The 55,914-nt window shown below is 67.9% G+C and carries 55 protein-coding genes (2 of these 55 only partly in view); 24 read left to right on the top strand and 31 right to left on the bottom strand.

All coding sequences use genetic code 11. The features are described from left to right. A protein-coding gene (locus C5B85_RS08095) for a CoA-acylating methylmalonate-semialdehyde dehydrogenase (protein ID WP_104285490.1) crosses the window boundary here: on the top strand, nucleotides 1-867 show its 3' portion. It extends 654 nt beyond the left edge of the window; only the last 867 of its 1,521 coding nucleotides appear in the window; its start codon lies beyond the left edge, outside the window; the stop codon is at nucleotides 865-867. A 130-nt stretch (nucleotides 868-997) separates the two neighbouring features. After that, the gene (locus tag C5B85_RS08090; RefSeq protein WP_104285489.1) at nucleotides 998-1,477 is read left to right on the top strand and encodes a hypothetical protein; all 480 of its coding nucleotides are present in this window, start codon (nucleotides 998-1,000) and stop codon (nucleotides 1,475-1,477) included. A gap of 29 nt (nucleotides 1,478-1,506) precedes the next feature. Here C5B85_RS08090 and C5B85_RS08085 read toward each other — a convergent pair whose 3' ends face one another. Next, nucleotides 1,507-3,117 carry a PucR family transcriptional regulator ligand-binding domain-containing protein gene (locus C5B85_RS08085; RefSeq protein WP_181064335.1) on the bottom strand — a complete coding sequence of 537 codons (1,611 nt, stop codon included), beginning with the start codon at nucleotides 3,115-3,117 and terminating at the stop codon, nucleotides 1,507-1,509. A gap of 108 nt (nucleotides 3,118-3,225) precedes the next feature. Here C5B85_RS08085 and C5B85_RS08080 point away from each other — a divergent pair, with 108 nt between their 5' ends. Further along, entirely contained in the window at nucleotides 3,226-4,545 is a 1,320-nt protein-coding gene (locus C5B85_RS08080) for an aspartate aminotransferase family protein (RefSeq protein ID WP_104285487.1), read from the top strand. A 183-nt stretch (nucleotides 4,546-4,728) separates the two neighbouring features. On the opposite strand, the gene C5B85_RS08075 is transcribed toward C5B85_RS08080, so the two are convergent. From C5B85_RS08075 to C5B85_RS08060, 4 genes are all read right to left on the bottom strand, one after another. Beyond that, complete coding sequence (locus C5B85_RS08075) at nucleotides 4,729-5,295, bottom strand: hypothetical protein (protein WP_104285486.1); 567 nt, start codon at nucleotides 5,293-5,295, stop codon at nucleotides 4,729-4,731. 178 nt (nucleotides 5,296-5,473) lie between these two features. Then, entirely contained in the window at nucleotides 5,474-6,148 is a 675-nt protein-coding gene (locus tag C5B85_RS08070; protein WP_104285485.1) for a CE1759 family FMN reductase, read from the bottom strand. Nucleotides 6,149-6,268: 120 nt separating this feature from the next. Then, a complete protein-coding gene (locus tag C5B85_RS08065; protein ID WP_104285484.1) occupies nucleotides 6,269-7,435 on the bottom strand; it encodes an LLM class flavin-dependent oxidoreductase in 1,167 nt (388 codons plus the stop codon). 82 nt (nucleotides 7,436-7,517) lie between these two features. Continuing rightward, nucleotides 7,518-8,498 (bottom strand): DMT family transporter, encoded by a 981-nt coding sequence (locus C5B85_RS08060; protein WP_104285483.1) that lies wholly within the window; start codon nucleotides 8,496-8,498, stop codon nucleotides 7,518-7,520. 70 nt (nucleotides 8,499-8,568) lie between these two features. On the opposite strand from C5B85_RS08060, the gene C5B85_RS08055 reads away from it, so the two are divergent. Beyond that, entirely contained in the window at nucleotides 8,569-9,456 is an 888-nt protein-coding gene (locus C5B85_RS08055; RefSeq protein ID WP_104285482.1) for a LysR family transcriptional regulator, read from the top strand. Nucleotides 9,457-9,467: 11 nt separating this feature from the next. Here C5B85_RS08055 and C5B85_RS08050 read toward each other — a convergent pair whose 3' ends face one another. From C5B85_RS08050 to C5B85_RS08020, 7 genes are all read right to left on the bottom strand, one after another. After that, nucleotides 9,468-10,046 carry a gluconokinase gene (locus tag C5B85_RS08050; protein WP_308471330.1) on the bottom strand — a complete coding sequence of 193 codons (579 nt, stop codon included), beginning with the start codon at nucleotides 10,044-10,046 and terminating at the stop codon, nucleotides 9,468-9,470. Continuing rightward, a complete protein-coding gene (locus C5B85_RS08045; RefSeq protein ID WP_104285481.1) occupies nucleotides 10,043-11,119 on the bottom strand; it encodes an L-idonate 5-dehydrogenase in 1,077 nt (358 codons plus the stop codon). Before C5B85_RS08045 ends, C5B85_RS08050 begins: the two co-directional genes overlap by 4 nt. A 64-nt stretch (nucleotides 11,120-11,183) precedes the next feature. Beyond that, nucleotides 11,184-11,921, bottom strand: a complete 738-nt coding sequence (locus C5B85_RS08040) for a fumarylacetoacetate hydrolase family protein (RefSeq protein WP_104285480.1) — start codon at nucleotides 11,919-11,921, stop codon at nucleotides 11,184-11,186. After that, nucleotides 11,921-12,718 (bottom strand): SDR family oxidoreductase, encoded by a 798-nt coding sequence (locus tag C5B85_RS08035; RefSeq protein WP_258070657.1) that lies wholly within the window; start codon nucleotides 12,716-12,718, stop codon nucleotides 11,921-11,923. Before C5B85_RS08035 ends, C5B85_RS08040 begins: the two co-directional genes overlap by 1 nt. After that, on the bottom strand, nucleotides 12,715-14,166 hold the full coding sequence (locus C5B85_RS08030) for an MFS transporter (RefSeq protein WP_104285479.1): 1,452 nt from the start codon (nucleotides 14,164-14,166) through the stop codon (nucleotides 12,715-12,717). The genes C5B85_RS08035 and C5B85_RS08030 overlap by 4 nt, the downstream gene beginning before the upstream one ends. Nucleotides 14,167-14,308: 142 nt before the next feature. Then, nucleotides 14,309-15,121: an IclR family transcriptional regulator gene (locus C5B85_RS08025; protein WP_258070655.1), complete on the bottom strand. Its 813-nt coding sequence runs from the start codon at nucleotides 15,119-15,121 to the stop codon at nucleotides 14,309-14,311. Between the two features lie 67 nt (nucleotides 15,122-15,188). Continuing rightward, complete coding sequence (locus C5B85_RS08020; protein WP_104285477.1) at nucleotides 15,189-16,247, bottom strand: D-2-hydroxyacid dehydrogenase; 1,059 nt, start codon at nucleotides 16,245-16,247, stop codon at nucleotides 15,189-15,191. Nucleotides 16,248-16,358: 111 nt separating this feature from the next. Between C5B85_RS08020 and C5B85_RS08015 the strand changes: the two genes are divergently transcribed. Then, a complete protein-coding gene (locus tag C5B85_RS08015) occupies nucleotides 16,359-17,246 on the top strand; it encodes an NAD(P)-dependent oxidoreductase (RefSeq protein WP_104285564.1) in 888 nt (295 codons plus the stop codon). 25 nt (nucleotides 17,247-17,271) lie between these two features. Here C5B85_RS08015 and C5B85_RS08010 read toward each other — a convergent pair whose 3' ends face one another. Further along, a complete protein-coding gene (locus tag C5B85_RS08010) occupies nucleotides 17,272-17,697 on the bottom strand; it encodes a GreA/GreB family elongation factor (RefSeq protein WP_219819370.1) in 426 nt (141 codons plus the stop codon). Nucleotides 17,698-18,026: 329 nt separating this feature from the next. Between C5B85_RS08010 and C5B85_RS18925 the strand changes: the two genes are divergently transcribed. Beyond that, a complete protein-coding gene (locus C5B85_RS18925; RefSeq protein ID WP_146077883.1) occupies nucleotides 18,027-18,617 on the top strand; it encodes a hypothetical protein in 591 nt (196 codons plus the stop codon). A 12-nt stretch (nucleotides 18,618-18,629) separates the two neighbouring features. On the opposite strand, the gene C5B85_RS08000 is transcribed toward C5B85_RS18925, so the two are convergent. Beyond that, entirely contained in the window at nucleotides 18,630-19,604 is a 975-nt protein-coding gene (locus C5B85_RS08000; RefSeq protein ID WP_146077882.1) for a YafY family protein, read from the bottom strand. Between the two features lie 142 nt (nucleotides 19,605-19,746). Here C5B85_RS08000 and C5B85_RS07995 point away from each other — a divergent pair, with 142 nt between their 5' ends. The 3 genes from C5B85_RS07995 to C5B85_RS07985 all read left to right on the top strand — a co-directional run bounded on the left by C5B85_RS07995 (nucleotide 19,747) and on the right by C5B85_RS07985 (nucleotide 22,770). Further along, entirely contained in the window at nucleotides 19,747-21,237 is a 1,491-nt protein-coding gene (locus C5B85_RS07995; protein WP_104285473.1) for an MFS transporter, read from the top strand. Then, on the top strand, nucleotides 21,234-21,899 hold the full coding sequence (locus C5B85_RS07990) for a VOC family protein (protein ID WP_104285472.1): 666 nt from the start codon (nucleotides 21,234-21,236) through the stop codon (nucleotides 21,897-21,899). Before C5B85_RS07995 ends, C5B85_RS07990 begins: the two co-directional genes overlap by 4 nt. A 226-nt stretch (nucleotides 21,900-22,125) precedes the next feature. After that, a complete protein-coding gene (locus tag C5B85_RS07985; RefSeq protein WP_146077881.1) occupies nucleotides 22,126-22,770 on the top strand; it encodes a hypothetical protein in 645 nt (214 codons plus the stop codon). 17 nt (nucleotides 22,771-22,787) lie between these two features. On the opposite strand, the gene C5B85_RS07980 is transcribed toward C5B85_RS07985, so the two are convergent. After that, on the bottom strand, nucleotides 22,788-23,261 hold the full coding sequence (locus C5B85_RS07980; protein ID WP_104285470.1) for a VOC family protein: 474 nt from the start codon (nucleotides 23,259-23,261) through the stop codon (nucleotides 22,788-22,790). A gap of 107 nt (nucleotides 23,262-23,368) precedes the next feature. Between C5B85_RS07980 and C5B85_RS07975 the strand changes: the two genes are divergently transcribed. From C5B85_RS07975 to C5B85_RS07965, 3 genes are read left to right on the top strand one after another with little or no spacing between them, the layout of a single operon-like run. Beyond that, nucleotides 23,369-24,364: a YafY family protein gene (locus tag C5B85_RS07975; protein WP_104285469.1), complete on the top strand. Its 996-nt coding sequence runs from the start codon at nucleotides 23,369-23,371 to the stop codon at nucleotides 24,362-24,364. Between the two features lie 35 nt (nucleotides 24,365-24,399). Further along, complete coding sequence (locus C5B85_RS07970; RefSeq protein ID WP_104285468.1) at nucleotides 24,400-24,999, top strand: NAD(P)H-dependent oxidoreductase; 600 nt, start codon at nucleotides 24,400-24,402, stop codon at nucleotides 24,997-24,999. Between the two features lie 23 nt (nucleotides 25,000-25,022). After that, entirely contained in the window at nucleotides 25,023-25,295 is a 273-nt protein-coding gene (locus C5B85_RS07965) for a DUF1905 domain-containing protein (RefSeq protein WP_104285467.1), read from the top strand. Between the two features lie 26 nt (nucleotides 25,296-25,321). On the opposite strand, the gene C5B85_RS07960 is transcribed toward C5B85_RS07965, so the two are convergent. Together C5B85_RS07960 and C5B85_RS07955 are read right to left on the bottom strand one after the other, a co-directional pair. Continuing rightward, a complete protein-coding gene (locus C5B85_RS07960; protein ID WP_104285466.1) occupies nucleotides 25,322-25,606 on the bottom strand; it encodes a hypothetical protein in 285 nt (94 codons plus the stop codon). A gap of 55 nt (nucleotides 25,607-25,661) precedes the next feature. Next, nucleotides 25,662-25,946 carry a hypothetical protein gene (locus C5B85_RS07955; protein ID WP_104285465.1) on the bottom strand — a complete coding sequence of 95 codons (285 nt, stop codon included), beginning with the start codon at nucleotides 25,944-25,946 and terminating at the stop codon, nucleotides 25,662-25,664. 147 nt (nucleotides 25,947-26,093) lie between these two features. Between C5B85_RS07955 and C5B85_RS07950 the strand changes: the two genes are divergently transcribed. The 4 genes from C5B85_RS07950 to C5B85_RS07935 all read left to right on the top strand — a co-directional run bounded on the left by C5B85_RS07950 (nucleotide 26,094) and on the right by C5B85_RS07935 (nucleotide 29,471). Then, on the top strand, nucleotides 26,094-27,281 hold the full coding sequence (locus C5B85_RS07950) for an ATP/GTP-binding protein (protein ID WP_104285464.1): 1,188 nt from the start codon (nucleotides 26,094-26,096) through the stop codon (nucleotides 27,279-27,281). After that, nucleotides 27,278-27,625: a hypothetical protein gene (locus C5B85_RS07945; protein ID WP_104285463.1), complete on the top strand. Its 348-nt coding sequence runs from the start codon at nucleotides 27,278-27,280 to the stop codon at nucleotides 27,623-27,625. Before C5B85_RS07950 ends, C5B85_RS07945 begins: the two co-directional genes overlap by 4 nt. A 34-nt stretch (nucleotides 27,626-27,659) precedes the next feature. Continuing rightward, the gene (locus tag C5B85_RS07940) at nucleotides 27,660-28,742 is read left to right on the top strand and encodes a hypothetical protein (protein WP_104285462.1); all 1,083 of its coding nucleotides are present in this window, start codon (nucleotides 27,660-27,662) and stop codon (nucleotides 28,740-28,742) included. A 345-nt stretch (nucleotides 28,743-29,087) separates the two neighbouring features. Further along, on the top strand, nucleotides 29,088-29,471 hold the full coding sequence (locus C5B85_RS07935) for a hypothetical protein (RefSeq protein WP_104285461.1): 384 nt from the start codon (nucleotides 29,088-29,090) through the stop codon (nucleotides 29,469-29,471). Nucleotides 29,472-29,613: 142 nt separating this feature from the next. On the opposite strand, the gene C5B85_RS07930 is transcribed toward C5B85_RS07935, so the two are convergent. The 3 genes from C5B85_RS07930 to C5B85_RS07920 all read right to left on the bottom strand — a co-directional run bounded on the left by C5B85_RS07930 (nucleotide 29,614) and on the right by C5B85_RS07920 (nucleotide 32,748). Further along, nucleotides 29,614-30,579 carry a hypothetical protein gene (locus tag C5B85_RS07930; protein ID WP_104285460.1) on the bottom strand — a complete coding sequence of 322 codons (966 nt, stop codon included), beginning with the start codon at nucleotides 30,577-30,579 and terminating at the stop codon, nucleotides 29,614-29,616. A gap of 316 nt (nucleotides 30,580-30,895) precedes the next feature. Then, on the bottom strand, nucleotides 30,896-31,303 hold the full coding sequence (locus tag C5B85_RS07925; protein ID WP_258070651.1) for a cupin domain-containing protein: 408 nt from the start codon (nucleotides 31,301-31,303) through the stop codon (nucleotides 30,896-30,898). 11 nt (nucleotides 31,304-31,314) lie between these two features. Continuing rightward, entirely contained in the window at nucleotides 31,315-32,748 is a 1,434-nt protein-coding gene (locus tag C5B85_RS07920) for an FAD-binding oxidoreductase (protein WP_104285459.1), read from the bottom strand. Nucleotides 32,749-32,974: 226 nt separating this feature from the next. Here C5B85_RS07920 and C5B85_RS19705 point away from each other — a divergent pair, with 226 nt between their 5' ends. Together C5B85_RS19705 and C5B85_RS07910 are read left to right on the top strand one after the other, a co-directional pair. After that, the gene (locus C5B85_RS19705) at nucleotides 32,975-33,622 is read left to right on the top strand and encodes a DUF937 domain-containing protein (protein WP_104285458.1); all 648 of its coding nucleotides are present in this window, start codon (nucleotides 32,975-32,977) and stop codon (nucleotides 33,620-33,622) included. A 198-nt stretch (nucleotides 33,623-33,820) separates the two neighbouring features. Continuing rightward, nucleotides 33,821-34,792 (top strand): hypothetical protein, encoded by a 972-nt coding sequence (locus C5B85_RS07910; RefSeq protein WP_104285457.1) that lies wholly within the window; start codon nucleotides 33,821-33,823, stop codon nucleotides 34,790-34,792. 17 nt (nucleotides 34,793-34,809) lie between these two features. On the opposite strand, the gene C5B85_RS07905 is transcribed toward C5B85_RS07910, so the two are convergent. Beyond that, nucleotides 34,810-35,142, bottom strand: coding sequence for a nuclear transport factor 2 family protein (locus C5B85_RS07905; RefSeq protein WP_104285456.1), 333 nt, complete (start codon nucleotides 35,140-35,142; stop codon nucleotides 34,810-34,812). Nucleotides 35,143-35,344: 202 nt separating this feature from the next. Between C5B85_RS07905 and ectB the strand changes: the two genes are divergently transcribed. Next, nucleotides 35,345-36,670, top strand: coding sequence for a diaminobutyrate--2-oxoglutarate transaminase (ectB, locus tag C5B85_RS07900; RefSeq protein WP_104285455.1), 1,326 nt, complete (start codon nucleotides 35,345-35,347; stop codon nucleotides 36,668-36,670). Between the two features lie 618 nt (nucleotides 36,671-37,288). Here the strand turns inward: ectB and C5B85_RS19160 are convergent. The 3 genes from C5B85_RS19160 to C5B85_RS07875 form a co-directional block, all read right to left on the bottom strand. Next, nucleotides 37,289-38,008: a hypothetical protein gene (locus C5B85_RS19160; protein ID WP_181064334.1), complete on the bottom strand. Its 720-nt coding sequence runs from the start codon at nucleotides 38,006-38,008 to the stop codon at nucleotides 37,289-37,291. Between the two features lie 13 nt (nucleotides 38,009-38,021). Then, complete coding sequence (locus tag C5B85_RS07880; protein WP_104285451.1) at nucleotides 38,022-38,756, bottom strand: SDR family oxidoreductase; 735 nt, start codon at nucleotides 38,754-38,756, stop codon at nucleotides 38,022-38,024. Nucleotides 38,757-38,849: 93 nt separating this feature from the next. Further along, the gene (locus tag C5B85_RS07875; RefSeq protein ID WP_104285450.1) at nucleotides 38,850-39,494 is read right to left on the bottom strand and encodes a hypothetical protein; all 645 of its coding nucleotides are present in this window, start codon (nucleotides 39,492-39,494) and stop codon (nucleotides 38,850-38,852) included. A 180-nt stretch (nucleotides 39,495-39,674) separates the two neighbouring features. Here C5B85_RS07875 and C5B85_RS07870 point away from each other — a divergent pair, with 180 nt between their 5' ends. After that, nucleotides 39,675-40,460: an HNH endonuclease family protein gene (locus C5B85_RS07870; RefSeq protein WP_181064333.1), complete on the top strand. Its 786-nt coding sequence runs from the start codon at nucleotides 39,675-39,677 to the stop codon at nucleotides 40,458-40,460. A 79-nt stretch (nucleotides 40,461-40,539) separates the two neighbouring features. On the opposite strand, the gene C5B85_RS07865 is transcribed toward C5B85_RS07870, so the two are convergent. Then, complete coding sequence (locus tag C5B85_RS07865; RefSeq protein WP_104285448.1) at nucleotides 40,540-42,072, bottom strand: serine hydrolase; 1,533 nt, start codon at nucleotides 42,070-42,072, stop codon at nucleotides 40,540-40,542. Between the two features lie 187 nt (nucleotides 42,073-42,259). Here C5B85_RS07865 and pdxY point away from each other — a divergent pair, with 187 nt between their 5' ends. Continuing rightward, complete coding sequence (gene pdxY, locus C5B85_RS07860) at nucleotides 42,260-43,111, top strand: pyridoxal kinase PdxY (RefSeq protein WP_104285447.1); 852 nt, start codon at nucleotides 42,260-42,262, stop codon at nucleotides 43,109-43,111. 261 nt (nucleotides 43,112-43,372) lie between these two features. Here the strand turns inward: pdxY and C5B85_RS07855 are convergent, their stop codons facing one another. Beyond that, a complete protein-coding gene (locus C5B85_RS07855; protein WP_181064332.1) occupies nucleotides 43,373-43,744 on the bottom strand; it encodes a nuclear transport factor 2 family protein in 372 nt (123 codons plus the stop codon). 262 nt (nucleotides 43,745-44,006) lie between these two features. Between C5B85_RS07855 and C5B85_RS07850 the strand changes: the two genes are divergently transcribed. Together C5B85_RS07850 and C5B85_RS07845 are read left to right on the top strand one after the other, a co-directional pair. Then, entirely contained in the window at nucleotides 44,007-45,548 is a 1,542-nt protein-coding gene (locus C5B85_RS07850; protein WP_146077880.1) for a sensor histidine kinase, read from the top strand. 62 nt (nucleotides 45,549-45,610) lie between these two features. Continuing rightward, the gene (locus C5B85_RS07845; RefSeq protein WP_258070668.1) at nucleotides 45,611-46,282 is read left to right on the top strand and encodes a response regulator transcription factor; all 672 of its coding nucleotides are present in this window, start codon (nucleotides 45,611-45,613) and stop codon (nucleotides 46,280-46,282) included. A 190-nt stretch (nucleotides 46,283-46,472) separates the two neighbouring features. On the opposite strand, the gene C5B85_RS07840 is transcribed toward C5B85_RS07845, so the two are convergent. The 3 genes from C5B85_RS07840 to C5B85_RS07830 form a co-directional block, all read right to left on the bottom strand. Beyond that, nucleotides 46,473-48,752, bottom strand: coding sequence for a S8 family serine peptidase (locus C5B85_RS07840; protein ID WP_181064331.1), 2,280 nt, complete (start codon nucleotides 48,750-48,752; stop codon nucleotides 46,473-46,475). A 38-nt stretch (nucleotides 48,753-48,790) separates the two neighbouring features. Continuing rightward, nucleotides 48,791-51,079: a S8 family serine peptidase gene (locus C5B85_RS07835; protein ID WP_146077879.1), complete on the bottom strand. Its 2,289-nt coding sequence runs from the start codon at nucleotides 51,077-51,079 to the stop codon at nucleotides 48,791-48,793. A gap of 190 nt (nucleotides 51,080-51,269) precedes the next feature. Continuing rightward, complete coding sequence (locus C5B85_RS07830; protein WP_104285442.1) at nucleotides 51,270-51,899, bottom strand: TetR/AcrR family transcriptional regulator; 630 nt, start codon at nucleotides 51,897-51,899, stop codon at nucleotides 51,270-51,272. A 255-nt stretch (nucleotides 51,900-52,154) separates the two neighbouring features. Here C5B85_RS07830 and nagA point away from each other — a divergent pair, with 255 nt between their 5' ends. Beyond that, nucleotides 52,155-53,282, top strand: a complete 1,128-nt coding sequence (gene nagA, locus C5B85_RS07825; RefSeq protein ID WP_104285441.1) for an N-acetylglucosamine-6-phosphate deacetylase — start codon at nucleotides 52,155-52,157, stop codon at nucleotides 53,280-53,282. Between the two features lie 453 nt (nucleotides 53,283-53,735). Here nagA and nagB read toward each other — a convergent pair whose 3' ends face one another. Then, on the bottom strand, nucleotides 53,736-54,518 hold the full coding sequence (nagB, locus tag C5B85_RS07820; protein ID WP_104285440.1) for a glucosamine-6-phosphate deaminase: 783 nt from the start codon (nucleotides 54,516-54,518) through the stop codon (nucleotides 53,736-53,738). Nucleotides 54,519-54,708: 190 nt separating this feature from the next. Continuing rightward, on the bottom strand, nucleotides 54,709-55,914 hold the 3' portion of the coding sequence (nagE, locus tag C5B85_RS07815; RefSeq protein ID WP_104285439.1) for an N-acetylglucosamine-specific PTS transporter subunit IIBC. Its footprint extends 720 nt past the window's final position; 1,206 of the gene's 1,926 nt are visible here — the last part of the coding sequence; its start codon lies beyond the right edge, outside the window; the stop codon is at nucleotides 54,709-54,711.

The following is a 55,914-nucleotide window of genomic DNA, read 5'->3' as shown; positions in this document are numbered from 1 at the left end:
CACAACGACGTCGCCGCGATCTCGTTCGTCGGCTCCACCCCCATCGCGCAATACATCTACGAGACCGCATCCAAGAACGGCAAACGAGTCCAGGCGCTCGGCGGCGCGAAGAACCACATGCTGGTCCTCCCCGACGCGGACCTCGACCTCGTCGCCGACCAGGCCATCAACGCCGGCTACGGATCCGCGGGCGAGCGGTGCATGGCCATCAGCGTTGTCCTCGCGATCGAGCCCGTCGCCGACCAGCTCATCGAGAAGGTCACCGAGCGCATCGCGAAGCTCCGCATCGGCGACGGCACCCCCACCGACACCCACAAGGAACCCGACATGGGCCCCATCGTGTCGGAAATGCACCGCGACAAGATCGCCTCCTACATCCAGATCGCGAAAGACGACGGCGCCGACGTGCTCGTCGACGGCCGCGACATCAGCGCGGAAGGCGCCGACGGCGGGTTCTGGCTCGGACCCACCCTCATCGACAACCTCCCCACCACGAGCCGCGCCTACACCGAAGAGATCTTCGGCCCCGTCCTCGGCATCGTCCGCGTCAAGAGCTTCGAGGAAGGTGTCGAGCTCATCAACACCGGCCAGTTCGGCAACGGCACCGCGATCTTCACCAACGACGGCGGCGCTGCCCGCCGCTTCCAGAACGAGATCCAGGTCGGCATGATCGGCATCAACGTGCCCATCCCCGTCCCCGTCGCCTACTACTCCTTCGGCGGCTGGAAAGACTCCGCCTTCGGCGACTCCAAGGCCTACGGCCTGCAGGGCTTCCACTTCTACACCCGCGAGAAAGCCGTCACCAGCCGCTGGCTCGACCCCGCCAAGCACGGCGGCATCAACCTCGGCTTCCCCGAAAACGACTAGCCAGCTAGGAGCATTTCGCCCCAGGGTTGTGGCGTTGTGCGGTTGGCGCGCGAACCAACCGCACAACGCCACAACTGTGTCCGGCTGCTCGCGCAGGTGACTTCCGAGGCGAGCAGGCGAGGATGTGCCCGTGCGCATCCTCCTGAAGCTCGAGCTCGACTGCCCCACCGAACTGCTCGCCGACGCATTGCAGCGCCCCGACGCGTTCCGCGCCGTGGCCGCTCCCCTCGCGGAGGTGCGCTCGCTCGAGCCGGGCGGCTTCCCCGAGCGCTGGTCGCCCGAGCGCCCTCACCGAGTCGAGATCAGCCTGCTCGGGAAGGTGCCGCTGGGCACGCAGGTCATCGACGGTCAGTACCGCGACCTGGGCAACGGGATGCACGAGCTCCGCGACCGCGGGTACCCCGAATCTGGCCTACTCGCCGTCATGACCACGTTCGAGCACCGGATGGTGGTGTCGCCCCTGCCAGGCGCGCGGACCCTCTACCGGGACCAGCTGAAGGTGGGCGCCGGCATTCTGACCCCGTTCGTGTGGTTCGGGATGTGGGCCTTCTGGCAAAAGCGCGCCCTCAGCATGCGGCGGCTCGCGGCGAGGCTCCGCGACGAGCGGTAGCCGCTGGCTCGCTGGCACCACGAAGCGCCTCACGCCTCGTCGAGGAGCCGCATCGCGGACCACACCTCGGCGCGGCCGGCGAAGGTCTGCAGGTCGATGCCCAAGAGCTGCTCCGCAGTCGTGACGCGGCTGCGCAGCGTGTGCCGGTGGATGCCGAGCGACTTCGCGACCGGGTCCCACGCGCAGTTCCCCTCCGTCCAGGCGGCGAGCGTCTCCAGCAAGAGCCGACCCTGTTCACCGTGCTCGAGCAGCGGCTGCAGGACCCGGCGGGCCGTGACCCGACCATCCGCAGCCTCGAGCGCACCGAGCATCCCGGTCGTGGCGAGCTCCTCGAAACGCACCGACGGCCGATTTGGCGTGCTGCGCTCCGCCGCCTTGCGCGCCTCCGAGAGGAGGCGGGCAAGCTCAGGCCAGTCGCCTGGCGCGGAGGCCCCCGCCGAGAACCCGGCTTCGGTCAGCGCCTCGAGCAGCGTCGCACCGCCTGCCGCGGGGACGATCGCGATGAGTTCCTGCTCGCGCGCCGCGAAGAACAGGGGCTCGCTGCCCGCACCTGCCAGCCGTTCGAGCCGGTCGAGGAGCGCCTGCCCCGGCTCCCCGCCTCGCGCCTGCATGACCCTGATCGGGGTGACCGGAAGCTTGCCCCACACCGTCTCCGCGGTGCGCGTCGCCACGTCCATCTCACCAGCGAGCAACAGTTCGAGCAGGCCAACCCGCAGGTGCCCGCGCGCCGCATCCAATTCCCGATTCTGCTCAAGCGCAATCGACGCGTGGCCGATGGCGCTCGCAACGAGGTCGTTGCCCGCGAGGTCGAGAGGCGCTCGGCCCCCGACCGCGAGCACCCCGCGCAGCTGACCGTGTTGGCCCACCGTCTGCAGGGTCACGTCGCCACCGTCGCCGTGCAGGCGGGCCCCAGAGCGTCCGCCGCGCGCGAGCAGGCTCTGCACCATTCGTTCGACCTCGGGAGCTTCGGTTTCCGGCACCTGGATGCGCGTCTGCGCCTCCACACGAAGCCCGGTCGAGTCGTACAGCGCAACCCAGCTCTCCAGCTGCCGCTCGAGCTCGACGAGGATCGCACCAAGCCCTCCCGGCCTGAGCGCCGCCCTGGCGAGCTTGCGCTGCGCCTGCAGCGACCATTCGAGCCGCGCCCGCTGCTCGAGGGCGCGCTGGTCGGCGAGGTAGCGGATGATGCCGATGAACGGGGTGCGCTCGGCGACCTCGACGAGCGTCAGGCCGTGGCGCTGACAGGCGGTGACGAGGTCGGCGGGCACCTCCGCGTGGATGACCTCGGTCGCGAAGCCGAGCACCGCGACGTCAGCCGCACGCAGGCGTGCCACGTAGGCGTCGAAGACTCCCTCGCTGGCGAGCGCCTGGAAGCGAACCGTCGCGGTCGCGGAGACTGGAGAGCGAGACTCCGCCTCCACGAGGCCCGCCGCGCCTCCCCTCGACGGAGCCTCTGGCACCGCGAACTGCATGCCGTCGGTCAGCAGCAACTGGCCGGCCTCCAGCCACGGGGTCGGGTCGACCAGGTCCGAGCTGTGCGCCCAAACGAGCGTGCGGTCCAGCGCATCCCCGTCGGCGGCGTGCAGTACCCGCAACTTGAACTCGGTCTCCTCCACGAGCTCGCGCAGCGTGACGCTCATGACAGCCCCCCGTCCGCGAGACAGCAGTGGCGCTTTTGTCGAGTCATGGCACCCATTCTCACCGATTTGCCCAGCAACTCGGTACATCTGTGGCTTCAAAGTGGATGCATGACCGCTCCAGCCCTCAGCACCTCCCTCAGCAACGCCGACGTCCGCGAGCGAGACCTCGCCTCGGTGTTCCACTCCTGGTCAGCCCAGGGGAAGATCTCGCCGCTGCCCATCGCGCGCGGCGAAGGCGCCAAGCTGTGGGACTTCGATGGCAACGAGTACCTTGATTTCTCAAGCCAGCTCGTGAACGTCACCATCGGCTACCAGCACCCGAAGGTCATCGCGGCCATCCAGGAGCAGGCGGCGCAGCTCGTGACGATCGCCCCGGCCCACGCCAACGAGACGAGGGCCAGGGCCGCCGAGCTCATCCTGTCGCACGCCCCGGAAGGCTTCTCGAAGGTGTTCTTCACGAACGGCGGCGCGGATGCGATCGAGAACGCGATCCGCCTGGCCCGGCTTACGACGGGGCGCGACAAGGTCGTCTCCCTCTACCGCAGCTACCACGGCAACACGGGCTCCGCGATCGTCGCGACCGGCGACTGGCGCCGCATCCCCAACGAATTCGCCCGCGGCCACGTGCACGCCTTCGGGCCGTACCTGTACCGCTCGGAGTTCTGGGCTGGGACGCCCGAGCAGGAGAGCGAACGCGCGCTGCACCACCTCGAGCGCGTCATCCAGGCGGAAGGCCCGGCCTCGGTCGCCGCGATCCTGATCGAGAGCATCCCGGGCACCGCCGGCGTCCTCCTGCCGCCACCCGGGTACCTCGCGGGCGTGCGCGAGATCTGCGATCGCTATGGGGTGCGGCTGATCCTCGACGAGGTCATGGCCGGCTTCGGTCGAACGGGCGAGTGGTTCGCGTTCGACGCCTACGACGTGCGCCCAGACCTCATCACTTTTGCGAAGGGCGTCAACTCCGGGTACGTGCCCGTCGGCGGGGTTGTCATCTCCGAGGAGATCGCCGCGCACTTCGATGACGAGGTTTTCCCCGGCGGCCTCACGTACTCGGGGCACCCACTTGCCGCAGCCTCCATCGTCGCGACGCTCGAGACCATGGAAGAGGAAGGCATCGTCGAGAACGCGGCCCGCCTCGGGCGTGAGGTCATCGGGCCCGCGCTGCACAAGCTCGCGTCCCGCCACGAGGTTGTCGGAGAGGTTCGAGGCAAGGGCGTCTTCTGGGCGGTCGAGCTCGTGAGCGATCCCACGACGCGCGCGCCGCTCGCCGCCGCCGACATGGCGACCATCAAATCGCAGCTCATCGCCCGCGGGCTCCTGCCCTTCATCGCCGACAACCGCATCCACGTCGTCCCGCCGGCCGTGATTACCGACGCGGACGCGCGCCGCGGCATCGCGATCATCGACGAGGTGCTCGCCGGCTTCTAGATCTTTAGCCCGGCGGACGGGCAGCCGGTTCGTCGCCTCGGGCCGGACACGACGCGCTGACCACGCCGCTCGACGCGGATTCGGGATGACTTTCGCGCACGCGGATGGGTTGCAAACCATCTGCGTGCGTGGAAGCCGTCCGGAAACGCGCGACGGCCGCGCTCCTCGACCGCGGGACCCGTGTTACTTGTTCTTGGGCGGCGGGACGAGCGCGAGCAGCGTCGTGAGGCCTCCGATGGCAAGCCCCGTCTTCGTGTGCGCAGCAACGACGCCACGTTCAGCGCGACGCTCGCCGAACCGATAGATCCCTCGCTCGGCGGCCGCGATTCCGGCCGCCGTCGCGATCGCACCCGCGATGCCGAGACCGCTCAAGCCCGCACGCCGTGCAGGTGTGAGCGAGAGCCAGAAGTCAGAGAAGCCCTTTTCCTTCGAGGCAGCGCCGCCTTCGTCACGCAGCCCCTCGGCCGGGTGCGGCTCGTCGTTCCGATCGCTCGGCCCGCCGATGAGCTCACCGGGAGCCTGCGCCGCTGGCTGCACGAGGAGATCCGAGTCCTCGAGCGCGCCCTGCTTCTCGTCGCGGTACTCCAGGACTGCCAGCCCCGTAATGCCCAGCGTGATCGCCGTCTTCACGACACCGCGAGCCACCTTCGAAGGAATGAAGTCGGGGGTCGAGTAGTAGACGGCAGTCAGCACCCCTTGGCTGGTCGAGAGGATCGCGCGCTTGCTGAAGGCCTTGCTCTGAGAAGTCATGACGAGCAGTCTCGCGAGCGCACCTGACCAGACCCTCCGCGCCGGCCCGTCGGCGCTACATCCGCCGCGCCTCCAACATCCCTCCGCCGTGCTTCCACCGACTCGGGATGGCAAAGTTTCCTCGTGGGGGTAACTTCCCCCAACGAAGTGACTCCGCCATCCCGAGAGCCGGGTGAGGCTAGCTCGCGCCGCCGGCCGCCATGCGCATGAGGTCGGAGTTGAGCTCGATGCCGAGCTCGGTCCCGCCCGCGCTGCCGAGCTCGTGCCGATAGCCGCCCCAGTTGTCGCCGCGGATCGTCTGTTCGACGCCAGCTTCCATGAGTGCAAGCAGTTCGACGGATGCGCGTTCGATGCGGGAGCCGAGGCCCGTGTCCTGCCAGTCTTCGGTCGACGCGAACAGCGAAGTGGGCACGGTCATGCTGCGCAGGTACGCGAACATAGACCGCATCTGCTCGTCGACGACCAGCGCGTGGCGCGCGGTGCCTGCGGTTGCGGCGAGCACAACGGGCTTCGCGATGAGGAGGTCGTTGTCGAGGGTCTGGAAGAACGACGTGAAGAGACCGCTCGGCCCGGCCTTGTAGACGGGGGCGGCCGCGATGATGCCGTCTGCGTCGCGGAGCGCGGCAATCGCGCGCTCGAAGTGCGGTCCGAAGCTCTGCGAGCCGAGGGCGGCGGGCAATTCCGGGAGGAGCATCCGCAGATCGATGTGCGTCGATACAACATCGCGGCCGCGCGTCGACGCGAGCTTCACGACGCCGCGTTCGATGCGGTCGGCGAGGAGCTTCGTCGACGACGGATCGCTGATACCCGCGTTGATGACAACAACTCGGTAGGCGCCTTGTGCGTTGGTCATGAGAGTCCTTCTGAACGAGTTCGAGCCGTGAGGCAGAGGAAAGAAAAGGAGCGGGCGGATGCGCGGGGCCGGCGGACGGAGCCGACCCCGCGCATCCGTTTCGGGAGCGAGCTTCGGGAGCTACGCGACGAGCTCGGTGTCCTGGTAAGGCGAGGAGCCGGTGACGTTGTCGCCGCGGTTCTCGTTGGGGCGCGGTTGACGCGGGGCGGCGTCGCCGTACTTCGCGCGGACCAGGGACTCGTGCGTGGGGGCGTCCGGCACCTCGGTGGGGCGCAGCGCCTCGAGCTCACGACGCAGCACGGGGACGACCTCGGAGCCAAGCAGCTCGAGCTGGTCGAGCACCATGCCGAGCGGCAGACCGGCGTGGTCCATGAGGAACAGCTGGCGCTGGTAGTCGCCGAAGTGCTCGCGGAAGGTGAGCGTCTTGTCGATGACTTCCTGCGGGCTGCCGACCGACAGCGGAGTCTGCTGCATGAAGTCCTCCATGCGCGGGCCGTGGCCATAGACGGGCGCTTCGTTGAAGTAGGGCCGGAACTGGTCCTTCGCGTCCTGCGAGTTCTTCGCGATGAACGCCTGCCCCCCGAGTCCGACGATCGCCTGCGACGCCTTGCCGTGGCCGTAGTGCTCGTAGCGCTGGCGGTAGAAGTCGATGAGGCGCATGTAGTGCTCCTTCGGCCAGAAGATGTTGTTCGCAAAGAAGCCGTCGCCATAGAAGGCGGCCTGCTCGGCGATCTCCGGGGTGCGAATGGAGCCGTGCCACACGAACGGCGCCACGTCGTCGAGGGGTCGCGGCGTCGACGTGAATCCCTGCAGCGGCGTGCGGAACTTACCTTCCCAGTCGACGACGTCTTCGCGCCAGAGGCGGTGCAGCAGGTTGTAGTTCTCGAGGGCGAGCGGCAGCCCGGAGCGGATGTCCTTGCCGAACCACGGGTAGACGGGGGCGGTGTTGCCGCGGCCGAGCATGAGGTCCATGCGGCCCTTGGAGAGGTGCTGGAGCATCGCGTACTCCTCGGCGATGCGCACGGGGTCGTTGGTCGTGATGAGGGTCGTCGACGTGGAGACGCGCAGCGTCTTCGTGAGTGCCGCGATATGAGAAAGGAGCACGGCGGGTGACGAGGAGAAGAACGGCGGGTTGTGGTGCTCGCCGATCGCGAAGACGTCGAGGCCAACTTCCTCGGTCTTCTGGGCGATCTTGACGATCGCGTCGATGCGCTCGGCCTCGCTGGGCGTCTCGCCGGTGACCGGGTTGCGTGTGATGTCGCTGACGGAGAAGATTCCGAACTGCATGATCAGCCCTTTCGTTGTCGATGCACGGGACCGGTGGGTCCGAGAACTCCATGCATATGCATACAACGTAGCGCGTGCCGATCTATTCCCGCGTCTTCGGAGCCGCCGGAACAGCGGCCCCTGGCACCTCGATATCAACTCGATTCCGCCGACTCAGCGCGCGCATCCCTGGCATCCGCCCCTGACTTGCGAGCACGCCGAGGACAACGATGAGGCCGCCGAGTGGCTGGTTCCAGTGCACCGTCTCGCCGAGCACCACAACACCCAGGATCACCCCGACCACGGGCGAAAGGTAGGTCACGGTCGACGCACGCGCCGGCCCCCAGTCGCGGATGATGCGGTTGTACCAGATGTACGCGAACCCAGTGCCGAGCACCCCGAGCCCCGCGACGGCGAGGAACACCGGGGGGTCGACGGCAAGACCACCCCGGGCCGTGAACGGAGCGAGAAGCCAAACGATTATCGCGGCGAGGCCGATCTGGATCGCCGACAGCGTAATGGTGTCGTAGCCGGAGTTCGAGAGGAACCGGCGCATGTACAGTCCCGCGAACCCGTACGAGGCCGTGGCCCCGAGGCAGGCGAGCTGCGCCGGGAGCAGTTGGGGCGACTGGCCGACACCGGCGAGCTGCCACGGCGCCGCCAGCACAATGACCCCGCTCAGCCCCACCACGAGCCCGACGACTTGCGTGCGCGTGAGCCGCTCGCCGACCAGTATGAGCGGCATGAGCAGCAGCGTCATGATGGGCGTCGTCGCGTTGTAGATGCTCGACAGACTGCTCGGCATGTACTGCCCCGCCCAGGCGAACAGAGAGAACGGCAGCGCCGCGAGGGTGATCGCGACGACCAGCATGTGCATCCAGACCCGGCCTCGGGGCCACCGACGCCGAGTGACGAGCATGATCGAGATGAGTGCGAGCGCCCCGAGCGTGAGGCGTCCGAGCACCAGCTGCGCGGGACTCAGACCTTCGAGCCCGACCTTGATGAAGAGGAAACTCGAACCCCAGACGAGCGCGAGGGCGACGAAGGCGGCGACGGTGCCGCGGCTGTTGCCGGAAGGACTCATGGGACTTATTGTTGGCCCCACCCCCGCATGAGGCAAATGCATTCGGCTCATTCCCACATGAGGAGAACTCATGAGTGTCACCATCGCCCAGCTCCGCGCCCTTGTCACGGTCATCGACCGCGCATCCTTCACCGACGCAGCCAACGAGCTCGGCGTCGGCCAGTCTGCGATCTCGCATGCGGTGACCGGGCTCGAGAAGGCCGTCGGCGGGCGGGTGCTCCGCCGCGACGGCGGGATCGCCCTCACGGCGCTCGGCCAGGGCGTCATCGAGCACGCGCGGGCGGCCCTCGCGTCGGTCTCGGCCCTCGAAAGCGCAGTGCGCCGCGACGAGACTCTGACGGGCACCGTTCGTCTGGGCGCCGTGGCGACGGTCTGCCAGGGGCTCGTCCCTGACCTGCTGGCCCTGTGGTCTGCACGGCTGCCGGGCATCAGCGTGTCCATCTACGAGGGCGATGACGAGGAGATGCCCGAGTGGCTGGAAGCGGGACTGGTCGACGCGGCGGTCCTCGTCGAGCCTTCCCCGGCGCCACGAGGAGGGCTGCTGGTCGCGACGGATGAGTTTGCCGCGCTGGTGCCCGCCGACCACCCGCTCGCGCGGCAGGATTCCATTCCGCTCGACGAACTCGACGACGACGGCCTCATCGTTTCGACGGGCGGATGCGAGACGCACGTCAAGACGATGCACGACGAGCTCGGGCTGCCCTACGTCTTCTCGCACCGCGTGCGTGAGATGAGCACGATGTTCCGCATGGTGCAGCAGGGCATGGGTGTCGCCGTCATTCCCTCGCTCGGCCGGGGGATGCTCCCGGACGACCTCGTGCTGCGCCCACTTGCCGTCAGGAGACCGCGGCAGCTTGTGCTGGCCGGGCCGAGCACTCGGCCGTGGCATCCACTTGTCGCTGCGCTCGTTGACGCCACGGGCGCCGACTTTGCGAGCACCGTGAAGATCGAGCTCTGACGAGACACCCCTCAGGCTTCGTCGGGTTCGGCACCGTCCAGGTACTCGACGACCGCATTCACGATGTCGGCGGGTGTGCCAACAACGGGAATCACGACGCCCGCCTCCCATGGCGCGAGCGGCTCGAGCACCTCGAACTGACTGTCGAGCAGGGTCGTCGGCATGAACTCGTGGTTCCGTGTCGCCAGTCGGGAGGCGACGAGGTCGCGCCCGCCTGCCAGATGGACGAAGCGCAGCTCCGGCACGCTCGAGCGCAGCAGCTCCCGGTACCAGCGCTTGAGCGCGGAGCATGCGACGACCGTGGTGCGCCCCTCGGCGGCGTTGGCGGCGATGGTCGCGCCGACGACCTTGAGCCACGGCACACGGTCTTCGTCCTCGAGCGGCGTTCCGGCCGCCATCTTCGCCTTGTTGGCGGGCGGATGAAGGTCGTCGCTGTCGATGAACGTCACGTCGAGCCGCTCCGCAAGCGCTGAGCCGATCGTCGTCTTGCCCGTGCCCTGCACGCCCATGACGATCATGGGCGGGTGGATGAGGGTGGGGTGCCCCGCTGCCGCGGCGCGTGCCCGCCGTTCTGCCTGGTCAGAGCTCACGAGGCGCCCCCTTCTTCTGGCGATCCATGGTCCTCGGGGTCAAAAACGAGCAGCACCTTCGACGAGCGGGACGCGTCGCCCGCGACGGCAAACGCATCCAGCGCGTGCTCGACGGGGAACTCGTGCGTGAGCACTGCGTCCACGGCCAGCGAGCCGTCGGCAAGCGCGCCGATGACGGCGTCGATCTCGTCGCCGAAGCGGAACGAGCCGACCAGCGTGAGCTCTCGAGTGATCGCGATGGAAAGGAGCGCCGGCACCTCGCCGCTGCGCTGTAGGCCGAGCATCACGACCCGCCCCCCGCGACCGGCGCCGCGGATGGCGCTGGCGAGGCCCGGCACGGTGCCGGACGACTCGATGACGACGTCGGCGTGGATGGCGGCGATCGCTTCGGCGTCCCGCGCGTCGATGACCCGGTGGGCTCCGAGCTTGGTGGCGACCGCGAGTGGCAGCTCGTGGAGGTCGCTCGCGATGATCTCGGCCGCCCCGTGATGCTTGAGCACGGCGACAACAAGCGCACCGATCGGGCCAGCGCCGATGACGAGCACGCGCTTGCCGCGGACCTCGCCCGCTTGCCCGACGCCGTGCCACGCGACGGCGGCAGGCTCGGCGAGCGAGGCCAGCTTGAGGTCGAGCCCGTCCGGCAGTACGCGGAGCATGCGTGCCGGCAGGGCAACCCGACGCGCGAAGGCCCCCTGCGTGTGCGGGATGCGAGCGGCAGAGCCGAGGTAGGTACCGGCCGGCGAGAGGTTCGGCCGGTCGGCCGGGTACGGGGTCACCCCGTCGTCGCCGGGCGTCGCGGGGTGGACCGCGACCCGCTGGCCGGCCGCCGGGCCGCTGCCGTCGGTGGCTGCGTTGAGCACGGTGCCGACGATCTCGTGGCCCAGGACAAGCGGGTCGCGGAGGATCGACTCCCCCGCAGCCCCGTGCATCCAGTAGTGCAGGTCCGACCCGCACACGCCGCCGTACGCGATCGCGACGACAGCCTGGTCTGCGGCGGGCGCAGGCTCAGGCAGCACGTCGAGCCGGAGGTCGCCCTTCCCGTGGGCGACGACCGCCAGGTTCTCCTGGGTCACAGACGACCTCCCTGTGGGCTCTTTTGGTCCGGATGCACACGCACGGCGTGCACACGCACGACCTTCACACGCACGGCGTGACCAGCGGAACGCCTGCGACGGTGATCTCGATGAGGTCGCCAGGCTCGGCGGCGAACGCCGACTTGGGGGCGCCCGTCATGATGATGTCGCCGGGGCCGAGCGGCACCCAGCTCGTGACGTAGGCGACGCACTCTGCGACCCCAGCGGGAAGCTCGTGGCTGCCTGTGAGCACCTTGCGCTCGCCGTTGATGCGCACCTCGAGCTCGGCGTTGGCGAGGTCGGCGCCCGTCTCGATCCACGGGCCGAGCGGCGTGTAGCCGACGCCGCCCTTGCCCTCGAAGTTGCGAGGGTCGACGCTGGCACGGTCAGGGTTGGAGATGTCGTTCACGGCGGTGAGGCCGAGGATCACGGTGTGCGCGTCTTCGACGGGCACGTCGACCGCGTCACGACCGATGACGATGCACACCTCGCCCTCGATGACGACCTGGCCGACGTTCCGGCGCAGCTCGACGGGCGTCCCGCTCGGCACGACCGTACGTGGGCTCTTCAGCCACGCCTGAATGGGTGAGGGATGCTCCGGCCCGTTCTGCGCGATCCCTACGACGATGCGCGGCTCGCTCGGCGCGAGCAGCGTCGCGTCGGCAAGCGGCTCGCCGTGACTGGTCGGCTCGTCACCGCGCGCGAATGCCTCGTATGGGTCACTGCACGGCACCCACGAGTCGCCCTCGGCAAACGCGTGCGTGACGGTGCCGTCACTGGTCTGGATCCTGGAGATTCGCATTACACAACCGCCGTCATTCCGCCATCGACATAGATCGTCTGGCCGTTCACGAACGCCGAAGCGTCACTGGAGAGGAACACGAGCGTACCGACAAGCTCATCCACGTGACCCCAGCGCCCTGCCGGGGTGCGCTGCGCGACCCAGGCCGAGAACTCGGCGTCGTCGACGAGGGCCTTCGTGAGCTCGGTCGCGAAGTAGCCGGGAGCAAGCGCGTTGACCGTGACACCCGACGGCGCCAGGTCGGCGCAGAGCCCCTTCGTCAGCATGACGATGGCACCCTTCGTCGCGCTGTATGGCGCGATCGAGGGGCGGGCGATCTGCGACTGCACGCTCCCGATGTTCACGATCTTGCCGGAGCCTCGGGCCTGCATGCCGCGGGCCACCCGGCGCGAAAGGAAGAACGCGCTCGTGAGGTTCGTGGCCAGCAGCTCGTGCCAATCGGAGTCGGTGAATTCGGCGATAGGGGCACGACGCTGGATTCCCGCGTTGTTGACGAGAATGTCGACCGTGCCGATACTCGCCTCGAGTTCGCCGATGCCGGCATCCACTGCCGATGCATCCGTGACGTCGAAGGTCGAGACGATCGGCTCGGCCGGCGTGCCCGCGAGGCGGAGAGTCTCGGCGATGGATGCGGCGGTACGCTCGGCCTTGGCACGGTCGCGGCCGTGCACCACGACCCTCGCCCCCGCGGCGGCGAGGCCGCCGGCGAGCGCCCGGCCAATGCCCTGGCTCGATCCCGTGACGAGCGCGGTCCGGCCCGTGAGGTCGAAGGCCTTCAGCCCGACCGGTGAGCTCACGACTTGGCCCCCACGCTGGAGGCGGATGCGGCGCCCGCAGCAGGTGCGGCCTCGTAGATGTCCTGCAGGTCGATCAAACCGGTGTCCTCTTCGTCGGTGGAGACGCGGATGGCGTCCTCCTTGCGGAGCAGGTCGCGCCCCTTCGTCTCTGGGACGAGGAACGTCGCTGCAGTGGTGATGGCGGCGAGGGTCGCGAGGTAGAGGCCCATGACCACCCAGTTGCCGCCCGTGAGCGTGAGCAGCCAGGTGCCGACGACGCCGGCCAGGCCGCCGGCGAGCACCGCGGAGATCTCGCGGGCCATGGCGACACCAAGGTAGCGGTGCTTGTTGCCGAACAGCTCGGGGAGCATCGCGCACTGCGGACCGAGCATCGAGTTGACGGCCACGCCGATACCCACCGCGATGACCGCGATCGTGAGCGGCCCGTTGCCGAGGGAGAGCATCCACCAGGCAGGGAACGCGAACAGCAGCATGAAGACGGCACCGAAGCGGTAGACGGCGCGGCGGCCGAGCTTGTCGGAGAGGTGGCCCGTAAGCGGCACGGAGAAGATGCCGATGAGCGAGCCGATCGTGACGCCCCAGGTCGCGATGCCGCGGTCGACGGGGTTCGCGATGAACGTGCCGGCCACGAACGCGAGCGACACGTTCTGGAAGATGTACGAGCCACCGTTTTCGGCCATGCGCAGGCCGACGCCCGTGATGACTCCTGGCATGCCGCGCGTGAAGATCTCGCGGATCGGGTGGTCGGCGACCTGGTCGCTCTTCTCGAGCTCGACGAACGTCGGCGTCTCCCGGAGGCGCATGCGGATGAAAAGCGCGACCAGGATGAGTGCGAACGACCCGAGGAACGGGATGCGCCAGCCCCAGGACAGGAACGCCTCATCTGGCATGAGTGTCAGCAGGCTGAAGACAACGGCCGCGAGGAGGGTGCCGGCCTGGATGCCCACGAAGGGGAGCGCGGAGAAGAAGCCGCGGCGCTTGACGGGCGCGTATTCGGCCATGAGGACCGTGGCGCCTGCCTGCTCGGCGCCGGCGCCGAAGCCCTGCGCGAGCCGGAGGAGCACGAGCAGCGCCGGGGCCCAGAGCCCGATGGTCTCGTACGTCGGGAGAAGGCCGATCGCCGTGGATGCGCCACCCATGAGGACGATCGTGATGACAAGCACGCCCTTGCGCCCGAGGCGGTCGCCCATGGTGCCGAAGAAGAGGCCACCGAAGGGTCGGGCGACGAAGCCGACACCGTAGATCGCGAAGGCGCCGATGACGGCGACGGCCGGGTCGCTCTGGTCGAAGAAGAGCTTGTTGAAGACCAGCGCGGTCATGAGGCCGTACAACGCGAAGTCGAAGTACTCGAGCGCGGATCCGATGCTCGAGGCCAACGTCGCGCGGCGCAGGTTGTCTGCGTACTCCGGATCGTCGGACGGCACTGGAGGCCTGGTGTTCTCAGTCACGAAACATCTCCTTTGATGTGCGGTGCGCCCCGGCGTCGGTGTGCCCGAGCTTTCAGCGGCGCATGCTTGCTGACCACAAGCTAACACTCCATTGGACGACGTTCAACACTTTGAACGCTGTGGATGTCTCCGCGTTGCTGAGCTAGCGACCTGCGAGCGGGTTCGTGAGCTCTCGCGCGGCCTCGAGAAGCGCCTCGCCGACCCGCACGACGTGCTCCGCATCCGCGATCTCCGTCGGCAGCGCAGCCCCAAGAGCAAAGGGCGGATCGCTGGGCGACCACGAGGCGAGCGGCACCGCGACCCCAGTCACTCCCCCGACCGAGCCATTCGCGTCGATCGAGTAGCCGCGTTCGCGAGCCACAGCGAGACAGTCGAGCAGCTCTCGCGTCGTCCCAATGCTGTCCGAGGTGAGCTTCGGGAAAGGCGCGGAGCCACCCACGAGATCCATGACCTCGTCGTCGTCGAGGCGCATGAGCAGTGCACGACCAGACGCCGTGAGCGCCGCGGGCAGGCGAGACCCGAGCGGCGTGCCGAGCTGATAGCGCCGACGCCCCTCGTGACGGGCGAGGTACACCGTATCCGGACCGTCGAGCATCACCACCTGCACGAGCTCGCTCCGGAGCACGGGCGACGCGTCGCACACCCCGAAGAACTCTCTGATCTGGTTGAACTGCTGCGCAAACGCGCCGCCAAGCTCAGCCGTGCGTCTGCCGAGCTGGTACCCCTGGGGCACGCGCTGCAGCATCCGCCCGTCCTCGAGCACTGCGACGAGGTTCGCGGTCGACGACTTCGCGATGCCAAGCGCGCGGGCGATGTCGCTCAACGTCATCGGCGCACCGTCAGCGTCGGCCAACAGGGTCAGGATGCGCAGAGATCGTGTCACCGCCGGCGCAAGGTCGCGCTCCGACGCGTCCTGCGCGCCCGCCTTCGTTGATGCATCCGTTGCTTCTGGCACGGTGCCGCTCCTCGCCTCGTCGCGCCCGCCTGACCGCCGACATCGCAGCGGACCCGCGGGTGCGGAATCAGTAGAACTCGACGATATCGACAACGTTCTTGAGCGGCTCACCATCAAGAAGCCTGCGCGCGTTCTCGGCGAAGAGCTTCGCGATGCGCGGCTCCTCGGCGCTCGAGAGCGCGGCCGTGTGCGGGCTGACCAGCACGTTCGGGTGCGACCAGAGGGGACTCTCGGCAGGGAGCGGCTCGACCTCGAAGACGTCGAGGGCCGCGAAGCCGACGCGTCCGTCGTCGAGCGCGGCGAGGAGCGCGGATTCGTCGATGACGGTGCCGCGCCCGACGTTGGAGACAATGACGCCTGGCTTCACGTTCGCGAAGACCTCCTTGCCGAGGAGCCCCGTCGTGGCGGCAGTGCCCGGCAGGGTCACAACGATCGCGTCGGCTTCGGACACGGCCGATGCGAGCTGGTCGATGGGCACGAGCCGGTCGACGCCTTCGACGGCCTCGCCGCTGCGAGTCGTACCGAGCACGGTCGCGCCGAGCGCCGAGAACTTGAGGGCGGCAGCCTTGCCGATGCCGCCGAGGCCCACGATGAGCACGGTCATCTCGTCGAGCTGACGCATCTCCCATCGGTCCGTCCACTGCTTCGCCGACTGCTGCTGCTGAAGGCGCGGGAGATCTTTGGCACCCGCGAGCACGCCGAAGAGGGCGAACTCGGCGAGGGTTCCGCCGTGCACCCCAGCGCTCGTCGTGAAGACGATGCGCTCGAGCGCCTCCTGGTCGAGGCCGGCCGCCTTCACCTGACCGCCGCCACCCGCCGCGGTCGCGTGCACCCAGCGGAGGCGCGGGTTTGCCGCGACGGTGCGCGCGAGCGACGCCGGGTCGACATCAGGGAGCCCGAAGAGCACGTCGGCCGAGTCGACAAGCTCGTCGAAGGCGACCTGCTGCTCGGAGGTTCGAGTGACGCCTGGGTCGCCCGACCAGTCGGCCGGACCCCGCATGGGGCGGTAGAACGTGTGGTCGCGAACGACCTCGAGGCGAGGCTCGAGGCGCTCGATGAGCTGGCACAGCTCTTCGCTCAGGTCGACGGCAACGACCGCGCGCAGTTTCTGGGGGCTGTCTGTCATGGGATCCTCTTCGATTCGTGGCGACAGGTGAAGTCTCTCAAGCTTGAGTCTACGGCGATTCAACACTGTGAACACTGTCCTACACAATGTCCATCAGGCTAGGGTGTGCTCATGACCACTGCTGCTCACACTCCCAGCGTCGGCGTTCTTGGCCTCGGCGCCATGGGCCTCCCCATGGCCGGCCACCTGCTCGCCGCACACGGCGCGCTCCAGCTCACGGGCCGACGCCCTGAGCGAGCGGCCGAACTCATCGCGGCGGGCGCCACCTGGCACGAGTCACCGCGCGAACTGGCCGCGGCGAGCGACGCGCTCCTCGTTGTACTCCCCGACCTCCCCGAGCTCGAGTCCGTACTCGCCGGGGAGGACGGCCTTCTCGCGGGCGCGGACGACCTCCTCATCATGGTCAGCTCCACTGTCTCCCCGACCGGCCTCCGCGAGCTCGCCGATCGCCTCGCCACCGAGACCGACGGGCGCGTACGCGTCATCGACTCCCCCGTCTCCGGCGGCGAAGACGGCGCTCGGGCGGGAACGCTCTCCATCATGCTCGGCGGCCCAGCCGACGACGTCGCTACGGCCACAAGCATCCTCAGCCCGTGCGGCCGCCCCGTCCACCTCGGCCCGCTGGGCGCCGGCGAGGTCGCGAAGGCGTGCAACCAGATGATCGTCTCGTCGACGATCCTGGCCCTCGGCGAGGCGAGTGTGCTCGCCGAGCGCAGCGGCATCGACCTCGCCGTGCTGTGGGATCTGCTCGGAGGCGGCTACGCCGGCTCGAACCTGCTCGAGAGCAGGCGCGAGAAGCTCGTCACAGGCGACGACTCCCCTTCTGGCGTCGCGAAGTACATGGTGAAAGACCTGACCTTCGCGGCCGACGTCGCCGACGCGACCGGCACGCATCCGGTGCTCCTCCCCACCCTTCGGGCCGCCTTCGACGAGCTCGTGGATGCTGGCCTCGGCGAGCGAGACATCGCCGTCACGAGGCGATTCGTCGCCGAACGCTGAGCAGCCGCGCACACTCAACCCCGCTTCAGGAGAACGGCACCGCCGCCAGGATCGTGACACGCTGCTGACCGGCGGGCGGCGTGAACGTCACCGTGCTGCCCACACGGCTGCCCAGGATGGCTTCACCGAGCGGCGACTCCAGCGAATACACGTCGATCGCGACGCTCGGATCCAGCCCGGCCAGCGCGCGACTGCCGAGCAGGAACGTCGCCTCGCGCCCCACATCCTCGAAGCGCGCAGTGACCTGCATGCCAGCTTCGACAAGTCCGTCGTCGGGCTTGGCCGCGACCTCCGCGCGTTCGATGAGCCCCCGAATCTCCCTGCCGCGCGACGTCGTGTCGGCGCCGCTCCGCGCTAGTGCCTCGAGTTCGTCCTGCAGGTTGCGCAGGGCAGCCGGCGTCATCCAGACCGTTTCCACATTGGCCTCCTCTTCCGTGTCGCGAAGCGACAAAGGGTAAACACTCACCGTAGCTCAAAAGCCGAAGAAATGCCTTTTCCGCAGGGAGGTGAGAAACTCCAGGAAATGGACTATGGTCATCCGGATACCCGCCAGCTAGAAAAAGGGAAGCGTGTAAGAAAATGGCAGATAGGAAATCCAAGGAAAGCGCGAAGAAGGCGCCCCAACTCAGCCTCAAGGAGCGTCGCGCGCTCAAGCGAGACAAGGCCCAAGCCGAGGACCCGTTCAAGCGCAAGAGCTAGAACAGGCGGCCGCCCGACCCGGCCTGCAAGGACCGGAGCGCGCACGCACCTCCCCGGCAGTCCTGAACGAGGTGTCAACCAATGTTTTCGTCGAAGCCCGGCGCCGATACGGCGCCGGGCGCTCGTCACACACAACCAGTATTCGGGGAACTCTCGACCGCGCTTATTCTCCGAGGCGACGCTTTACCCTGCTTCACCTCGCTGGAAAAGTTATTCCCTTCGGCAAGAAATGCGCCTCCGCGACTCGAGGCAACCAGGGCGAGCCCAATTTCTCTCGTTATCGGCAGAGAAGCTTCCCGAATAACAAGTCGCCGAAGCCTTTCCATTCTCCTGCGCGACGTCACGAACGAGTGCGTTGCCCTCTCCGCGAAGCTGCCGACGCTGCGCCACGCCATCGTGGTGCTCGCGCATCCGGTTCTCGATGCACGGGTCGCGCTCGCCGCCTGCGAGCGGGCCGCCACACGACTTCACGAGCAGGTTGCGAGGGAACACGGCGACCACCTAGTTATCACCTTCCTTCTTCTCACTGACTGCGACGACCCGGATCTGCTCGCCCGGCGCATCCTCGACCGCGCCGCCCAGCCGCAGGCTACCGATTCGGCATGCGCCCTCAGCTGGAGCGATATCAAGACCGTTTCGATCGAGTTCGCGGCTATGAACCAGTTCGTGTGACGCACCCTTGACCTACGGTCGACCGGCCTCATCACGCAGGACCACTCGCGAAAGGCGCTGCCCCCAGCTCCGCAGCGCGTCGACGAGCTCGGGCGGGCCGACGACCTCACACGAGGCATCGAGCCTCGCGAGAAGATAGACCACGTAGTCGAGGTCGTCGGTGCGCATTCGCACTTCGCTCCAGCCACCCTCGCACTCGAGCACCTCGCCCCACTGTCCAACCTCGGCACGGATCTGGTCGGCGGGCACCGCCACTCTCACCACCGCCTCGTAGCGGGCAGGGAGGTTGCGGATGCTTGATTGCACAAACGCGTCGGCGTCGCCTCCCGGAATCGGGCGCGACCCGAAGCTCTTCGCTCGGGACTCGACACTGCGCATCCGGTCGAGGCGGAACGTGCGCCAGTCACCCGCCCCACCATCGAACGCGACGAGGTACCAGCGCCTGGCGACCGGGACAAGCGCGTGCGGTTCGACCAGGCGACTCGACAGAGATCCGCCTCGCTTCTCGTAGTCGAACGCCAGCACGGTCCGATCCCTGCAGGCTGTCGCAACACTCGCGAGCACGGCAACCTCAACCTGCGGGCTCCCCTCGCGGGCCTGCCCGGCGGAGACCGTCGCACCGATACCGGCGGCCAGTTTCCGAACGTGCATGGGCAGCACCGGGACGATCTTCGCGAGCGCGCCAACCGCCGCATCCTGCACACCTTGGACTCCGCTGGCCGTGACAGCCCTCAGGCCGAGCACGATCGCGAGCGCCTCCTCGTCGCTGACCATGAGTGGCGGCAGCGAGCCTCCCGCGCTCAGCCGATAGCCGCCGCCCACCCCGCGCGTGGTCTCCACCGGGTAGCCAAGCTCCCGGAGCTGCTCAACGTCTCTGCGCAGGGTGCGTGGGCTCACTTCGAGCTTGGACGCGAGCTCGTCTCCCGCCCAGAACCGGTGGTTCTGGAGGAGCGTGAGGAGCTGCAGCATTCGGGAGCCGGTGGACACGCATCCATCCTATGGAGATTGTGGCCGGTATCTGACCGGAATGGATGGAAACCTCATTCTTGCAACCATCACCCGAATGGCTTTCGAATGTCGGAGGTCGGGTGAATGATGAGATCACCGATTCACGAGACCAGGAACACGCATGACAGACAAGACGACTCCGCCCGCACTTCCACACCAGGCCGTACCGACGCTCGCAACGCTGCGCAGCTTCTACCAGGTGCTCGTCAACACCCTCATCGCCAACGTCACGACGAGTTACCTCTGGTTCGCGCTCACGTTCTGGGCGTACCTCGAGACCGGGTCGGTGCTGGCGACCTCGATCATCGGCGGCAGCTACATGCTGCTCGTCGCGGTCTTCGGCATGATCTTCGGCGCGATCGTCGACCACATGAAGAAGAAGGCCGTCATGCTCATCTCGAGCGCGGTCACCCTTATCACCTACCTGCTCGCGGGAGTGCTCTACCTGAGCTTCCCGGAGGAGACCCTCGTCGATTGGAACGGCATCTGGTTCTGGCTTTTTGCCGGTGTCATCCTCGTCGGCGGCGTGGTCGAGAACCTCCGCAACATCGCGCTCTCGACGACCGTCACGTTGCTGGTGCCGGCCGACCGGCGCGACAAGGCGAACGGCCTGGTCGGCACGGTGCAGGGCATCGCGTTCATGGTCACGAGCGTCTTCTCGGGCCTCTCGATCGGCCTCCTCGGCATGGGCCCGACCGTGCTCATCGCCATCGTCGCGACCGCCGTGGCGTTTGCGCACCTTCTGTTCGTGTCCATCCCGGAGCGCGGTATCGCGCACGACCCGGAGGGAGGCGCCGCGAAGGTGAACTTCCGGGGCGCCATCCCCGCGGTCATGCTGGTGCCGGGCCTGCTTGCGCTCATCCTTTTCACGACGCTCAACAACCTCGTCGGAGGCGTCTTCATGGCGCTCATGGACCCGTACGGCCTCACCCTGTTCTCGGTGGAGATGTGGGGCGTCTGGCTCGGCGTCACGAGCATCGGCTTCATCGTGGGTGGTGGCCTGGTCGCGAAGTTCGGCCTCGGGAAGAACCCGGTGCGCACCCTGCTGCTCGTGAACATCGGTGTGGCCCTCCTCGGGGCGACGTTCACGATCCGCGAGTACGGCTGGCTGTTCATCGTGGGCATGTTCATCTTCATGGCGATCATGCCCATCGCGGAGGCGGCGGAGCAGACCGTCATCCAACGCGTGGTGCCGTTCGAGAAGCAGGGCCGCGTGTTCGGCTTCGCGGCAACGGTCGAGTCTGCGTCCACCCCCATCAGCGCATTCATGATCGGCCCGATCGCCGAGTTCTGGCTCATTCCCTACATGGAGACGCGCGAAGGCCAGGAGTCCCTCGGGTGGATGCTCGGCGATGGCGACGCACGTGGCATCGCGCTTGTCTTCCTGATCGCGAGCATCCTGCTGCTCGGCCTTGTCATCGTCGCGTTCGCGTCCCCGCAGTACCGACTCTTGTCGAAGTCGTACGCGGAGACGCCAGCGCCGAACTCCGAGGAGGCTGAAGCGGCGGCTGAAGCGGAAGTGCCCTCGGATGCGGCGGAGCAGGCACATGACGAGTCCTCTGTGCTTCCCGAAGCCAGCTCTCGGGCGGGTCGCGGAGAATCGCGGACATGAGCGATCGAGTCTCCCCCAAGGAATTCCGGCAAGCCGAGGGCACCGGCGACTGGCGCGTCGTCGGCGATGGCGCCCGCGCGAACTTCGCGACCGGTGACTTCGCGACAGGGGCCGCGTTTGTCGCGGAGATCGCGCGGGCCGCCGACGAAGCCAACCACCACCCGGACGTGGACCTGCGCTACGGCTGCGTGACGGTGCGCCTCATCAGCCACGACGTGGGCGACGTCAGCGAGCGCGATATCGCCCTGGCCGCGCGGATCTCCCGGATCGCACGCGGGCTGGGCATCGAACCGACCCCGAACACGGTACAGAGCGTCCAAGTCGCGATCGACGTCGTCGACCTCGACGCTGCGCTCCCGTTCTGGGAGGCGGTCCTCGCCTACGAGCGACGCGGCGGGGAAGACCTCGCCGACCCCATCGCCGTGGGCCCAAACGTGTGGCTCCAGCAGATCGACGCACCTCGCACCGAACGGAACACGATGCACATCGATGTGTACGTGCCGCGCGACCAGATCGACGCCCGCCTCGAAGCGGCTCTTCGCGCGGGCGGACGAGTTGTCAACGACGACTGCGCCCCCGAGTACTGGACGCTCGCCGACCCGGAAGGGAACGAGGTTGACCTCGCCCCGTGGCGAGACGACAGTTCCTGGAAGCCCGAGTAGGGCACGAACCAAACGTGTAGGGCACGACTCGCAACTCAAGCGCGTCAAGCCGATGGGCGCCCCTCAAGCTGACCCCGCGCGACGAAAAGTTCAGCTGCGAGACGCCCCGAGACACGAACCGTTTCGCATTCGACGACCCCCGCATACGTTGGCCCGACCGTGCCCCGTACCAGCGATGTGAGGAGTCCAGATGTCCGCGCTACCCAAACCCACCGCACTGATGTCCATGGGAACCCTTCGCCTGGTCGAAGCGAGCGAACAACCTGAACCGAGGCGGCTTCCGCCCGCCAAGACGGATGCGACCAAGAAGGATGCGCAGCTGCTCGCAGAGCTCCGGGCACTCCGGCGAGAGAATGCGAACCTCGCCGACAAACTGCAGGACTCGGAAAACCGGCTCCGCGGGGCGCAGAAGAAGCTCCGCGGCCTCCAGAAGACGCGCGACGAGGTGGCTCCCAACATCGACTTCGCGGACGCCGAAGAGTGGGTGCGCCACCACGTGCACCTCGGCTGGCTCGAGAACTACTCCGCCATCGACCGGGCCGCGCATCCGCTCGGCGAGTACCTCGTCGGTGCGGCGTTCGCAGAATCGGTCAGGTCCCTCGCGCCCCAGCTGCAGGCGAAGGTGTGGCGGGTCACCGTCGACGTCGTCACCCGGCGCGGGCGGCACCTCCACTCCCGGGAGGCGCACCCGCTCCGCAGCGGCACCGGGGCGCGCGCCCCCGAAGTCGTTCGCGCTGAGGATGACGCGAGGTGCTTCCGCTACTCCGTCGGCTTCAAAGCCGCGGGTGCCAGGCGTCTGCATGCCTGGCACCTCCGCGACGGCCGCGTGGAGCTCTGCCGAGTCGTCACTCACGGCGACATGTCACCGTGAGCACCAAGCGCTGGAACCTATGCTGACGCTGAGACCGAAGCAGGCACGTCGAGCACCCAGGTGGCCCCGAAGCGGTCGCGCAGCATCCCGAACCCTGCCGACCATGCGGAGGCGGCGAGCGGCTCGATGACGGTGGCCCCGACTGAGAGCGAGTTCCAGTAGCCGCTGATCTCGTCGAGCGTCTCGCCGCTTACGGCGAGGAAGAACGGCTGGCTCGTGACGGTGGTGCCCTGCTCTCGCCTGGTCTTCCCCGCTTCCCCCGCGAGGCCGTGGGCCGGCTGGCCAGGCGTGTCGTAGGCGAGCACGCGGAAGCCGTTCGGGGCATCCACTCGCCCGAACACGACGTTGGATGCGCCAGGCAGCTCGGCAGGCATCCCGAACTGCGCGTAGGTGGCGATGGAGACCTCTCCGCCGAAGACCTCGGCGTAGAACTCGAGCGCCTCCCGCGCGGTGCCGGCGAAGTTGAGGTGGGTTGTGGTGGTGATGCTCATGGCGTCCTGCTTCCTTAGTGAAGTGCTGACCGCGGCCCGTGCCGCTGGGATGAGCATCACCGCAGTAGCGGACGCTTTCGGTCCTCTACTTGCTGGAGACTGGACCCATGGCTTCGGCAACTTCCTCGCGCATCCTCACCCTGCTGTCGCTGCTGCAGACCCGGCGCGGTTGGTCGGGGCAGGAGCTGGCCGAGCGCCTTGGCGTCACTCCCCGCACCGTGCGCCGGGACATCGACCGGCTGCGCGAACTCGAGTACCGGATCGAGGCGTGGAAGGGGCCGGCCGGCGGCTACCGCCTCGCCGCCGGCTCGGAGCTGCCGCCACTGCGGTTCGACGACGAGCAGGCCGTCGCGATCGCCGTCGCCCTTCGGGGCGCGCGGGCCTTGGGCGTCGACATCGACGAAGCCGCCGCCCGGGCACTCGAGACCGTGCGGCAGGTCATGCCGTCGCGGCTCCGGCACCGGGTTGATGGCATCCGGTTCACCGGTCCAGCGGATGCGAGCTTCGCCGCCCGCGTCGCCCCCTCGGTGCTCGAGTTCGTGAGCCAAGCGGCCCGCGAGCGCCGCGTCGTCAGGTTCGACTACGTGCCAAGCCCGGAGACAACCCCGACCTCGGACGCGGAATCGACACCGCCGCCCCCTCGCCGGGTCGAGCCGCACGCGGTCATCGCGCGGGGCGGGCGCTGGTACCTCGTGGCGTGGAACCTCGACCGCTCCGAGTGGCGTGTCTACCGCCTCGACCGCCTCACACCCCGGTCTCCGCTCGGGGCGAACTTCGACGAACGCGAGATCCCGTCGGGAGACGCCGCCACGTTCCTTGAAGCCCGGTTCAAGGGCGCGCAAGACGTCAACGAATGGCCGTGCGTGGGCGAGGTGCTGCTCCAGGTACCCGCAGGCGAGGCCGCGAGCTGGCTGCCGGATGCGGTGGTTACCGAAGTCGACGACACCACGTGCAGGGTGCGGTTCGGCTCATGGTCGTGGACCGGCATCCTTGCGTCGATCGCCAGGTTCGACGCCGACTTCGAGGTGGTCGGCCCGCCGGAGCTGGCCGAGGCAGCGGCCGCTCTCGCTGCGCGCTTCGCCGCCGCTGCTGGCGAACGCTGAGCGTGGCTCCAAGGTGCGCCACTCAGAATCGTCTGGTGCTTACTCTCATCGTCACCGCGCATCCAGATCAGGACTCCTTGACCCACTCGGCCGCGCAGCTGCTGCGCAAACAGCTCGAAGCCGATGGCGTCGAGGTCGAGATCGCGCACCTCGCCCAGGAGGGCTTCGACCCTCGGTTCTCAGCCAAAGACCGCACCGACTACAAGGGCGGGACCATCATGGGCGTGGACGTGCTCGCCGAGCAGGCCCGTCTCGACCGTGCCACGGATGTCGTGCTCGTATTCCCTGTCTTCTGGTGGTCGATGCCCGCGCTGCTCAAAGGCTGGATCGACCGTGTCTTCATCACGGGGTGGGCGTTCGAACTCGGCGACGACGAGCGCGTGCTGCCCAAGCTCCGGCACCTGACCGCGCACCTGCTGCCCGTGTCCGGCTTCTCGGAGGCTTCGTTCGCGCGCCACGGATACGAGGAGTCGTTCAGCACGCAGATCGAGCACGGCATCTTCGACTACTGCGGGATGCCCCGGGGCGCGAAGGCGTTCATCCGCGAATCGGAGGACGCGGATGCCGCGAAGACCGGCCTCGACGCCGCCGTCAAGCAGGTGGTCGCCGCGGTCACATCACCCCACACGAACTGACCCGTGCGCGCTACGCTCACCCCATGACAGACAAGCTCGTCTTCACCGGCTCGATCGTCAACCCCGAGTGGATGCCCTCGTGGTCCGTCATCGAGGTGCCCGGCTCGAAGGAGTTCTTCGGGAACGGGAAGTCTGTGAAGGCAGCCACGACCGTCGACGGCGTCGTCGTGACGTCGGCGCTCATGCCGACGGGGCAGGGTAACCACTTCATCTCGGTGAGCGCGGCCCTGCGGAAGAAGCTCAAGAAGGATGTCGGCGACAGCGTCGACGTCGTGATCGGTCGACTGAGCGCCTGACGACCGGCCAGCGCTCGGAAACCGCGTCAGCGGTGCCGTGCGAGCAGGACGTCGAGCTGCTGCTGTGCCGCTGACCGCACACCCACGAGCACAAACGCGACCATGAGCGTGGCGAGCCCGACGAGAAACATGACCGTGCCCAGCATGGTGGGCGTCTTCGCGAGGTCGAACGTGAGAAGTGTCGTCCCCATTGCGGTGAGCCCGCCGAACACGATCAGCAGCGGCGACAGGATGAAGAAGGCCACCGCGAGCCAGTGGAGGCGTATGCGAGGGTGGCCGGGAGCGGTCACTTGGTGGAGCTGGTTCGTCATGCCACGACCCTAGCTGCGAGCCTGGTGTCGCAGGGCGCCTCCACGTGGCCCCCCGCTATGAGTCTTGCGGACGCGGGCCGAGCGCTCGCTCAAGCGACTCCCACCCGGCTCGGCACTCGATGGGGTCGTCACCCCACCACAGCGCACGGAGACTGCTGATGCACTGCTCTGCGGCATCCCGACCAAAGTTCGGATGCGCAACGAGCGCGCGGGCGAGCTCGTCGCGCCGCGGCTGCTTCCGGTAGCCGAGCCCATCCGCGACCTTCCTGAGGTCGACGGCGGGCGCGTCGGACAGGGAGACAAGTGCTGATTCCCAATCCTTGTGCTCTTCGTAGTCCATGCTCGCGACCCTACGGCGCTCGGCTGGTCGGCACGAGGCTCGATCACTCTCAGGGCGATGCAGAGACGAACGCCTAGGCTCGACGCTCCGCGCATCACTCCCCTCAGGCCCCCGGCGGGAGCACAACCCTCACACGCAGGAGAACCCATGGCAACATCGAAGAGCAGAACGCGCGAACAGCACATCGCGGTCTTCGGCGGCAGCGGAAGTGGCAAGACCGTCCTCGTCTCCTCGTTCTACGGCCCCACGCAGGAGCCGCAGTTCGCGAAGGACAACCTGTACGAGGTCGTCGCCGACGACACGGGGCAGAGCGACAAGCTCTACCAGAGCTACCTCGGCATGAAGAATGCCGCAAAGGTGCCCGCATCAACGCGCTTCACGCACACGGCCTACTCGTTTCTCGTGCGCCCGAAAGCCTGGTCGGAGGAACGAGCGAAGCAGTCGAAGCCCTTCGACGCCGTGCGGCTCGTCTGGCACGACTACCCGGGCGAGTGGTTCGAGGAATCGGCAGTCGGTGAGGAGGAGACCCGCCGACGCGTGGAGACCTTCCGAGCCCTGCTGAGCTCAGATGTCGCCCTGCTCCTGGTTGACGGCCAGCTGCTCCTCGCGAACGAGGGATCAGAGGAGCTCTATCTGAAGTCGCTGCTCACCAACATCCGCTCCGAGTTGCTGCGATTGAAGCCCAGCCTTCTCGAGGATGGCAAGCCCCTCAGACAGTTCCCGCGCATCTGGGTGCTCGCGCTCTCCAAGTCCGACCTTCTACCGCACCTGGATGCGCACGCGTTCAAGGCGCTCCTCGTCGAGAAGGTGAGTGACGAGCTCGATCAGCTGCGCCAGGAACTGCGAGGCTTCGTGGAGGCCCCCGAGGCGATGTCGTTTGCCGAGGACTTCATCTTGCTCTCGTCCGCGAAATTCGAACCAGGGAAGATCGAGTTCACAGAGCGAGTCGGAGTCGACGCGGTCCTGCCACTCGCGGCTATCCTCCCCTTCGAGCGTCACGTGAAGTGGGCGAAGACGCTGCACGACGGCGGCAAGGTCGCAGAGACGATCTTCGGTAAAGCGGGAGACGTGGCCGGTGTCGCGGCGATGGGCGCGCTCTTCGTGATCAAGAAGGTCAAGCTGCCTGGGCCCCTGGGCCTGCTTGCCGGGCTCGCCGCATCCTTCGTCTCCAAAGACGCCATAGAACGCGGGGCGTCGCTCGCGGGCGAAAAGCTCAAGGCTGTCAACGCCGAAGCTCTCGCGAAGCGCGACTACCTCACCGCGATGCTGACCCGCTTCAAGCTCGATCTCGAAGATGCGGAGCGCAAGGGCATCCTGCTGCGGAGCAAGAAATGAAGCTCATCTGGGCCACGCGCGGCCGCGCATGGGGGAATCGCTTCCTCCTCGACGGGGGCTTCGCCGACCCGTTGCCCGAGTACGACAGGGCATTCTCGAACGCTGGCGACGACGCGGAACTGTGGCTCGCCAGCGTCGACCGCGCCGCTCTCCGTTTTCCCGACCCGGAGGGACGAACCGATCGTGCTGGGCGGCCCATCCGCCACGAGTTCGTGGTCTTCGCGCCCGAGCTTCGGGAGATATCTTCGGTCGCGACGGGCATCTCGTTGATCTGGAATCAGCCGGCAGTGGCGGCCAGCTTCGCAGACATCTGGAACCTGCCGAAGCCCCCGTTGCTCCGCTGAGCTGCACGCACTGACCCGAAGACGAGGAGCATCTATGCCGCATCACGTCCTGGAACCAGAGGCCACGGGAACCGTCGGCCACGGCGCCGAGTGGATGCGCGACGCGTCCGGCTCCCCGATGCAATCGGATCCGCTCAGGTGCGAACTCGCCGGCTGGCTCGGCGACGAGCTTGTCGGCGTTCATCCCGACTTCATCGTCGCGGCTTCGCTCGCGGATACGCTGCGCGTCTCGGAGCTCACGGGGTTCGAGCTGCGCGAGGCGATCGTTACGAAGTCGCCCGAGTTCGTCTCGTACGCCGGTGCGCTCCCGGAGCGCTGGGAGCGGCTCGTGCCCACCGGCCACAACGATTCAGGCGACGACTTCGCCCAGAGCGGTGGTGCGCTACTGGTCAGCGAGCGCGCCCTCGCGCTCCTCAACTCGCACCGCATCGTCGAGGCTGAGCTCACAGTGGAGGCCGGGCACGACGCTGCGGAGGGCAGCGCCGAGTCCGCCCGCTTCGCCCGGCAGCAGGACGAGGCTCGCGTCGCAGCTCGGCGAAGCGAACGCGCCCACGAGGACGCCGAGGCAGACGACGACGCCCGCGAGGCCGCACGGATATCCGCACTCGTCAACGCCCTCAACGGGTCGGATCTGACCCCGCCGATCATGCGCGCCAACGGCGACGCAAAGCGTCGGCTCGCCGGCGACCTGACGATCGCAGCGACCGCCCTCGGCAAGGAGGTCGAGCATCCGGCCGCTCTTGCTCTCCTGCGTCTCATCGACGGACCGATCGAGATCAACAGGTCGGGGGCCTACGAATGCGCCTACCGCAGCGCCGACCGCTCCCTCATCATCGGGATGAAGGGCGGTGCCGTGAAATGCGTCGAGTTCGTCTTCCATCCGCACCGCAACGCCCCGGAAGCCAACTACCCGCGCACGGCACACCTCATCGAGGGAGTCGCCCCGTTCACACGCGCGGGAGTGCTCCAGCACCTCGGCGATCCGAAGGATCTTCTGCCCCCGGACGACGCCGGGCGGAGCCGCGACGAGTACCGCATCGGACGGCAACGCGTGATGCTGTACTGGCAAGGCAAGGACTACTCACCGCGCATGGCGATGGTCGGCCGCAAGGGCTGAAGGCCGAGCCGGACGCAAACAGAGCACTAGCTGGAGCCGAGCGCAGCTGCCTACACGAGTTCTTGTTGAGGAGGCGACCGTGATGAGCGGTAGTCCATCATGTCCCCCAGAAACGAAAATCGGCCCGAGCCGTAAGGCGAGCGGGCCGATCATGATGAAGCCACCGCAGCGCCAGCTATCGACACGACGTAGCCCCGGAACGGGTCCACGACCGCGGCTCACAGACGGAGGTTATCCCCAGCTCGCCAAGAGGTCGGTATCGACCGGAGCGCAGGGTGCAGAGTGGGCTTCTCGGCGCGAGTTGCAGTCCGAGGTAGGCCATACAACCGCCACAGGAGGAACGGCATGTCAGAGATTGCGGTGGATGCGACCCGGAGGCATGACGGTTGGGAGATACGTTTCGGGCAAGACGGAGTCGCCAGAGGAGCAACACTGGCTGAAGCCGGGAGGCAGATCTTCGACTACATCAAGGCATCGCAGCCTGGACTCGACCCCGGAGCGAGCAACTTTCACTTCACGTTAGAACTCGGCCGCGTCGGCGCAACTGTCGCAGCAGCGAAGACCGCCACTGACAAGGCGGATGACGCCAAGCTCGTGGCAGATGCGCGCATCGCCTCCGCTGTCGTGGCGATGAACCGTGAGCGGTACGCCCGCGCCGACATCGCAATGATCCTCGAGATCGATCGCACTCGCGTGGACGAAGTTCTCCGAAGTAGCGACTCTCACTGACGGATTCCCGCCCCAGGACCATCAGCCGCTCGTCCCGGCTACCGCTACGGCATCGACGAGAAGTCGCGGACCGCGGGGTGGTCCGGGATCGTGGCGTCGGTGGCCCTGCGAAACACGCAAGCGGGGAGCACTTTTGAAGCTACTACCCGTTGCCCTCGCCCCTCCGCAACGCGGCACGCACCTGCTCAACGAAGCGCGACGGTGTCGGCCACAGCTGCGCGGTGGTGGCCCGGATCGCGAACCAGTCGATCTCCTGCAACCGGTTGACGCGTCCGATGTCCTTCCGCCACTGCCGCTTGTCGGTGCGGTGATGATCGCCTTCGTACTCGATGGCGATCCTCTGAGCCCGATACGCGAGGTCGATCCGCCCGACGAACTCTGACCCGTCCCAGACCTCGACGCCGACCTCCGGTTCCGGAAGCCCGGCGGCTACGATCACCAACCTGGTCCAGGTCTCCATCGGCGACTCGACGCCAGTGCGGATTCGCGCAAACGCCGCCCGCAGGGACGCCCCACCGACACCGTTGCGCCAGGTTCGCGCGATCTCCTCAAGGTCCTCCAGCGACGCGAGGGGCGGCGCCGTCCGAGCTCCCGCCGGTGGCTGCTCGGACCGCACGATGCCCTCGTAGTTCGTGGACGTGGCGACCAGCGCATCCCCCAGCACGACCAACTCGTTGACGTCGAGGTGCCGGGCACAGGTCGCCCAGGTCAGCGCGGGCGACGCGACCGGTGCGCCGCGCAGTTCGCGAGCATCCCACAGCTGCGCCCTGACGCTTCGCGACGTGACACCCAGACCGGCCGGCCTGTTCCTCCCCGCCGGTACAAGCAGGTACACGGTCGAGTCGCCATCAGATCGGCGAGGCACCGGCAGACCCCAGATTCTCGCGGCAGTCAGTCCGCCCAGCACGCAGCGATCCCTGATCCTCGGCACGAAGGCGCGCGCGATCTCAAGCGGAGACTGCACTACCCCGCGCATCCGCACGCCTCGGTGAGGTTTGGAGAATTCGCGGCCGTTCAGTTGCTGCCGTGTCAGGCCCGCGCGCAGCCCATCCCTGAACGCGAAGGGTTCGTTCCCCACTCCGGAGAGCATCTCCTCAGGCTCAGACATGGGCCAAGGGTAGAGGGATGCAGAGCTTGTCTTCCGAGATATCCACAGCCCGAAGCCGCGTTGAAAGTGACACCGAAGGTCGCGGCAACCCATCCCGGCGGATCATCCTGATGGGTTTCGCCGAGTCGTGATGGGAATCCCCCCATCGCAGTCAGCGAAACCCATCAAGGTGAAGGACCGACGAGACCTGCGCCAACTTCGATGGGTTTCGCCGACCGGTGGTGGGTAACACGCCATCACGAGTCAGAGAAACCCATCGAACTACGCGCTGGGGCCAGGCCCAAGCCCGCGTGCTGCGGACCGGGCCGCAGCCGCCCTAGCTCCCACCCTCCACGAGGTACAGCTTGCGCAGGGGCGCTCCGGTGACGGTCCACCGGGTGCGCATCCCCTCGCCGAGCCGAACGATCGAACCGGGCTCGAGGTCGATCGGCGGCAACTCAGGCTCGAGGAACTCGACCGTCGCGGTGCCACTGATGACGAGGAACACCTCGTCGGCTTCGACATCGAGCATCGCCCCGGCGGACATCTCCCACAGCCCGAACTCCGCGCCCGCGAACGCGCCGAGTTCAAGCGCGGCGGTCGTCGGCTCGCCGCTCACCTTCTGCCATCCCTCGACGGGGTCATGCGACAGGGATGCTCCCCGCGCGTGCACGACCGAACCGGGCTGCATCCCGGTCACCCCGTCGGCCGAGCTGACTCTCGCGGCACCATCAACTTCACTCACGCCGTCTCCGCTCACGAGTCGAACCCCAGCCCGACCGCATCCATCGTCTTGAGCCACAGTCCGCGCTTGCCTTCGTTGCGGTCGGCGCGCGCCATCTCGGCGAGCGACACCTTCGCGCCGATTGTCGCGAAGGGCTCAGGCGGGAACGGCAGCGGCTTCTTCTTCACGAAGTCCATGCGCGTGCGCTCGGTCTCCTCGCCGCTGAGCAGGTCGAGGAGGACGTTAGCCGCGTACCTCGTCGCGCCGACGCCGAGGCCCGTGAAGCCGGCAGCGTGCGCGACCCGACCGTCGTACTCGGTGTCGAAGAACGAGAAGAAGCGCGTGCACGTGTCGATGACGCCGCCCCACTTGTGCGAAAAGCCGAGGCCCTCGAGCTGAGGGTACGTCGCGATGAAGTGCGCGGCGAGCTTCTCGAACGTCTCCGGCCGCTGGTCGTACTCCTTCTTGATGCGTCCGCCGTAGTTGTACACAGCGTCGTAGCCGCCGTAGAGGATGCGCGTGCGGCCGTCCGCATCCTTGACGAGCCGCGAGTAGTGGAAGCGGTTGTTGAGGTCGGTGATGCCCTGCCGCCGCTTCCAGCCGATCGATTCGAGCTGCTCGTCGCTCAGTGGGTTCGTCATGAGCACGTAGTCGTAGACGGGAACCGTGTAGAAGCGGTCGCGCTTGATGAGCGCTGGGAACGCGTTGGTGCCGAGCGCGACCCGCTGCGCGTAGACGCTGCCCTCGTCGGTCGTGACGGTGATACCGCCGCCGTCCGCCTCGAGCGATCTGGCCGGCGTGTTCTCGAAGATCGCGACGCCCATGCCGAGCGCCACGCGACGCAGCTCCCACACGAGCTTCGCAGGGTTGACGAGGGAGGTGCCCTCGCGTTCGTAGTTCGCGCCGAGGAAGAGCGGGGAGGCGACCTCCTCCTGGAGGGTCTTGCGGTCGAGGAACTCAAGCCCCGAGTCGCCCGCCGCCGCCTGTTCGAGCTCTGCCACCTGGTGCGGCTCCGTCGCCACATTGAGGACCCCGGTCTCCTCGTAGTCGCAGTCCATCGAGTAGCGCTTGACGGTCTCGCCGATCTCCCGCAGGTTCTCGAGGCCAAACGCCTCGAGCTTCGCGTACTCGTGGGGAAGCCGGTCCTTGCCGTTCGACTCCCCGTGCGTGAGGCTCGCCTCGCAGAATCCGCCGTTGCGACCGGATGCGGCCCATCCGACACGCTTGCCCTCGAGCAGCACGATCTTCCGCTTCGGGTCGCGCTCCTTCGCGAGCAGCGCGGTCCAGAGCCCCGTGTATCCGCCGCCGACGATGACCAGGTCAGCAGTGAGGTTGCCGCGAAGCGGGGGGAGCACAGCGGGGCGCCCTGGGTCGTCGAGCCAGTAGGTCGTCGCCTTCGCGCCTACGAGCGACGCGGCAACGCGCTCCGGGCTGATCTCGGCTTCTGCTCGATCGAACGTGGTCATGTGATGTCCTCCGGGTGGGGGTCTCGGCCATCTGATGCTTCGTGTCTACCCTGCTTACCTACCGTTTGGGTGGACGCGGTGTCGCTCCGGCGCGGCAACTCTCGACGATGTGTCCGCAAGCTCGACCAAGCTCAGCACGATGTGCGGCGGATGCACCACCCCCAGCGCTACCCTCTTGGTCACGCGGCCCCATGATCGGTGCCGCACCATCGAACAAGGGGAACTCATGACCGACATCTCAGAACTGCTGGGCCTCATCCCGGTCGACGAAATCGCCAGCCAGCTCGGCGTCGACAAGCAGACCGCTCAGCAGGGCATCCAGGCAGCGTTGCCGACCCTCATCGGCGGACTCCAGGCCAACGCGGCAGACCCCGCAGGCGCCGCGTCGCTCGAGCACGCGCTCGAGAAGAAGGACACGTCACTTGTCGACGGCCGCGTCTCGCTCGCCGACATCGACACGTCCGATGGCGAGAAGATCGTCAAAAACGTCTTCGGCGGCAACACCGACCAGGTCGCCGCCGCCCTCGGATCGGCACCAGGCAGCCAGACGTCCGGCCTCGTGCAGAAGCTGCTCCCGATCCTCGCGCCCATCGTGCTCGCGTGGCTCGCGAAGAAGTTCCTCGGTGGCCAGCAGGGCGCCTCCACGACTGCGGGCGCGAGCTCAGGTGGCGGGCTCGAGGATCTCCTCGGCGGAATTCTCGGCGGCTCGGCGGGTGGCAGCACGGCAGGCAGTTCGGCCGGCGGCGGACTCGGCGACATCCTCGGCCAGGTCCTCGGCGGCGCGTCGGGAGGCTCCGGCAGCTCGGCGGGTGGCGGACTCGGTGGCGGGCTCGGCGACATCCTGGGCGGGCTGCTCGGCGGCGGCAAGCGCTAGTCCTGAGCCGAACCGGCCACGCGGCTCGCTGACTGCGGGGCCGCGTATGCGCGCGGGAGGGACGAGACTGGTACAGGTTCGACCCTCCCGCGCTGCTGCGCTCGAGAGCCGTACACCCGCATCAGCACGCCGCCGCGCCGAAACGAGTTCCACATCTCCACCGCTGACTTCACCAGCCTCTGGCATACCGTCGCCCTCGTGGCCTTCGTGCTGGTCACCGCGAGCGCAGTCGCGCTCCTGCTCAGATCCCTGCCGATCTGGCCGTCGTCTCGTCTCCTCCTCACGCCGCTCGCGGCGCAGCACCGGCTGACACGACTCGACAAAGACACCCGGGGCTGGGAGACGACCCTCGCGGGCGAGCTGGTCTGGCTCGCGAGCCGCGGTGTGGTGCGTATCCACGAAGCGCCCGATGCGGGTGCCGCCGCGCGCATCGAGGCGGCCGGCTGGCGCGCGCCACGCGCGACCGGGTGGGAGATCGAGTGGCTCGACGAAGACCCGACGCTCCCGCAGTGGTCGGCCGCTGTCCTCGACGCCTACTTCCCTCGCGGCAGACGCAATCGCGGCAACCGCACGCGAGTCGACCGCACCGGCGCGGATACGCCGCAGAAGCGGGCCGCACTGAAGTCCGTCGTCGTCACCGAGCTGGACCGCGCGCGCGTCGACCGGACCGACCGCGACTCCTGGCTCTCGCAGCTCCTCGCGAGCCCCTACAGTCGCGCCTTCGCTGGCGTGCTGATCGTGCCAATCGCACTGCTGCTGCTCGTCCCGTGGCTCCCGGCCTGGGCGGTGCCGATTTACGTCGTTGCGGCTCTCACCGTCGTCGTGCTCACGTTCATCCGCCCTCCGCTGCAGCGACGGTGGACGAAGCTGTGGGAGCGGTACCGCACCGAGACTCAGCATCTGCACGAGCTACCGCTCGCCGAGCGCGGAATCGGCGCGACCCGCGTCACCTACCTCGATGCCTTCGCCGAGAACCTCGGCTTCGCGGACATCGTCGGATTCGGCTCCTCAGAAGACGTGGCGAGCGGATACGCGCAGCAGGCCGAGGTCATGGTGCAGGAAGGGCTGCTCGACGACATTCGGCCCGACTGGCTGACGCCGCTGCGGGAAAAGCTCACGCCGAAGCAGCTTGTCGACCTCATCGACGGGTTCCTGTACACCGTGCGTTGACGCAGGCAGCCGCCGCCCTAGCGGTGCGATGGAATCCGGAACACCTTCACCTTGTCACCCTCGACCGTCACGAATGCACGGGATGTGCCGTTGAAGCGGTTGCTGCGCCAGTCGAAGAACAGCTCCGTCGTGTCACCCTCGGTGGTCGCGTCCTTAACGACCATCTGAGCGCTCTGTCCGATCGCGTCGCTCTGCGCCCAGCTGCTGACGCCCTCGCGACCCTCAAGCACACGGCCCCAGTCGTCGACCGAGCCGTCTTCAGTGAACGCATCCACGAAAGCTTCCTCGTCCGCGTTGTTGATCGCATCGACAACAGCCTGCACCGGCGCAGGCACTGTGATTTCAGTCATGGAACCCCCATCTCTTCGCGGGCGATGGCCGCCCGAACGGCCACAATGTAGCAAGCCAGCCTCCGGATTCCCGGGCATGGCCGTAAGCTCGGAATCTCGGGATGCGCGGCGACCAGCCCCACGCATCCGCCCTGCGGCTCCATAAAGGCAAGCCCGGCTCGTCAAAAACTGGCCCCGTCAACAAGCAGAAGGTGAACTGAGCATGAGCGACTTCTCGCCCCTTGAAGTATTTGACCGTCGCGAGTCAGAAGTCCGCGGATACATCCGCTCATTCCCCGTGGTCTTCGACCGCGCATCCGGCTCGACCCTCGTGACGGCAGACGGCGACGAGTACCTCGACTTCTTCGCGGGCGCTGGCGTGCTCAACTACGGGCACAACAACCCGCTCTTCACGAAGGCGCTTGTCGAGTACATCGAGCACGGCGGCATCCTGCACGGCCTCGACATGGCGACGTCGGCGAAGCGCGCCTTCATCGAAGCGTTTGAGCAGTACGTGCTCGAGCCGCGCGGCTACGACTACAAGATCCAGTTCACCGGCCCGACCGGCGCGAACGCGGTCGAGGCGGCCCTCAAGGTCGCCAGGCAGGCGACAGGACGCACGAACGTCGTCGCGTTCACGAACGGGTTCCACGGCCTCAGCCTCGGCGCCGTCGCCGTCACCGGCAACAAGAAGTACCGCGACGCCGCAGGCACGACGCTCGGCGACGTCACGCGACTCCCCTTCGAGGGCTACCTTGGCGACAAGCTCGACACACTCGACCTGTTCGAGAAGATGCTCGACGACACCGGCAGCGGCCTCGACCTGCCAGCGGCCGTCATCGTCGAAGCGATCCAGGGTGAGGGCGGCATCAACGTCGCGAGCCCCGAGTGGCTGCGCCGCCTCCGCGCGATCACGGAGGAGCGCGGCATCTTGCTCATCCTCGACGAGATCCAGGCAGGAATCGGCCGCAGCGGCTCGTTTTTCGCGTTCGAGGAATCGGGCATCGTGCCCGACCTCGTCACCGTGTCGAAGTCGATCTCCGCATCCGGCCTGCCCATGTCGCTTGTGCTGCTCCGCCCCGCAGTGGATGTGTGGAAGCCGGGAGCGCACACGGGCACGTTCCGAGGCAACAATCTCGCGTTCGTAACCGCGCGCGTCGCCCTCGAGGAGTATTGGGCCGATGACGCGTTCATGACGACGGTCGCCGAGCGTTCCGCTGAACTGCGCGCGGGCCTCGAGGCGATCGCCGCCGACTACCCGCAGCTCGACTTCACGGTGCGCGGCCGCGGACTCATGTACGGCATCGTCAGCCTGAACGACCGCGACCTGCCGTCGCGCGTCTCCGCCGAGGCGTTCCAGCGTGGCCTCGTCATCGAGACCGCAGGCGCGTTCGAGGAGGTCCTCAAGTTCCTGCCGGCGCTCACGCTCACGAGCGAGGAGCTGCAGACCGGCCTCGGCATCGTGCGCGAGAGCCTCGACGCAGTCCTCACGGGCGACGACTCTGAGGCCGAGCACGCCGTCGAAGACCACGTCGCCTCGCACGCGTAAGACTCCCGCGGCGCCAGCGCCCCGCACAACGCGCCCCTGCCTGACCCACGCGGTCGGCAGGGGCGCGTTCGCGCGTCTGCCCACCCCGCAGCAGGGCCCCACCTGGCCACGCTACGCGACGAAAAGTCACCCAGAAGCACCCTCCACGCGCCGCAAACCTGCATCCTGCTGACTCTTCGGCAGGTGGCGCTGCCAGGTGTTCAGGACGCTCCGGCACACATCCCACACATCCCAACCCCGCACCTCCACGAAAAGTCACCCAGAAGCACCCTCCGCGCGCCGCAAACCTGCATCCTGCTGACTCTTCGGCAGGTGGCGCTGCGAGGTGTGCAGGAGTGCACAGGAGTGCGCGAGAGTGCGCATAAAGCTTGCACTGGAAGCACTAGCACCGGAAGCGCCGCAAGCGCCGCATCCCCGTCTCATGCGCTGTTGTCGAGAGGATCGCGCGGGCTCAGACCAGCGCACCACAGGAGTCAGCCACAAGCAGCCTCAGCTTGCTCGACACCTGCTTCACGCCGACTTATCCGCTTGTGAGGTAACGGGAGAAGCGGGCGCCGCGGATGCAGGGCAAAGGGGTTGGGCGCAGGGCAGACGGGTTGGGCGCAGGCAGAGTGCGCGTCAGCGCTTGTTGTCGCTGCCGCCGGAGAACATCGATCCGTACGCATGCGGTGCCAGCGTGGGATCGGCGGTTGGCACCGACGGTGCCCGTTCCGCCTGCTCTGGAAGAGACTGCGGTGCGGGGTACGCAGTTGCGTCTGGTGCTTGAGGCTGAGGCGCGCGGGACTCGTCAGCGAGCATTCGCTGCGCTTCCAACTCTTCCGCTCGCGCCTGCGGGGCGTGGGCTTGACGGGCTTCCGGATGACGGACTTCCGAATGCGGGGCTTCCGGATGACGGACTTCCGAATGCGGGGCTTCCGGATGACGGGCTTGGAAATACGGGGCGTGGGAATACGGGGCTTGCGGCCGCACCTCCGGTTCCACCCGTCCGGACGCCTGCTGCACCGAAGCCGGCAGCCAAGCGGCTGGCCGTTCTGTTTGCCGGGGAGCTGCCGCCCAAGGCGATGAACGTGGCGGTGCGCTGGGCGACGAATCCGGCACCGCCTGCACGGACAGCCCGAGGAGCGAGATTCCTCCGCTGGTCTCCGTGTCTTCGTGCAGGCCGGCTACTCCGGCTTCTTCCGTCCTCCGCCGTTCTGCCTTGCGCTGCTCCGAGGCGGCTTTCGCTTTCTTCGCGCGCCGGCGTTGCACGAGGATCGCGACGACCAGGCCGAGGCCGAGCACAAGCACAACGAGCAGCGCGAACGCGACGATGGTGAAGATCTGGTTGGTGCCGGCCATGGGGCGTGTCCGATCAGCGCATCGGGCGGATCTTGAGTTCGTCGACCGCCCCGCCTGCCGGGGTATCGACGGCGAGGCGGACGGCCTGCGCGACGGCCTGCGGGGTCAGGTAGCGTTCCCGCTCGTAGTTGCCGTGCTCGAGCTGCCGCAGCTCCCGCTGCATGTCGGTGTCGACTCGACCGGGGTGGATGCTCGACACCCGAACGCCGTGCTGTCGCTCTTCCTCGCGCAGCGCGTCCGTCAGCGCACGCAAGGCGAACTTCGTGCCGCTGTACACGCTGGTTCCGGCGCCGCTCGCGTAGCCGGAACCCGAGTTGATCATGACGATCGTGCCTTCGCTGGTGCGCAGGAGCGGCAGGAGGAGGCGAGTGAGGTCGGCGACCGCGAAAACGTTGAGCTCGAAGGCGCGGCGGAATCGTTCGCGTGAGCTCTCGGCGATGGCGTCGTGCCCGCCGAGCACAGCCGCAGAGTGAACGAGCACGTCGAGGCGGCGGATGCTGCGCGTCGCCTCCGCAAGCTGACGTTCGTCGGTGAGGTCGGCCACAAACGGGGTCGCGCCCGGGATGCGCGCGGCGGCTTCGGCGACGGCGCGAGGTTCTCTGCCACCCACGAGCACGTGGTGAGTGCGGCCCAGCTCCTGCGCGATGGCTTCGCCGATACCCCGCGTGGCTCCCGTGACAAGCGCGACGGGCCGACGACGCTCGCCGTCGCCCTCGCCGGGCGACCCTGAGTGGCCTACTTCAGTCATGGATGTTCCCCCGGGAATCTACGTGCGCGGCCACGGACAGCGGCGGCTCCCACATTCTGCCACCGTCCCACCCTGCGCTCCCTCCGAAGCGAATCACAGAAGCCACTCGGTGAGTGGGTGCAGGAGATACCGCAGCGAGTAGGCCTCCCAGAGCGCCCCGATGACGAGAAGAACGAACGCGAGAAGTCCCAGCATGCCGACGCGACCGAGGCCGCGGAGGTATGCACGACCGCGACTCGTGGTGCCGGCCGTTCGGGGTGACAGCCAGTGTCGACCGAGAAGCCACGCGCCGAGCAGCAGGAGAACATATGCCTGGAGTTCGATCACCACGGTGAACGAATGGGGGATGAACTGCACCCAGGCAGTCGGCGTCGTGGGAGCGAGCGTGATTCCGGTCTCGACGGCCCAATAGCCGAAGAACGCGAAACCGGCGAAGGGAACGATGAGCGACGGCAGCACGATCGTCGCCAAGCTGAGCTTGCCGACGTTCACCGCCAGGATCACCAGCGCAAACAGCGGCGGCGTCATCACCAGCCCCTGGACGAGTGCCGCGGTGCCGTCGTCGACGAGCGACACGGATCGCGCTGCGTTGAGCTCCGGAAACGTCAATCCGACGACGAACCCGATGATGAACAGTCCGTAGGCAAAAACATTCACGAGCAGGTATGCGCGCAGGTTTGTGCGGATGAGATGAAACGGTCGCCGCCACACAGGAACGGGAGACTGAAGATCAGTCATTGCGGGTGTTGAGGAAATACTCCAACCTCACCGGACGTCGCAACCTCGCGCCAGTGACGCGACGTCATGAGAACCCGTGACATGTGTCATACCCTCGCCGACGGTCCACGCCTCAGCGCGTACTCGCGGGGCATCCCCTGTGGCAGTCTTGTCAGCCAGACCCGCTCGAGAAAGCTGACCGTGCATCCCACCGCAACTCATCCGTTTGCCGCCGCGCGCAACTCGGGCCGCCACCTGCGCGCTCTGGCCGCGTGCGCCGCTACCGCGACGCTGCTTGTGGGATGCACGCCCCTCGGCTCGCAGCCAAGCTCATCAACTGCGACTACCAGCTCGCCCGAGGCCAGCCAGCTGGTTGCGCTGTCCGACGAGGTCGAGGTCGCCGTCGGCGAAGGCGACGCGTCGACGTCGTTTGCCGCCGACGCGCTCGACGTGCTCGACAAGCTCGACGTAGCCCCGCGAGATGAGTGGGAGGAGTTCGACCGAGAGGGGTCGTTCGGCGAGGGCTGGCAGGACCCGGACGGCAACGGCTGCGACGCGCGCAATGACGCTCTGGCCGTAGCCATGACGGACGTCGACCTGAACCGCGACGGCTGCCGCGTCGATACGGGCGCCTTCGTCGACCCGTACTCGGGTGACGAGATCGACTTCGAGCGCGGCCCGAACACGAGCCCGCTTGTCCAGATCGACCACGTGGTCGCGCTCGCGAACGCGTGGCGGACGGGAGCGAAGGAGCTGTCGTTCGAGGAGCGGGTCGAGCTCTCGAACGACCCCATGAACCTGCAGGCGACGGCCGGCTGGGTCAATGACGACAAGAAGAGCCAGGATGCGGCGAACTGGCTGCCCCCGCAGGAGTCGTACCACTGCACCTACGTGGCCCGGCAGATCGTCGTGAAAGCCACCTACAACCTGTGGGTCACGCAGGCCGAGCACGATGCGATGCGCGACGTGCTCGAAGACTGCGCGTAGCCGGCAATTCGGGGAGCCGGGAGACGGGGAGCCGAGGGCCGGGGCGCTCGCAGCGCACGGCGACCGCCCGACCGCGACGTCACACGACGAGCAGGGTCGCCACGAGGATCACGAGCACCACGGCGAGGCCAACCCAGCTGAGCCATGCCAACTTCTTGGGCTGGAACCGGAGCGCTGGGGAGCGCAGCACTCCGACCGCGACCGCCGCGAGCGCGGGAGCGAGGGCCAGCCCGAAGGCCCAGCCTCCGACTGCCGCCCAGGGACCGGCGAACCAGAGGCTCACGAGACCAGACGCCGCGAGCAGCAGCCAGTTCACGATGGGCAGCGCGGCCTTCGACCGGAACGCGAAGAGCAGGGCCAGGCCAGAGGCCAGCAGAGCGAAGCCGAACGTCACCCAGAGCAGCAGCGACCCCTGTGCACCGAGGTCCGGCACCTCGGCGTCGGTGAGCAGCGCGATCGCGATGGGGTCGACGATCTGCTGCGTGTTGCCGAGCACCACAACTGCCCTGTCGGACTCTGGGTCGAGCACGACGACGGATGCGAAACCACCGGTTCCTCCGCTGTGCCAGGTGAGCGTGGGGTTGGACGTTGCGGTCGGGTTCGTGACCTGCGTCGTCTGCCAGATCCAGCCGATGTCACTGCCTTCGGCGAACTGCGCCGTCGGTTCGAGCGAGGTGACGCCCGGTGCTGTGCCATCGAGGTTCGCTGCCGCCCACGCCGAGAGGTCGTTGATGTTCGTCGTCGTGGAGGAACCGGTTGGCGCGTAGCCCTCACCCCACCAGTGGTCGGTTGCGGCGCCGTTCGTGAGGAAACCTGGAGTCGTCTCTGCCGGCACCTCGGCTTCGGTGGTCGCTATGCTCGTCGACTCCATGCCGACGGGACCGAGCACGCGTTCCTCGAGCAACGCAGGGTAGCTCTCGGCGCCCGCCGCCTGTGTGAGCGCAGTGCCGAGCAGCGCGACCCCGAGGTTCGAGTAGACGGGCCCCTGCGCGGGGTCGACGGGCGCGGCAGCCGCATCCTGGACCATCACCTCGGTCGTCTGTGGCCCGTACGGGTTGCCGCCGGACAGCGACGACGCGAGCGATTCGATGGCGAACGTCGGGCCGAGGCGCGGGAGCCCGGAGCTGTGCTGCGCGAGGCTCGCGAGCGTCACGTCTCCGGCGGGAGTCCCTTCGAGCTCGGGGATGTGCGCCGAGAGCGGGTCTTCCGCGGCGACCTCGCCGCGATCGATGGCGTCCGCGAAGAGCGACGCGGTGAAGGTCTTCGTGACCGAGCCGAGCTCGTACAGCGTCTCGTCCGTGGGCGCCGGGCCGTCGCGCCCGTCACCCGTCTTGCCGACGCCAGCCCAGGTCGTGCCCTCCGGCGTGACTTCGGCGACGACCACCGAGCGAAACCCGCCGTGGCCGCCGACCGCATCCACGACCCTCGCCGCGAGAGCCTCGTCGCCGGAGACCTGCGCACTCAGCGCCTGGCGTTGCGGTCCCACAAGCATCCCAAGCACGACGGCGACAAGCCCCGCGACGATCGCCGCGATGACCAGGATGCGCTTGGCGGGGCCGCGAGGGGCCTCGGCCGCCTCGATTGGATGCCGCTGCTGCTGGTCGTGTGACATTCGCTCTCCCTTGCCATCAGTGCTGTACGTATTTCCGTACTCCCACGCTACGAGCGACCACCGACAGTGGCCTCGGCCGGAGGCAGGAGATGCCTCCGTCGCTCGCCCGAGATACGCCAGGCTGCGCAGTTCCGTCGCTGGGCGTCGTCCGGGCGCGCGGGAGCGCCGGGCGTGGGAAGATCGAGGGATGAAGATCCTGTCGATTCAGTCGTCGGTCGCCTACGGGCACGTGGGCAACTCGGCTGCGGTGTTCCCGCTGCAGCGTCTCGGACACGAGGTGTGGCCGGTCTCCACGGTCGTGTTCTCGAACCACACGGGCTACGGCGCTTGGCGAGGCCCCCTGCTTCCCGCATCGGACGTGCGCGACGTGATCCTGGGCGTCGAGGAGCGCGGCGCGCTTGCGCAGGTGGACGCTGTTCTTTCCGGGTACCTGGGCGGCGAGGAGATCGTCGACGTCGTCGTCGACGCGGTCAAGCGCACCAAGGAGCTCAACCCCGCGGCGACGTACACGTGCGATCCCGTCATGGGCAACGCGAAGTCCGGCTGCTTCGTGGCCCCCGCGATCCCCGAGCTCATCCGCGAGCGGGTCGTCCCGGTCGCCGACATCCTCACGCCGAACCAGTTCGAGCTTGGCTTCCTCACGCGCACCACGCCGGCGACGATCGACGAGACCCTCGAGTCCGTCGACCTCGCTCGCGAGCTCGGCCCGCGCACGGTGCTCGTCACGAGCGTCGAGCGTCCCGACCGGCCAGAGGGCACCATCGAAATGATGGCCGTCGACGACACCGGCGCGTGGATCGTGCAGACCCCCTACCTCCCGTTCAAGGCGAACGGATCTGGCGACGTCACGTCGGCGCTTTTCACGGCGCACTACCGCACGTCCGGCTCAGCGTCCGAGGCGCTCGCAGCAACGGTCTCGAGCGTTTTCGACCTGCTGCAGGCGACGCTCGACTCCGGTGAGCGCGAACTGCAGATCGTCGCGGCACAGGATGCGTTCGCGAACCCGCGCATGCAGTTCCACGTTCGCCAGATCCGCTAGCCGCTGCGCTGCGCTGGGCTGGGCTGCGCTGGGCTGGGCTGCGCTGGGCTCCGGAGCCCGCGGCTCCGGCTCCGGCCTCCGGCTTCGGCTCCGGCTCCGGCGTGGGCGTGGGCGTCGGCGTGGGGCCAGAGTTGTGGCGAAATGCTGTCCGAGCAAACGCAAACAGCACTTCGCCACAACTCTTGCGCGAGTTCGCTGCGCACATCCACCCCCGTGCGGCGGAGTAACCCCGCCCGAAGAGGTCGGCCCGCGAGCGCTACTTCAGAACATGGGGTGGTCGTGCACGCTCGTCCCGGGCACCGGCTGGAGCACGTCCCAGTGCTCGACGATTCGGCCGTCCTCGAAGCGGTAGATGTCGGCGACGGCCGCATCCGCCGCTCCGGGCCTGGATGCGCGCACGTGCACCATTGCCAGGTCGCCGTCGACGAGGATGCGCTCGGCGCTGAACGTCGCATCCGGCGACCCGTCGAACTTCGGGGTCAGGGCTTCGACGGCCGCCGCCGGCCCATCCGGGATGTTCGGGTTGTGCTGCCGGTAGTTGTCCGCCACCAGGTAGTCGAACGCCTCGGCCACGCGCTTCCGCGTGTAGAAGAGCTCGACGAAGTGCTCGAACGCTGCGCGGTTGTCCGTCATCGGTGGGTCTCGACCTTCAGTCGGCGGGCGGGCGCTGGCATCGCGCCGGTGCCGACGCTGGCGACGCTGGCGCCGGTGCCGACGCTGGCGACTCCAGCTTGCCCGTCGCCGTCCCGAAACACACATCACGAGTGCGGATGCGGGTCATCAGCCAGCGAGGCGAGGAGTCGCCTGTCCGCCCGCTCACCCCTTCGGATGAAAGGAAGGGCCGGATGCACGCTCGCAGCCATCCGTGCACGGAATCGCCCCTAGCTTGGTGAGCATGCTTCGACTGCGTGATCGTCTCTCCACCGCCGCCTCACTGCGCTGGTTCCTCGAACCCGCGGTGGGGGCCATCTTCATCGCGTTGTGGAGCTTCGCCGAGGTTGGCCGGTGGGGCAACTACCTGCCGTTCTACGCGGCCCCGTTGATCTATGGCCTTGCCATCGGCGTCTCGCGGCGCTTCCCGCGGGTAGCGCTCGGCATCGGACTCCTCGTCCCGCTCCTGCAGCTGGTGTGGGCGATTCCGATGGCGGACTCCACGGGGTGGCCCATCCACTTCGGGATGCCCATCGTCGTGTTCTTCGTCGCGCTGAACACCGTTGGGCTGACCCGTTGGATCGCGCTGGGTGCTGGCGTTGTGCACGGCATCGGGATCGCGTTCCTGTTCGTCTATGCGGGGCAGTGGCTCCTCTGGGCGGGGCCGCTCGGCGGCGGCTCGATGGGGTACTTCTCTGGCGTTAACAACTACACCGCGAGCGGCGAGCTCATCTACCAAGAGGGTTGGGACGGACCGACGGAGGGAAACGACGTCGTCCAGGTGTTGTTCGATGACCAGGGCGGCGTGCAGTTCATGGGCGTGCGTGGCCCCATGTCCGAGCTCATGCTCCAGACGGCCGCCCAGCTGGCCTTCATCTTCGCGCTCGTGGCTGCCGCAGCCTGGGTGCTCGGCGTCGCGATCCAGTATGTGATCAAGCGCCGGCGCGACCAGGCGATGCGCCTCGCCCTCGCCGGCGAGCTCTCAGCGTCTTCCGCCGAGGTGCTGGTCTTGCAGGAGCGCTCTCGCATCGCCCGCGAGGTGCACGACGTCCTCGCCCACTCGCTCACGGTGACGATCTCCATGGCGGACGGCTCGCGGCTGCTGCGAGAGTCGCGCGGCGAGGCCGCCGACGACCTGCAGAAGATCGCCGACAACGCCCGCAGCACCCTGCTCGAGTTGCAGGGGCTGCTGGAAGACATCGGCGGCGAGGGGTCCGCGCCACAGCCGAAGCTCGACGAACTGGATGCGCTTGTCGAGCAGGCCTCCGGCGCGGGCCTCGACGTCGAGTTGCGCAACCTCGGCGAGCGGAAGCGCCTCTCGCAGGTGCAGGAGCTGAGCGTGTTCCGGATCGTGCAGGAGAGCCTCACGAACGCGATGAAGCACGCAGGCTCTGCAGCGTCGGCAACCGTTTCGCTCGACTGGCGCGGGGCGGGGCTCTCGCTGAACATCGTGAGCATGGGTGTGGGCGATGACGATCCCAAGGCTGAAGCCTCCGAGCGTTGCGGCCTCGGCCTGACTGGGATGCGCGAGCGCGCCCGTCTCGCGGGCGGCTGGCTGACCGCGGGCTCGGAGCCGTCGGAGAACGAGGTCGATGGCCATCAGACGTTTGTGGTGACCGCGTTCATCCCCACGCAGGACATCGAACCCAGGGTGACCGCGTCGGAGGACGCCCATGAGGCAACAGAAGCCCCTGAGGCAACAGAAGCTCCGACCGCGACAGAAGCACAGACCGCGACCGAAGCACAGACCGCGACAGAACCGCAGACCGAGGAGGACAAGCAGTGACTGACGACACCGTTACTCAGCCCGTCGCTGTCGTCTCGGCGCGCCCGGAACCTGCCCCGCGCATCCGCATCGCCCTCGTCGACGACCAGGACCTCTTCGTCTACGGCATGCGGATGCTCGTGGAGTCGCAGTCGGATCTCGAGCTGATCGGCACGGCGGCCGATGGTGAGGGCGCGGTCGAGCTGGTCGTCGCCGCGCGTCCGGACGTGGTGCTCATGGACATCCGCATGCCCGGCCTGAACGGCATCGCCGCGACGAGGCGCATCTTGGAGGCCGCCCCGTATGCCGACGAGACCGGGCCGCGCCCGCGCATCGTGATGCTGACCACGTTCCGGCAGGATGAAGCGGTGCTGCAGGCCATGCACAACGGCGCGAGCGCCTACGTGACGAAGGACGCGACCCCCGAGATGCTGCTCGACACGATCAGAGCCGTGCACGCGGGTGACGCCCCGGCCATGCCTGTCGGACGCATCGCGCGGGGCGCCACCCCGGCTACGGAACCCGTCGAGATCGCGCCCCGGCCGGACCTCGCGATCGCGGCGCTCTCGCCGCGGGAACGCGAGATCTTCCTGCTTGCGGCGAAGGGGCTGCGCAACAGCGAGATCGCGGCCGCCGCGTTCGTGAGCGAGGCGACCGTGAAGACGCACGTGCGCAACGTGCTCGCGAAGCTCGAGCTCACGAGCCGCGCGCAGATCGTCGTGTTCGCCTACGAGCACCGCCTCGTCACGGGCTGACCCGCGCGCGTACGCCGCCGCCCCGACGCCTGCCTGTTTGCCCGCCTGCCTGCCTGCCCGCCCGTCCGCGCCCGCGCCCGCATCCCCTGCGCGCAGGGTTGTGGCGAAGTGCTGTCGGCAATCTCACCGGCAGCGCTTCGCCACAACTCTGTCGAACAGGACCCGTCGACGGAGGCGCCCTGGACGCTCGCTACTTCTCGGCGACCTTCCTGCGGCTCGCGGCGACGACCGCCGCGATGCCAGCGGCGAGCGCGAGCGCTCCGGCAAGCACGCCAAGGCCGAGGGACGCATCCGCACCGGTGGATGCGAGCTGCTTGTCACCTGCGGTCGTTGTCGGTGTCGCCGGCGTCGGAGTCACCACGCCGGGCACTGGAACTCCGGTCGGCGTGACCGGCACAGCCGTCGAGGTGGGAGTCGGAGCAGCAGTCGGCGTCGGCTCGGTGGTCGGCGTCGGCGTCGGCGTCGGCGCGACCCCCGGCAGCGCCGCGAGGAATCCGACCGCATCCACGAGCCCTGCTCCCGCCGAGTCCGCCACCGAGACGGATTCGGCGATGCTGTTGATCGGGATGGCGGTCTCCGTCAGCGCATCCCGCACGTTCTGGGGCGTGAGACCGGGGCTGAGCTGCATCCCGAGCGCGGCCACGGCCGCAGCAGATGGTGCAGCCGCCGAGGTTCCCGTGAACGAGTAGATGCCGACCTGTCCTTCGACTTCCGGCCCGAAGAAGTTCGTCCAGCCGCCGTCGAGCGAGGTCACCGTGGGTGCGCCTGAGATGGGTTCCGGGAGCGCGTTTGTGCTCGGGAACGGCTCGAAGTACAGCGTCATCGGTCCCGTGCCGCTGAACTCCTCGAGCTCGGTCGGCGTCGCCGCGTCGGCGGCGACGATGCTGAGCCCGCTCGGCGTGCCGGCGTGCCCGAAGATGGAGGGTCCGACGATGTCGCCACCGACGCTCTCCGAGTACTCGACGTCCTGCAGGTAGCCGCCGTTGAAGATCGTCTTCACGCGAGGGTTCAACGCGGGCACGCCGTCGCTGGTGTCGCGAACGATGATGTAGTTGTAGTCGCCTCCGGTGGGCTGGAATGCGGCAATCTGCACGGGCGAGCCGGCGGATGCGACCGGGCTGCCCCCGACAAACTCGCCCGAGGCGTCGGTCACGACAACCATCATGCTGTTGGTCGCTGCCCCCACAGGCTCGGCCCACTGCAGCATGAGGAACGCGGTCCGGTCGTGGCGTGCGAGGTCGGGGTACGTCAGCGTGTTCGTCGCGTCGACACCTGCGCCGGGATCGAAGTCCATGCAGTCGGCGCTGGTGATGTCGATCTGAGGGAGGATCTCGCCGACCTCGGCAGGACAGGCGGCGGGGCGGTACTCGGGCGTCTCCCACGAGGAGATCACGCGGCCCTCGCTCTCGCCCCGGCTGCCGATGACGGTGTCATTGCCGGCCGCCGTGAAGAACGGGATACCAAGCGCGACAGCGTCGTTCATCGCGTTCGCTGCGACACCGTCCTGGAACATCGTCTCGTCGTAGTAGCCGAGGTCATCGACGATGATGTCGGCGCCGGCGCCGGAGAGCGTCTCGACGGCGTTCGCGAAGCCCGCCTGTCCGCCCGATCCGGATGCGAACAGCAGCGTCGCGCCTGGCGCGATCGAGTAGACGAGCTGCGCCATTGCACGCCCCTCGTCTGCAGACGGGGTGGGGCTCTCGCGCAGCACCTCAACGGGCTGCGTGTCCCCACAGGGGCTTCCTGGTCCGGGCAGGAGCCCCGCCGCGATGTCGTCCGCGGGAGTCGACGGCAGGGGTTCGGGTGAGAAGTCGAACGAGTCGGAGATGATCCCGATGCGGACGCCCTCGCCGTCGACGCCGTACAGCTCGCGCGCGAGGGGCACGTTGAGCGGCTCAGTGAGGTTGGCGGGGACGGCTCGGCAGGAGTCGGCCACGACGTCCGTGCTGGGCTGAGCAGGTGCATCCGTTTCGGTATCCGTCACCGTCAGCGGCGTCTGCCAGGCAGACCCGCTGGAGGCGGGAGTGAGCGTCTCCTGGACGGATTGCACGTTGCCGAGGGCGGCAACCGCCTCGAGGTTGCCAACCGGAACGGTCGCGCCGATGACGAGGTACTTCGCGGCGACGGAGTCGACGGTGCCGAGTGCCGCGAGCGCGTCGATGTCCGCGGCAAGCGGCGGCGTCGAGTAGTAGACGGTGACCGCCACGCTGCCGCCGTTGAGCTGCAGGCTCGCGGGGCCAGAGTCTGGCAGCGCGAGCTCAGTGGGCGACGCCGTCGCGAGCTGCTGTTCGGCGACAGCCGGGTCGGAGGAGACGTCGACTGCCGCGAGCGCGGTCAGGCGCCCGGACAGCTTCTCGCTGCTGTCGGATGCGGGCGCCGCGGTCGCAGCCCCGACCCCGAAGCCGCCGACAACAAGGCCGACCGTCAGCGCGGCGACTGTGACGCGGGAGAGCTTTCGAACGATTTTCACGTGAACACCTTCGGGGGTAGGTACTGCACTGCTGCGGGTCATCGCTCGCCTGTCCGTCGGCGCAGCGTCAGGATCGTGATGCCTGCCGCGAGGACAAGCGCACCGACGAGTGCGGCAAGCCCAAGAGGGGCGTCTTCTCCAGTGGATGCGAGCTTGTCACCTGCCGAGGGGGCGGGCGTCGAGGTCGCGGGAACCGGTACCAGTGTCTCGACGCCAGGCACGGGGACCCCGGTCGGGCTCACGGGCACAGCTGTCGGCGCCGTGGTCGGCTCGAGCGTCGGCGTGACGGTCGGCTCGACCGTCGGCGTCGGAATGGGGGTCGATGCGGGGAGAGCCGCAAGGAAACCGACCGCATCCACGAGTCCGGCTCCAGCTGAGTCGGCGACGGAGACCGACTCTACGATGCTGTCGATGGGGACGGCCGTGTCGGTGAGCGCGTCCCGCAGTTCTTGCGGCGTTGCACCGGGGTCGAGCTGCAGCCCGAGCCCGGTCACTGCGGCCGCGGCTGGAGCGGCCGCGGAGGTGCCCGTGAACGAGTAGACCCCGGGCTGTCCCGCGACGGGGCTCCCGAAGAAGTTCGTCCATCCGCCATCAAGCGAGGTCAGAGTGGGGGCGCCCGAGATGGGCTCCGGCAACGCGTTCGTGCTGGGGAAGGGCTCGAAGTAGAGCGTGGTCGGCCCGGTCGAGCTGAAGCGTTCGAGCTCCGTGGGTGTGGCTGCGTTCGCGGCCGAGACGCTTACGACGGCGGGCGTGCCGTTGTGCCCGAAGATGGACGGGCCGACGATGTCGCCTCCGGTGCTCTTCGAGTATTCCGCGGCCTGAAGGTAGCTGCCCATGAAGATCATCTTCACGCGCGGGTTCAGCGCGGGGACCCCGTCGCTCGTGTCACGGACGATCACGTAGTCGTAGTCACCAGCGCTCGGCTGGAAACCTGCGATCTGGATCGGGGAGCCCGCGTTGCCGGCGAGGCTCGCCTCGACGACCGTTCCCGAGTCGTCGAGGACGAAGACGGCGAGTTCATTGGTTGCAGCGCCCACCGGCTCAGCCCACTGCAGCATTGTGATCGCGGTGAAACCGCGACTTTCGAGGTCCGGGTACGTCAGCGTGTTCGTCGGGTCCTGCCCGGCACTTGGGTCGAAGTCCATGCAGTCGACGCTCGCGGAGCCAGACTCGGGCAGCAGATCGGTCACCGACGCCGGGCAGGTCGTGGGCCGGTACTCGGGGGCCTCCCACGAGGAGATCACCCGCCCCGCACTTTCACCCTGCGTGCCGATGCTGGTCGTGTTGCCAGCCGAGCTGAAGAAGGGGATGCCAAGCGCGACCGCGTCGTTCACCGCGTTGGAGGGCACCCCGTCCTGGAAGATCGGTTCGTCGTAGTAGCTGACGTCGTCGACGATGATGTCTGCGCCGGCTGCGGTCAGGCGCTCAACGGCCTCCGCGAATCCGGCCTGGCCGTCCCAGCCGGACGCGAACAGCAGCGTGGCGCCCGGTGCGATGGAATGCACCAGTTGCGCCATGCCGCGACCCTCGTCGCTGGCTGGGGCCGTGCTTTCCATGAGCACCTCAACGGGCTGCTCGTACCCACACGGGGTTCCCTCGCCGGGGAGCATGCCAGCAGCGACGTCCTCTGCCGGTGTGCTCGGGAGCAGCTCGGCCGCGTGATCAAACGAGTCGGAGATGATTCCGATGCGGACCCCCTCGCCGTCAAGCCCGTAGAGCTCGCGTGCGAGGGGCACGTTGAGCGGCTCGGCAAGGTTCGCGGGCACTGCCCGGCAGGCGTCGGCGTCGGCCGATGCCTCGGACGGCGCATCCGTTTCAGTATCGGTCTCTGTCACCGTTGGCGCGATGGCGCCGTTCCAGGCGGTCCCGCTCGAGCCGGGGGTGAGCGTCTCCTGCACCGACTGCACGTGCTCGAGCGCGGCGACCGCTTCGAGGTTGCTCGTGGGGATCGTGGCGCCGATCACAAGGTACTTCGCGGCCACGGAGTCAACGGTTCCCAGCGCTGCGAGCGCCTCGATGTCGGCCGCGACGGGCGGCGTCGAGTAGTACACGGTGACGGCGACGCTGTCGCCGCTCACGCGCATGCTCGCCGGGCCGGAGTCTGGGAGGGCGAGCTGCTCGGTCGTCGTCGACTTGAGCTGCTCTTCGGCGACTGCCGGGTCGGATGAGACGTCGACGTCGGCGAGGGCGGCGAGTCGGCCCGAGAGCCTGTCGACGTCCTCGGGCGTTGGCGCCGCGGAAGCGACTCCGACGCCGAAGCTGCCGACGACGACGCTTGCGGCGAGGGCGGCCACCGTGATGCGGGAAAGGGTACGAACGAGTTTCACCAGAACACCTCAGGGGTAGGTACTGAAACAGGAGCGGGGGCTGGAGCAGGAGCGGGGGGCTGGAGCAGGAACCGGTGGAGCAAGTGGAGCGGGGAATGCGGGGAATGCGGGGAGCAGCGCGTTCGGGCCGCGCAGAACGCGCGGTTGAACCTGTGGTTAGGAGTGGGGTGGGGAAGTCAGGAGGAGAAGGTCAGTCGAGGACGACGCGAACGGCATCGAACGCGCGTGTGATGTCGTCGTCGCTGACTTCGAGATCGCCGAGATTCGAGGCTGCGTCGACCATGATGGAGCTGAACGCGGAGTGGCAGAGGCCGGCGGCGATGACGGCTTCTCGCCCGGGGTCACCGGGCAGGCGCGCGTGCTCGGGGCGACGCATGATCCAGCTGACGCCGACTTCCAGGAGCTGCCCGCCGATCGCGAGGAGCGATCCGGTCGAGCTGCTGATCGTCTCCGGCTGCTCTGCGCTGAGCTGGGCGCGCTTGCGAGCCACATCGCTGTTGATGTGGGCGTGCCCGATGGAGGCGAGGACGAGGGCGAGCATGCCGTGCGCAAGGTCCGGTGCATGCTCGTCGAGGATGCGGTCGGCGTCGTCACCGCGCAGCAGCTGCACCATTCGCCCGGTGATGGCCGTCTCTCGACTGGGGAAGTAGTTGAAGAACGTCGACCTCGAGATGCCGGCGCGCTCGCAGATCGCTTCGACCGTCGTGGCGTCGAAGCCCACCTCGAGGGCCAGGTCGACGGCGGCGTTCTCGATGGCATTCTCGGTCTCTCGCTTCTTCCGGGCACGGAGGCCACCAGAAGGCGAGTTGGGTGCATTCATGGTGTGCTTCCGAGAGTAGTGAGAAGTTTGGACTCTGGTCAAGTTTGGACTTCGTCCAATGTTTTACCCGGGTCGAGGCCCGGGGATACGCCGCCACATCGGTCGACGAGTCCGGGACGCCCCGACGAGCGTAATCGAAGCGCCAGAGCGCGAGCCGCCGCCCACCACATCCGACTTGACACAGAAGCACGCACGAGCAAAAGTACAACTGGTACAGACCAGTGAGCCGAACCTCGAAAAGACGGAGTTAGCAGAATGATCGTCAGCGCTGCGAACGTCATCACTCCGAGGCGTCACCTCTCGCCCGGCTGGGTAGAGATCGACGGCCCCTTCCTACTGAGCGTCAACGCGGGGCAACCCCCGTCTGGGCGGGACGACGTTGTTGACCTCGGGGAAACGACGATCGCCCCCGGCTTCGTGGATGCGCACGTGCACGGCGGCGGCGGCACCTCCTTCGACGGAGGCGCCAGAGAGACAGCGGAGACTGCGGCGCGCACGCACCTCGAGAGCGGCACGACCTCGATCGTGGCGAGCCTCGTCACGGACGAGCTGACGGCGTTGTGCGATTCGATCTCCGGACTCGCGACGCTTGCCGAGGAGGGAACCCTCGCGGGCATCCACCTCGAGGGTCCGTGGCTCAGCCCCGCGCATCCCGGCGCACACGCACAGCAGCACCTCATCGAGCCGAACAGCGAGGACCTCGCCGCGCTCCTCTCCGCCGGACGCGGCCAGGTGCGCATGGTCACACTCGCACCGGAGCTCCCAGGCGGGCTCGAGGCCATCAAGGCGCTCACCGAGGCCGGAGTTGTCGCGGCGATCGGGCACACGGATGCGAGCTACGACATCGCACGTGACGCGCTGGACCACGGCGCAACCGTCGGCACGCACCTCTTCAATGCCATGCGCGGACTGCATCACCGCGAGCCCGGCCCCATCGCCGCGCTACTCGAACACCCGGATGCGGTGATCGAGCTCATCGCGGACGGCACGCACGTGCATCCGGCGGCCCTCCGACTCGCGGCGGTCACGAAGCCGCAGCAGTTCATGCTTGTCACCGACGCCATGTCGGCGGCGTGCATGCACGACGGCGACTACACGCTCGGATCCCTCGACGTCGAGGTGCGGGGTGGCGTCGCCCGCCTCACGGAGGGTGGAGCCATCGCGGGGTCAACGCTCACGATGGCGCAGGCCGTGCAGTACGCGGTTGGCGTCGTGGGCCTACCGCTCGCCGACGTCGTGCGCGCCGCGACCACGACCCCCGCCGAGACTCTCGGGCTCGACAGGGTCGGCGCGCTTGCACCCGGAAACCACGCGGACCTCGTCGTGCTGGATGCATCCCTCGGGGTCCAGCGCGTCATGCGGCGCGGCGAGTGGGTGCGCTGAGCGCGACCCGCTCACGTTCAGGCTTTGCGGGTTACACAGCAACCGCGGTCAGTCCGCTCGCCGAGATCTTCGTTGTGAGTACTCCTCGAGCCAGCCGGCAACGTCGCTGACGTCGACTTCGTTTCGTCGTCGCTCATGCAAGACGACGCATGAGCTCCTCATTGCGGCCAGCGATGCGTGTGGCCACGGCGAGAGCATCCTCGCGAGATACGTGCCTCCCACCTTGAGAAGAGGTGCTCCCACCGCTGGGACGGACTTTTTCGAGGAGCCAGCACCGCTTTCAAGCGCGACGTTGCGACCGTTGCTCGCGCTGCGAGCAAGGTCGCTTCGTGTGGGTTCTTGAGCGCTGTGACATACCGCGGATTCTAGTTAACCTGCGCTTGGGAACGCAGAGCCGAAAAGGACGACCACCAGTCAAGGATCTCCGGAACAGACCCTGAGAAGGACGATCACTCAGGCCCGCGGCTGCACGCCTGCTCGGTGCTCGACCGTGTACCGGTAGTAGTCGGCCATGGTGAGCTCGGCGGCGGCGGCCTCGTCGATGACGATGGTCGCCCGGCGGTGCAGCTGCAGCACCGAGCCAGGCCACATCGAGGAGACGGGCCCCTCGACCATCGCGGCAACAGCTCGCGCCTTCGAGGCGCCCTGCGCGACGAGCACAACGCTTCTCGCGTCGAGGATGGTGCCGAGTCCCTGCGTGAGGCAGTGCACCGGCACGTCGTCTGCGTTGTCGAAGAAGCGCGCGTTGTCGGTGCGCGTCTTCGGAGCGAGCGTCTTCACACGGGTGCGTGAGGAGAGCGAGGAGGTGGGCTCGTTGAACCCGATGTGCCCGTTCGCACCGATGCCGAGCAGCTGCACGTCGACGCCGCCAGCGGCGAGGATCTTGGCCTCGTAGTCGGCGCAGGCTGCGTCCAGGTCGGATGCGAGACCGTCGGGCACGTGCACACGCGCGGGGTCGAGACCGAGGGGCTCGACCACCTCGCGTCCGACCACTGCGTGGTACGACTCCGGATGCGATCGGGCGATGCCGACGTACTCGTCGAGCGCGAAGGCGGTCGCGCGGCTGAAGTCGAGCCCCGCATCCCGGTGAGCGGCGAGCGCCCGGTACGTCTCGAGGGGGCTCGAACCGGTGGCGACACCGAGGACCGCTTCCGGATTCGCCTCGACGACATCAGCGATGCGCGCTCCTGCGAAGGCGCCGACTTCTGCCGGCCCGGCCATGATGACAACTTCCATGTGCTGCTCCTAGAGATCGACGACGATCGGGGTGCCTCAGCCCAGTCTCATGGAGTTCCAGCCTGATCGGCGAGGCGTGTTGCGCATCACATTACCGGGAAACCAGCAAGTGGTCTAGTCCACGACGCACAAAGGGTGAAAGGGGTGAGCCGCCGAGTTAGACAGCTCACCCCTTGACCCCTGCGAGAGGTCAGACCTCGCGCAGCTTCAGCTCGACATCGGTGCCCCCGAGCACGATGACCGGGGTCACGGTCGGATGCCCGGCCGCGCGAATCGCGGCGAGGTCGAAGCGCAGGAGCGGGGACCCCTCGACAACCTCATCGCCGACGGCGACGAGGGTCTCGAAGCCCGCGCCCTTCATCTCCACGGTGTCCACACCGACGTGGACGAGGAGCTCGGTGCCATCGTTCAACTTCAGGGCAACCGCGTGGCTCGTCGGGAAGATGTGCGCCACAGTGCCGTCGGCCGGAGCCCACACCGTGTCACCCGTGGGCTCGACTGCGACACCTGGGCCCATGATGCCCTCGGAGAACGTCGCATCCGGAACCTCGGAGAGCGGCACAACACGACCCGCGAGCGGCTGACGAAGCGTGAGTACGGTCTTCGTGGCAACGCTGCCCGGCGAGACCGAACCCGCATCGGCGGCAGCTGCACCAGCATCAGCCGCAGCGACAGGCGCTTCGACACGACCCGCAATGAGGTCCTCCATCGCATCCTTCACGAACTGCACCTCGAGGCCGTAGATGACCTGCACGGACTTCCCGCCCGGCTTCATGATGCCAGCGGCGCCAGCGCGACGGATTGCCGCGTCGTCCACCTTCGAGACGTCGGCGATCTCCATGCGGAGCCGCGTGGCGCAGTTGTCGAGCTCGAGCACGTTGTCCTTGCCACCGAGCCCCTTGAGGATCGCCGCAGCCTGGCTGAGGAACTTCGACGACCCTGTCGATGTCTCGTCCACTTCCACCTCTTCATCTTCGCGACCCGGCGTCTTCAGGTCAAAGCGCTTGATGATGAAGTAGAAGGCCACGAAGTAGATGACGAACCAGACGGCGCCGGCCAGGAAGATCGCCCACGGATTCTGCGCCAGCGGGTTGACCCAGCCGAGCATGAGGTCGATGAACCCGCCCGAGAATCCGAAGCCCATGCGAACCGGCAGCAGCGCCATGATGAACATCGAGATGCCGGTGAAGATCGCGTGGACCACGTACAGGGCAGGCGCGAGGAACATGAAGGCGAATTCGAGCGGCTCGGTGACGCCGACGAAGAACGACGCAAAGGCACCGGACAGCAGGATGCCGGCGGTGACCTTGCGGCGGTGAGTCTTGGCCGTGAGGTACATGGCGAGTGCGGCGCCCGGCAGGCCGAACATCATGATCGGGAAGTAGCCGGTCATGTA

The sequence above is a fragment of the Pseudoclavibacter sp. AY1F1 genome (assembly GCF_002931075.1).
GTDB lineage: Bacteria > Actinomycetota > Actinomycetes > Actinomycetales > Microbacteriaceae > Pseudoclavibacter.
This window is presented reverse-complemented; position numbering and strand designations above follow the sequence as displayed.

Bases quoted from the DNA above. Each gene is read 5' to 3' on its own strand.
- C5B85_RS07930 (WP_104285460.1), bottom strand. From the start codon at position 30,579: ATGTCTGAGCCTGAGGAGATGCTCTCCGGAGTGGGGAACGAACCCTTC.
- C5B85_RS07875 (WP_104285450.1), bottom strand. From the start codon at position 39,494: ATGACTGATCTTCAGTCTCCCGTTCCTGTGTGGCGGCGACCGTTTCAT.
- C5B85_RS07880 (WP_104285451.1), bottom strand. From the start codon at position 38,756: ATGACTGAAGTAGGCCACTCAGGGTCGCCCGGCGAGGGCGACGGCGAG.
- C5B85_RS18925 (WP_146077883.1), top strand. From the start codon at position 18,027: ATGTTTTCGTCGAAGCCCGGCGCCGATACGGCGCCGGGCGCTCGTCAC.
- pdxY (WP_104285447.1), top strand. From the start codon at position 42,260: ATGAAGATCCTGTCGATTCAGTCGTCGGTCGCCTACGGGCACGTGGGC.
- C5B85_RS07980 (WP_104285470.1), bottom strand. From the start codon at position 23,261: ATGAGCATCACCACCACAACCCACCTCAACTTCGCCGGCACCGCGCGG.
- C5B85_RS08070 (WP_104285485.1), bottom strand. From the start codon at position 6,148: ATGACCAACGCACAAGGCGCCTACCGAGTTGTTGTCATCAACGCGGGT.
- C5B85_RS07965 (WP_104285467.1), top strand. From the start codon at position 25,023: ATGACAGACAAGCTCGTCTTCACCGGCTCGATCGTCAACCCCGAGTGG.
- C5B85_RS07905 (WP_104285456.1), bottom strand. From the start codon at position 35,142: ATGACTGAAATCACAGTGCCTGCGCCGGTGCAGGCTGTTGTCGATGCG.
- C5B85_RS08065 (WP_104285484.1), bottom strand. From the start codon at position 7,435: ATGCAGTTCGGAATCTTCTCCGTCAGCGACATCACACGCAACCCGGTC.
- C5B85_RS07855 (WP_181064332.1), bottom strand. From the start codon at position 43,744: ATGACGGACAACCGCGCAGCGTTCGAGCACTTCGTCGAGCTCTTCTAC.
- C5B85_RS07920 (WP_104285459.1), bottom strand. From the start codon at position 32,748: ATGACCACGTTCGATCGAGCAGAAGCCGAGATCAGCCCGGAGCGCGTT.
- nagA (WP_104285441.1), top strand. From the start codon at position 52,155: ATGATCGTCAGCGCTGCGAACGTCATCACTCCGAGGCGTCACCTCTCG.
- C5B85_RS07940 (WP_104285462.1), top strand. From the start codon at position 27,660: ATGCCGCATCACGTCCTGGAACCAGAGGCCACGGGAACCGTCGGCCAC.
- C5B85_RS07950 (WP_104285464.1), top strand. From the start codon at position 26,094: ATGGCAACATCGAAGAGCAGAACGCGCGAACAGCACATCGCGGTCTTC.
- C5B85_RS08080 (WP_104285487.1), top strand. From the start codon at position 3,226: ATGACCGCTCCAGCCCTCAGCACCTCCCTCAGCAACGCCGACGTCCGC.
- C5B85_RS07830 (WP_104285442.1), bottom strand. From the start codon at position 51,899: ATGAATGCACCCAACTCGCCTTCTGGTGGCCTCCGTGCCCGGAAGAAG.
- C5B85_RS07850 (WP_146077880.1), top strand. From the start codon at position 44,007: ATGCTTCGACTGCGTGATCGTCTCTCCACCGCCGCCTCACTGCGCTGG.
- C5B85_RS07955 (WP_104285465.1), bottom strand. From the start codon at position 25,946: ATGGACTACGAAGAGCACAAGGATTGGGAATCAGCACTTGTCTCCCTG.
- C5B85_RS08085 (WP_181064335.1), bottom strand. From the start codon at position 3,117: ATGAGCGTCACGCTGCGCGAGCTCGTGGAGGAGACCGAGTTCAAGTTG.
- C5B85_RS07985 (WP_146077881.1), top strand. From the start codon at position 22,126: ATGGGAACCCTTCGCCTGGTCGAAGCGAGCGAACAACCTGAACCGAGG.
- C5B85_RS08020 (WP_104285477.1), bottom strand. From the start codon at position 16,247: ATGACAGACAGCCCCCAGAAACTGCGCGCGGTCGTTGCCGTCGACCTG.
- C5B85_RS07995 (WP_104285473.1), top strand. From the start codon at position 19,747: ATGACAGACAAGACGACTCCGCCCGCACTTCCACACCAGGCCGTACCG.
- C5B85_RS19160 (WP_181064334.1), bottom strand. From the start codon at position 38,008: ATGGCCGGCACCAACCAGATCTTCACCATCGTCGCGTTCGCGCTGCTC.
- C5B85_RS08060 (WP_104285483.1), bottom strand. From the start codon at position 8,498: ATGAGTCCTTCCGGCAACAGCCGCGGCACCGTCGCCGCCTTCGTCGCC.
- C5B85_RS08055 (WP_104285482.1), top strand. From the start codon at position 8,569: ATGAGTGTCACCATCGCCCAGCTCCGCGCCCTTGTCACGGTCATCGAC.
- C5B85_RS19705 (WP_104285458.1), top strand. From the start codon at position 32,975: ATGACCGACATCTCAGAACTGCTGGGCCTCATCCCGGTCGACGAAATC.
- C5B85_RS07990 (WP_104285472.1), top strand. From the start codon at position 21,234: ATGAGCGATCGAGTCTCCCCCAAGGAATTCCGGCAAGCCGAGGGCACC.
- C5B85_RS07960 (WP_104285466.1), bottom strand. From the start codon at position 25,606: ATGACGAACCAGCTCCACCAAGTGACCGCTCCCGGCCACCCTCGCATA.
- ectB (WP_104285455.1), top strand. From the start codon at position 35,345: ATGAGCGACTTCTCGCCCCTTGAAGTATTTGACCGTCGCGAGTCAGAA.
- C5B85_RS07975 (WP_104285469.1), top strand. From the start codon at position 23,369: ATGGCTTCGGCAACTTCCTCGCGCATCCTCACCCTGCTGTCGCTGCTG.
- C5B85_RS08075 (WP_104285486.1), bottom strand. From the start codon at position 5,295: ATGACTTCTCAGAGCAAGGCCTTCAGCAAGCGCGCGATCCTCTCGACC.
- nagB (WP_104285440.1), bottom strand. From the start codon at position 54,518: ATGGAAGTTGTCATCATGGCCGGGCCGGCAGAAGTCGGCGCCTTCGCA.
- C5B85_RS08040 (WP_104285480.1), bottom strand. From the start codon at position 11,921: ATGCGAATCTCCAGGATCCAGACCAGTGACGGCACCGTCACGCACGCG.
- C5B85_RS07945 (WP_104285463.1), top strand. From the start codon at position 27,278: ATGAAGCTCATCTGGGCCACGCGCGGCCGCGCATGGGGGAATCGCTTC.
- C5B85_RS07865 (WP_104285448.1), bottom strand. From the start codon at position 42,072: ATGTCACACGACCAGCAGCAGCGGCATCCAATCGAGGCGGCCGAGGCC.
- C5B85_RS08015 (WP_104285564.1), top strand. From the start codon at position 16,359: ATGACCACTGCTGCTCACACTCCCAGCGTCGGCGTTCTTGGCCTCGGC.
- C5B85_RS07935 (WP_104285461.1), top strand. From the start codon at position 29,088: ATGTCAGAGATTGCGGTGGATGCGACCCGGAGGCATGACGGTTGGGAG.